56 protein-coding genes (1 of these 56 running past the window's edge) are annotated in these 57,671 nt (G+C 50.6%); 31 read left to right on the top strand and 25 right to left on the bottom strand.

Going from position 1 to position 57,671, the window contains the following annotated elements; genetic code table 11:
- The 5 genes from PN498_RS08270 to PN498_RS08250 all read left to right on the top strand — a co-directional run.
- A protein-coding gene (locus tag PN498_RS08270) for a pentapeptide repeat-containing protein (RefSeq protein WP_272062252.1) crosses the window boundary here: on the top strand, window positions 1–222 show its final stretch. 357 nt of this gene lie to the left of the window's left edge; the window shows 222 of its 579 coding nt (coding positions 358–579); its start codon lies off the left edge, out of view; its stop codon occupies window positions 220–222.
- Between the two features lie 95 nt (window positions 223–317).
- The gene (locus PN498_RS08265; RefSeq protein ID WP_272062251.1) at window positions 318–1,484 is read left to right on the top strand and encodes a DNA double-strand break repair nuclease NurA; all 1,167 of its coding nucleotides are present in this window, start codon (window positions 318–320) and stop codon (window positions 1,482–1,484) included.
- A gap of 107 nt (window positions 1,485–1,591) precedes the next feature.
- Entirely contained in the window at window positions 1,592–2,305 is a 714-nt protein-coding gene (locus PN498_RS08260) for a Uma2 family endonuclease (protein WP_272062250.1), read from the top strand.
- Between the two features lie 15 nt (window positions 2,306–2,320).
- A complete protein-coding gene (locus PN498_RS08255) occupies window positions 2,321–2,554 on the top strand; it encodes a DUF433 domain-containing protein (RefSeq protein ID WP_272062249.1) in 234 nt (77 codons plus the stop codon).
- Complete coding sequence (locus PN498_RS08250; RefSeq protein ID WP_272062248.1) at window positions 2,551–2,913, top strand: DUF5615 family PIN-like protein; 363 nt, start codon at window positions 2,551–2,553, stop codon at window positions 2,911–2,913. Before PN498_RS08255 ends, PN498_RS08250 begins: the two co-directional genes overlap by 4 nt.
- Before the next feature lie 163 nt (window positions 2,914–3,076).
- On the opposite strand, the gene PN498_RS08245 is transcribed toward PN498_RS08250, so the two are convergent.
- The gene (locus PN498_RS08245) at window positions 3,077–6,151 is read right to left on the bottom strand and encodes a HEAT repeat domain-containing protein (protein WP_272062247.1); all 3,075 of its coding nucleotides are present in this window, start codon (window positions 6,149–6,151) and stop codon (window positions 3,077–3,079) included.
- A gap of 1,141 nt (window positions 6,152–7,292) precedes the next feature.
- Here PN498_RS08245 and PN498_RS08240 point away from each other — a divergent pair.
- On the top strand, window positions 7,293–9,155 hold the full coding sequence (locus PN498_RS08240; RefSeq protein ID WP_272062246.1) for a vanadium-dependent haloperoxidase: 1,863 nt from the start codon (window positions 7,293–7,295) through the stop codon (window positions 9,153–9,155).
- A gap of 82 nt (window positions 9,156–9,237) precedes the next feature.
- Here the strand turns inward: PN498_RS08240 and PN498_RS08235 are convergent, their stop codons facing one another.
- The 4 genes from PN498_RS08235 to PN498_RS08220 all read right to left on the bottom strand — a co-directional run bounded on the left by PN498_RS08235 (window position 9,238) and on the right by PN498_RS08220 (window position 11,278).
- Window positions 9,238–9,852 carry a hypothetical protein gene (locus PN498_RS08235; protein ID WP_272062245.1) on the bottom strand — a complete coding sequence of 205 codons (615 nt, stop codon included), beginning with the start codon at window positions 9,850–9,852 and terminating at the stop codon, window positions 9,238–9,240.
- A gap of 184 nt (window positions 9,853–10,036) precedes the next feature.
- Window positions 10,037–10,492, bottom strand: a complete 456-nt coding sequence (locus PN498_RS08230; RefSeq protein ID WP_272062244.1) for an EVE domain-containing protein — start codon at window positions 10,490–10,492, stop codon at window positions 10,037–10,039.
- Window positions 10,467–10,958, bottom strand: coding sequence for a tRNA (adenosine(37)-N6)-threonylcarbamoyltransferase complex ATPase subunit type 1 TsaE (tsaE, locus tag PN498_RS08225; RefSeq protein WP_272062243.1), 492 nt, complete (start codon window positions 10,956–10,958; stop codon window positions 10,467–10,469). Before tsaE ends, PN498_RS08230 begins: the two co-directional genes overlap by 26 nt.
- Before the next feature lie 101 nt (window positions 10,959–11,059).
- On the bottom strand, window positions 11,060–11,278 hold the full coding sequence (locus PN498_RS08220) for a hypothetical protein (RefSeq protein WP_272062242.1): 219 nt from the start codon (window positions 11,276–11,278) through the stop codon (window positions 11,060–11,062).
- A gap of 27 nt (window positions 11,279–11,305) precedes the next feature.
- Between PN498_RS08220 and PN498_RS08215 the strand changes: the two genes are divergently transcribed.
- On the top strand, window positions 11,306–11,725 hold the full coding sequence (locus tag PN498_RS08215; protein ID WP_272062241.1) for a peptide chain release factor 1: 420 nt from the start codon (window positions 11,306–11,308) through the stop codon (window positions 11,723–11,725).
- Between the two features lie 46 nt (window positions 11,726–11,771).
- Here PN498_RS08215 and PN498_RS08210 read toward each other — a convergent pair whose 3' ends face one another.
- From PN498_RS08210 to PN498_RS08200, 3 genes are all read right to left on the bottom strand, one after another.
- Window positions 11,772–12,290 (bottom strand): DUF3122 domain-containing protein, encoded by a 519-nt coding sequence (locus PN498_RS08210; protein WP_272062240.1) that lies wholly within the window; start codon window positions 12,288–12,290, stop codon window positions 11,772–11,774.
- Window positions 12,291–12,318: 28 nt separating this feature from the next.
- Complete coding sequence (locus tag PN498_RS08205; RefSeq protein WP_272062239.1) at window positions 12,319–13,767, bottom strand: tetratricopeptide repeat protein; 1,449 nt, start codon at window positions 13,765–13,767, stop codon at window positions 12,319–12,321.
- 342 nt (window positions 13,768–14,109) lie between these two features.
- Entirely contained in the window at window positions 14,110–14,649 is a 540-nt protein-coding gene (locus PN498_RS08200; protein WP_272062238.1) for a DUF4149 domain-containing protein, read from the bottom strand.
- Window positions 14,650–15,133: 484 nt separating this feature from the next.
- Between PN498_RS08200 and PN498_RS08195 the strand changes: the two genes are divergently transcribed.
- Window positions 15,134–15,724: a DUF2808 domain-containing protein gene (locus PN498_RS08195; protein WP_272062237.1), complete on the top strand. Its 591-nt coding sequence runs from the start codon at window positions 15,134–15,136 to the stop codon at window positions 15,722–15,724.
- A 37-nt stretch (window positions 15,725–15,761) separates the two neighbouring features.
- Here the strand turns inward: PN498_RS08195 and PN498_RS28575 are convergent, their stop codons facing one another.
- Window positions 15,762–15,998 (bottom strand): NAD(P)-binding domain-containing protein, encoded by a 237-nt coding sequence (locus tag PN498_RS28575; protein ID WP_442951408.1) that lies wholly within the window; start codon window positions 15,996–15,998, stop codon window positions 15,762–15,764.
- Between the two features lie 90 nt (window positions 15,999–16,088).
- Window positions 16,089–17,492, bottom strand: a complete 1,404-nt coding sequence (locus PN498_RS08190; RefSeq protein WP_272062236.1) for a glycosyltransferase — start codon at window positions 17,490–17,492, stop codon at window positions 16,089–16,091.
- Window positions 17,493–18,015: 523 nt separating this feature from the next.
- On the opposite strand from PN498_RS08190, the gene ebsA reads away from it, so the two are divergent.
- The 5 genes from ebsA (at window position 18,016) to PN498_RS08165 (ending at window position 21,194) form a co-directional block, all read left to right on the top strand.
- Window positions 18,016–18,396: a type IV pilus biogenesis protein EbsA gene (ebsA, locus tag PN498_RS08185; RefSeq protein ID WP_442951407.1), complete on the top strand. Its 381-nt coding sequence runs from the start codon at window positions 18,016–18,018 to the stop codon at window positions 18,394–18,396.
- 88 nt (window positions 18,397–18,484) lie between these two features.
- A complete protein-coding gene (locus PN498_RS08180) occupies window positions 18,485–19,585 on the top strand; it encodes a phosphotransacetylase family protein (RefSeq protein ID WP_272062235.1) in 1,101 nt (366 codons plus the stop codon).
- 54 nt (window positions 19,586–19,639) lie between these two features.
- Window positions 19,640–20,155, top strand: a complete 516-nt coding sequence (locus PN498_RS08175) for a DNA recombination-mediator protein A (protein ID WP_272062234.1) — start codon at window positions 19,640–19,642, stop codon at window positions 20,153–20,155.
- A 19-nt stretch (window positions 20,156–20,174) separates the two neighbouring features.
- The gene (locus PN498_RS08170) at window positions 20,175–20,597 is read left to right on the top strand and encodes an MAPEG family protein (protein WP_272062233.1); all 423 of its coding nucleotides are present in this window, start codon (window positions 20,175–20,177) and stop codon (window positions 20,595–20,597) included.
- Between the two features lie 105 nt (window positions 20,598–20,702).
- The gene (locus PN498_RS08165) at window positions 20,703–21,194 is read left to right on the top strand and encodes a YajQ family cyclic di-GMP-binding protein (RefSeq protein WP_272062232.1); all 492 of its coding nucleotides are present in this window, start codon (window positions 20,703–20,705) and stop codon (window positions 21,192–21,194) included.
- Between the two features lie 91 nt (window positions 21,195–21,285).
- Here the strand turns inward: PN498_RS08165 and purH are convergent, their stop codons facing one another.
- On the bottom strand, window positions 21,286–22,848 hold the full coding sequence (purH, locus tag PN498_RS08160) for a bifunctional phosphoribosylaminoimidazolecarboxamide formyltransferase/IMP cyclohydrolase (RefSeq protein WP_272062231.1): 1,563 nt from the start codon (window positions 22,846–22,848) through the stop codon (window positions 21,286–21,288).
- A gap of 136 nt (window positions 22,849–22,984) precedes the next feature.
- Between purH and PN498_RS08155 the strand changes: the two genes are divergently transcribed.
- Both PN498_RS08155 and PN498_RS08150 read left to right on the top strand, forming a co-directional pair.
- Entirely contained in the window at window positions 22,985–23,623 is a 639-nt protein-coding gene (locus PN498_RS08155; protein ID WP_272062230.1) for an alpha/beta hydrolase, read from the top strand.
- A 196-nt stretch (window positions 23,624–23,819) separates the two neighbouring features.
- Window positions 23,820–26,429 carry a CHAT domain-containing protein gene (locus PN498_RS08150; RefSeq protein WP_272062229.1) on the top strand — a complete coding sequence of 870 codons (2,610 nt, stop codon included), beginning with the start codon at window positions 23,820–23,822 and terminating at the stop codon, window positions 26,427–26,429.
- 98 nt (window positions 26,430–26,527) lie between these two features.
- Here the strand turns inward: PN498_RS08150 and PN498_RS08145 are convergent, their stop codons facing one another.
- The 6 genes from PN498_RS08145 to PN498_RS08120 form a co-directional block, all read right to left on the bottom strand.
- Window positions 26,528–26,647, bottom strand: a complete 120-nt coding sequence (locus PN498_RS08145) for a photosystem II reaction center protein J (protein ID WP_272062228.1) — start codon at window positions 26,645–26,647, stop codon at window positions 26,528–26,530.
- Window positions 26,648–26,738: 91 nt separating this feature from the next.
- Window positions 26,739–26,858 (bottom strand): photosystem II reaction center protein L, encoded by a 120-nt coding sequence (locus PN498_RS08140; RefSeq protein ID WP_272062227.1) that lies wholly within the window; start codon window positions 26,856–26,858, stop codon window positions 26,739–26,741.
- Window positions 26,859–26,868: 10 nt separating this feature from the next.
- On the bottom strand, window positions 26,869–27,000 hold the full coding sequence (psbF, locus tag PN498_RS08135) for a cytochrome b559 subunit beta (protein ID WP_272062226.1): 132 nt from the start codon (window positions 26,998–27,000) through the stop codon (window positions 26,869–26,871).
- Window positions 27,001–27,064: 64 nt separating this feature from the next.
- On the bottom strand, window positions 27,065–27,313 hold the full coding sequence (psbE, locus tag PN498_RS08130) for a cytochrome b559 subunit alpha (RefSeq protein WP_272062225.1): 249 nt from the start codon (window positions 27,311–27,313) through the stop codon (window positions 27,065–27,067).
- Between the two features lie 107 nt (window positions 27,314–27,420).
- Complete coding sequence (locus PN498_RS08125; protein WP_272062224.1) at window positions 27,421–28,428, bottom strand: photosynthesis system II assembly factor Ycf48; 1,008 nt, start codon at window positions 28,426–28,428, stop codon at window positions 27,421–27,423.
- A gap of 67 nt (window positions 28,429–28,495) precedes the next feature.
- A complete protein-coding gene (locus PN498_RS08120; RefSeq protein ID WP_272062260.1) occupies window positions 28,496–28,801 on the bottom strand; it encodes a rubredoxin in 306 nt (101 codons plus the stop codon).
- 487 nt (window positions 28,802–29,288) lie between these two features.
- On the opposite strand from PN498_RS08120, the gene PN498_RS08115 reads away from it, so the two are divergent.
- The 6 genes from PN498_RS08115 to PN498_RS08090 all read left to right on the top strand — a co-directional run bounded on the left by PN498_RS08115 (window position 29,289) and on the right by PN498_RS08090 (window position 36,790).
- Window positions 29,289–29,651, top strand: coding sequence for an NAD(P)H-quinone oxidoreductase subunit 3 (locus tag PN498_RS08115; RefSeq protein ID WP_272062223.1), 363 nt, complete (start codon window positions 29,289–29,291; stop codon window positions 29,649–29,651).
- A gap of 17 nt (window positions 29,652–29,668) precedes the next feature.
- The gene (locus PN498_RS08110) at window positions 29,669–30,382 is read left to right on the top strand and encodes an NADH dehydrogenase subunit K (protein WP_272062259.1); all 714 of its coding nucleotides are present in this window, start codon (window positions 29,669–29,671) and stop codon (window positions 30,380–30,382) included.
- Window positions 30,375–30,917 (top strand): NAD(P)H-quinone oxidoreductase subunit J, encoded by a 543-nt coding sequence (locus PN498_RS08105; RefSeq protein WP_272062222.1) that lies wholly within the window; start codon window positions 30,375–30,377, stop codon window positions 30,915–30,917. The genes PN498_RS08110 and PN498_RS08105 overlap by 8 nt, the downstream gene beginning before the upstream one ends.
- Window positions 30,918–31,148: 231 nt before the next feature.
- The gene (locus PN498_RS08100) at window positions 31,149–33,662 is read left to right on the top strand and encodes a hypothetical protein (protein WP_272062221.1); all 2,514 of its coding nucleotides are present in this window, start codon (window positions 31,149–31,151) and stop codon (window positions 33,660–33,662) included.
- Window positions 33,663–34,064: 402 nt separating this feature from the next.
- Window positions 34,065–35,378, top strand: a complete 1,314-nt coding sequence (locus PN498_RS08095) for an imelysin family protein (RefSeq protein ID WP_272062220.1) — start codon at window positions 34,065–34,067, stop codon at window positions 35,376–35,378.
- Complete coding sequence (locus tag PN498_RS08090; RefSeq protein WP_272062219.1) at window positions 35,375–36,790, top strand: di-heme oxidoreductase family protein; 1,416 nt, start codon at window positions 35,375–35,377, stop codon at window positions 36,788–36,790. Before PN498_RS08095 ends, PN498_RS08090 begins: the two co-directional genes overlap by 4 nt.
- Window positions 36,791–36,915: 125 nt before the next feature.
- On the opposite strand, the gene PN498_RS08085 is transcribed toward PN498_RS08090, so the two are convergent.
- The 5 genes from PN498_RS08085 to PN498_RS08065 form a co-directional block, all read right to left on the bottom strand.
- On the bottom strand, window positions 36,916–37,590 hold the full coding sequence (locus PN498_RS08085; protein WP_272062218.1) for a Fe2+-dependent dioxygenase: 675 nt from the start codon (window positions 37,588–37,590) through the stop codon (window positions 36,916–36,918).
- Window positions 37,591–37,713: 123 nt separating this feature from the next.
- A complete protein-coding gene (locus PN498_RS08080; protein WP_272062217.1) occupies window positions 37,714–39,480 on the bottom strand; it encodes a GMC oxidoreductase in 1,767 nt (588 codons plus the stop codon).
- A 124-nt stretch (window positions 39,481–39,604) separates the two neighbouring features.
- On the bottom strand, window positions 39,605–40,468 hold the full coding sequence (locus PN498_RS08075; protein ID WP_272062216.1) for an NAD(P)-dependent oxidoreductase: 864 nt from the start codon (window positions 40,466–40,468) through the stop codon (window positions 39,605–39,607).
- Between the two features lie 195 nt (window positions 40,469–40,663).
- The gene (locus PN498_RS08070; RefSeq protein ID WP_272062215.1) at window positions 40,664–41,383 is read right to left on the bottom strand and encodes a glutamine amidotransferase-related protein; all 720 of its coding nucleotides are present in this window, start codon (window positions 41,381–41,383) and stop codon (window positions 40,664–40,666) included.
- 48 nt (window positions 41,384–41,431) lie between these two features.
- Window positions 41,432–42,046 (bottom strand): hypothetical protein, encoded by a 615-nt coding sequence (locus tag PN498_RS08065; protein WP_272062214.1) that lies wholly within the window; start codon window positions 42,044–42,046, stop codon window positions 41,432–41,434.
- Window positions 42,047–42,215: 169 nt separating this feature from the next.
- Between PN498_RS08065 and PN498_RS08060 the strand changes: the two genes are divergently transcribed.
- The 5 genes from PN498_RS08060 (at window position 42,216) to truB (ending at window position 47,904) form a co-directional block, all read left to right on the top strand.
- Entirely contained in the window at window positions 42,216–43,169 is a 954-nt protein-coding gene (locus PN498_RS08060) for a hypothetical protein (protein ID WP_272062213.1), read from the top strand.
- Between the two features lie 504 nt (window positions 43,170–43,673).
- Window positions 43,674–44,537 (top strand): ferredoxin:protochlorophyllide reductase (ATP-dependent) iron-sulfur ATP-binding protein, encoded by an 864-nt coding sequence (bchL, locus tag PN498_RS08055; RefSeq protein WP_272062212.1) that lies wholly within the window; start codon window positions 43,674–43,676, stop codon window positions 44,535–44,537.
- 204 nt (window positions 44,538–44,741) lie between these two features.
- On the top strand, window positions 44,742–45,095 hold the full coding sequence (locus PN498_RS08050; RefSeq protein WP_272062211.1) for a DUF5331 domain-containing protein: 354 nt from the start codon (window positions 44,742–44,744) through the stop codon (window positions 45,093–45,095).
- A gap of 108 nt (window positions 45,096–45,203) precedes the next feature.
- Entirely contained in the window at window positions 45,204–46,616 is a 1,413-nt protein-coding gene (locus PN498_RS08045) for a ferredoxin:protochlorophyllide reductase (ATP-dependent) subunit N (RefSeq protein ID WP_272062210.1), read from the top strand.
- Between the two features lie 382 nt (window positions 46,617–46,998).
- A complete protein-coding gene (gene truB / locus PN498_RS08040) occupies window positions 46,999–47,904 on the top strand; it encodes a tRNA pseudouridine(55) synthase TruB (RefSeq protein ID WP_272062258.1) in 906 nt (301 codons plus the stop codon).
- A gap of 13 nt (window positions 47,905–47,917) precedes the next feature.
- On the opposite strand, the gene murJ is transcribed toward truB, so the two are convergent.
- Both murJ and PN498_RS08030 read right to left on the bottom strand, forming a co-directional pair.
- Complete coding sequence (gene murJ / locus PN498_RS08035) at window positions 47,918–49,534, bottom strand: murein biosynthesis integral membrane protein MurJ (protein ID WP_272062209.1); 1,617 nt, start codon at window positions 49,532–49,534, stop codon at window positions 47,918–47,920.
- Window positions 49,535–49,668: 134 nt separating this feature from the next.
- Window positions 49,669–51,384 carry an alpha/beta hydrolase gene (locus PN498_RS08030; protein ID WP_272062208.1) on the bottom strand — a complete coding sequence of 572 codons (1,716 nt, stop codon included), beginning with the start codon at window positions 51,382–51,384 and terminating at the stop codon, window positions 49,669–49,671.
- A gap of 190 nt (window positions 51,385–51,574) precedes the next feature.
- On the opposite strand from PN498_RS08030, the gene PN498_RS08025 reads away from it, so the two are divergent.
- On the top strand, window positions 51,575–51,964 hold the full coding sequence (locus PN498_RS08025; protein ID WP_272062207.1) for a RidA family protein: 390 nt from the start codon (window positions 51,575–51,577) through the stop codon (window positions 51,962–51,964).
- 239 nt (window positions 51,965–52,203) lie between these two features.
- Here the strand turns inward: PN498_RS08025 and PN498_RS08020 are convergent, their stop codons facing one another.
- On the bottom strand, window positions 52,204–53,367 hold the full coding sequence (locus PN498_RS08020) for a GuaB3 family IMP dehydrogenase-related protein (protein WP_272062206.1): 1,164 nt from the start codon (window positions 53,365–53,367) through the stop codon (window positions 52,204–52,206).
- Between the two features lie 301 nt (window positions 53,368–53,668).
- Here PN498_RS08020 and PN498_RS08015 point away from each other — a divergent pair, with 301 nt between their 5' ends.
- The 4 genes from PN498_RS08015 (at window position 53,669) to PN498_RS08000 (ending at window position 57,550) form a co-directional block, all read left to right on the top strand.
- Window positions 53,669–54,385 carry a potassium channel family protein gene (locus tag PN498_RS08015; RefSeq protein ID WP_272062205.1) on the top strand — a complete coding sequence of 239 codons (717 nt, stop codon included), beginning with the start codon at window positions 53,669–53,671 and terminating at the stop codon, window positions 54,383–54,385.
- 2 nt (window positions 54,386–54,387) lie between these two features.
- On the top strand, window positions 54,388–55,548 hold the full coding sequence (locus PN498_RS08010; RefSeq protein WP_272062204.1) for an anhydro-N-acetylmuramic acid kinase: 1,161 nt from the start codon (window positions 54,388–54,390) through the stop codon (window positions 55,546–55,548).
- A gap of 218 nt (window positions 55,549–55,766) precedes the next feature.
- Complete coding sequence (locus tag PN498_RS08005) at window positions 55,767–56,210, top strand: hypothetical protein (protein WP_272062203.1); 444 nt, start codon at window positions 55,767–55,769, stop codon at window positions 56,208–56,210.
- 338 nt (window positions 56,211–56,548) lie between these two features.
- On the top strand, window positions 56,549–57,550 hold the full coding sequence (locus PN498_RS08000; RefSeq protein WP_272062202.1) for a serine/threonine protein kinase: 1,002 nt from the start codon (window positions 56,549–56,551) through the stop codon (window positions 57,548–57,550).
- The last annotated feature ends 121 nt before the right edge of the window (window positions 57,551–57,671 follow it).

The following is a 57,671-nucleotide window of genomic DNA, read 5'->3' as shown; positions in this document are numbered from 1 at the left end:
GTTTATCAAGCCGACTTCACAGGCGCCACACTGTACGGCACGCTGTTTGGCGAAGCCTACATAGAAGGCTCTATCTTCAACAATGCGCTGTTAGTCGCTGCTGATATGAGCCGCATCATTTCCGTTGGCAACGATTTTTCAGGGGCCATTCTGTGTGGAGCCGACATGGTTTACGGCGACTATCGTTACGGATGCTTGGGGGACGAAGAGTCAGCAAACTGAGCCAAAGTCTACAGAAAACGAGAAAGCATCTGCCCCTCTCACTTTTAAAGAAATCGAGTACAATACATTCGTTCTAAACGACAAAACGTGGGTTTATGCCAGTCAGTCCCGCTCAGATCCGTGCTGTGCTTGATGAAAAGCGTAAGGATCTCACTCGATTTGATCGGTCTCTCAATAGCGATCTGAAGCACTATCGCGACGCTTGGCGGACGCTAACGGAACAGTGCTCTAGTCACGTTGCTGAACAACTTTCGGGTAGGCGGGTGGGGTCTCATCCATTGGAGACCTTCGATGCGATCAAAAAAGGCGTTATTCCCAATGCCCATTGCTGGGAAAACCGAGAGGAAAGTCTGGCTTGGGTCCGCTCTCTGCTATCGGGCATCACAACGTTTGCGGTGGATGGCTCGCAGATATTTCCGAGCAAGGACATTTCAGTTCCGATCGCCCTAGTCCAAATTGGCTGGTTTGAAAATCCCCACACGGCTGATGGGCAATATCGCAAAGATATTGAGTTAGACATCCTCACCCCCAGAGACTTGCAAGTGAAGCAGCAGGGCGAACCCGTTGATCGCCAGGTCAATATTCGTCGCTTTGAGATGGAAGTGAGTCGGCTCGTCCGCTACATGGAATCTTGCCAACAGCCGGAGCGATCGCTCGTGCTATTTGACGGCTCCCTCGTGGTGACCTTCGCCGATGCCTTTGATCCTGACAGTCAAAAAGCCTATGTGCGAGCTATGGTTAGCTTGTTGCAAGCGAGTCAGGCGTACCAAGTGCCGCTCGTCGGGTACATTGATACGTCTTACGCCCGCGACCTCACCACGCTGCTCCAGCATTACCAGCCCCAGCTCAATCCGGTTGAAACCATCCACGATGCTCAACTGCTCAATCCCTTGATGAAATGGGGCGATCGCACGCCACTGCTGAGATGCGATCGCGAAGGCATCCTAGACCAATATGGTGACCAAAAAGATCAAATCGTCTTCAGCTATTTGCAAACGACCCGTAATCGTCCACCCGCTCGTCTAGAAATGCCCCATTGGTTGTGGGAAGCGGGTCTCGCTGAATCAGTGCTCGATTGGGTTAAGGCCGAAGTCGTTGTCGGCGGTGGGTATCCCTACGCGATTGAAACGGCTGACCAGACCGCCGTTCTGCAAGCCCCGGATCGCCAGCTGTTCTACCGCATTCTGCAAGACTGGGCTGATCGAGAGTCTCTGAACGTTCAATTTTCCCGCAAACTCGTCAGCAAGTTGCGACGACGCTGACCAGTACTCTGACAATCCAGTTTTAGCCCTACCGTCAGTCGCAGGGTGGCCTGTTTTTCCCAGCGGTAGACTGGAACTGTCTTAGTTTGTCGCTCTTCAGTACCCGTATGGTCAGTGTCGTTCCGTTGGTGCCCCAGCCTGTTCCTCAACCCATTGGCGAAAGGCGATTATTCTTTCACTCCCTCGACTGGCAGCGCTACCAAACGCTGCGAGAAACATTGAGCCGCGATCGCGGCGCTTCCCCTTTAGACAATCGCAACATTCGTTTCACCTACCTGCAAGGGAAGTTAGAAGTTACTATCCCGCTAGAAATCCACGAGTTCTCGGCTCGATTAATCGAGAAGTTCATTTGGATACTGGTGGTGGAATATGGCCTGAAGGTCAAAACGATGGGATCGACGACGTTGGACAGAGAGTCGTTGGGACGATCGGCTGAGCCTGACAATGCCTACTACATCCAAAATCAACCCTTGGTGGCGGGTCGAGATGTGGATTTGGATCAAGACCCGCCGCCTGACTTAGTCGTCGAGGTGGATATTACCCATACGGACATCGACAAGCTAGACCTCTACGCCGCCATGAACATTCCAGAATTTTGGCGATACAACGGCGAAGTTTGGCGCATTTATACGCTGCGCGATCGCGCGTATCAAGAAGTTGAGGCTAGTCCAACATTTCCACAGGTGCCCAAGCTGAAGCTCTATGAATTTTTGGCAACGGCTCGGCAAGATGAGGTGGAGGCAGAGTTAGCTTTACGGCAGTGGGTGAGAGAGTTATCAATAAAGACTGACAAGCAAACGTCCAATAAATCCCATGATTGATATCAAGGTGAAGCTTTGTTGAAATTTGAGCGCGTTACATTTGAGCCGCACGTTATGTCAGGACAGGCTTGTATTCGGGGAATGCGAGTGCCTGTCTCCTTAGTGCTAAATTTAGTTGCTAATGGCAAGACGATCGCCGAAATCATCGAAGATTATCCCTATTTAGAAGCTGAGGATGTTCGACAGGCACTCCATTATGCAGCTTGGCTAGCCTCTGAGCGCATTTACACGACAGCAAAAGCTGTATGAAGTTTTTGGCAGATATGGGCATTTCTCCACGGACGGTGGAGTGGCTACGCCAGCAAGGATATGACGCCGTACATTTATTGGATGAAGGGTTACAGCGTCTACCCGATGGAGAGATCTTGCAGAAAGCCAAAGCCGAAGGCCGTATTGTACTAACCATCGATCTAGACTTTGGCTATTTATTAGCCATTAGCGGAGCAGTTTTGCCGAGTGTAGTGTTATTCCGACTAGGCAATGCCAGTCGTGAGGTTGTTGAAGCGCGTCTAGCAAATGTTCTGTCTCAGTGTGAAGAGGACTTATGCTCTGGAGCCATTATTTCTGTAAGCGATGAGATGTTTAGGGTTAGGAATTTGCCACTGTGAGACCGTCATTATTTTGAATGATGACGTGAGGATACCGATAGCCCGGAGTCGAGCCAGCTGGATCGTCTAGATCTACATGGCATAGTAGTGGCCATCTAGTCATCCCCAAAGGGAATTTTTTCAAGCGCATTGCGAACAACGTTGGCATCTCTAGCAGGCACAACTAGCCCTCCCCCAGAAGCTTAACAAGTTGCTTCGCTGCCCTTTTCTTGAACACCTCATCACTATCATTCAGAGCACGGTCTTGCAGCAGTTCTAAGGTTTTGGGATGGTCAGGATATTGCTGTATCAAAACTTCTAAAACCGTTTGGCGAGGATTTTCTTGCCAGTCATATTCCCGTTCAAAGGGATCATTGAAAGCAAGATCGCACCAAAATTCAAACAGATTTGGATCATCTTTCCAGCCTCTGGCCAACTCCTGCACGGCGGCTTGGCGCACCGCCCAGTTCTCGTCTTGTTGAGCGCGGGCTTTGAGCCACGGCAAGGTCTCGGCGTCCTCTTTCCAGCCTCTCGCCAACTCCTGCACGGCGGCACGGCGCACCGCACTGCTCTCGTCTTCTTGAGCGCAGGCTTTGAGAATCGGCAAGGTCCCGGCGTCCTCTTTCCAGCCTCTCGCCAACTCCTGCACGGCGGCACGGCGCACATCCCAGTTCTCGTCTTCTTGAGCGCGGGCTTTGAGCCACGGCAAGGTCTCGGCGTCCTCTTTCCAGCCTCTCGCCAACTCCTGCACGGCGGCACGGCGCACCGCACCGTTCTCGTTTTCTTGAGCGCGGGCTTTGAGCCACACAGGAGTGCTCTTAAGGGTAGCCCAGTTTTGTGCGATCGCGGCAACAACCGATTCTGGGACGTACGAAGCTGCATGAACGGTTATCCAGTTTTTGAGTAGGGGGAGGAGATCTATCTGCTCCCGCCAAGTGCTCACGATAACGCTAACGACTGCCTCCGAAGCGCTTTTATCCAGATAGTGGGGATACTGATCTTCAATTTCAGTTTTCAGCCTCTGAAAAAGGTGATCAGCTTCGCCAGCTAGTTCTCGACGATTACGAACCTCTGAGAGGCAATTGGCCGCTAGCAATAAATTGCTCAGACCCTCTCGTTTGAGATAGTCATTTTCAGCAAAGTTCGATTTGTTGATTTTTAGGTCCAGTAAAAATGCGATGAGGCTGCCAACGAATTTAGACTCAATCATTCCAGCAACGAGTCGTAGGACTTCTTGCCAGCTTTCCTCCTGCCAGTGCCTCCCAAAGGTTTGGTCTCGCAGTTGCTCAAACGTAATGGTTTGGGTTTCTTTAAACTCCCAAACAAAAGCCCAAGCCGCAAAGAATTCCAAAAATGTCCGATGTACAAAGCCATAGTTATCGGCTCCGAGGTAACACAGAATAAAGTTGCGCTCCCGCAGTTGCTGAATCATCCGTCGCGCGACATCGCGCGGTTGAGCAATATCGATGGACTTTAAATACTCCGACAAAATGGCTTCCAGATCTTGAGCGCTGATGATGTTTCCGGCTAGCCCTGCTTCTCCAGACTGCATGTGAAACGCCACTTTGCGGAGCATGGCTTGCTTATCTCGATAGTCAATCGTCACCGGATCCAGCTTCTGCTCGATGAGATTCCGCTCCACATCCCACTGGTGCAGCAGCACCCGCGATGCCTGGTTGTACAACTCAGGTCGGTCTCTGGGCAGCTCTTGGTTGCGGTTCAAAATCGCCATCATGGTCAGCAAAAGTGGATTCCCCGCCAGTTCCCGAATGGCCTTGGAATCGCGAATCGCCTTGTGTAGACGCTCTCGCTTGCGGATTTTGTCTGTCCCTTCTAGAAACGTCTGGTCGTGCCAGCGCTCGATAAACTCGGCAATCTGATCGTCTGCCAGGTCTTGCAGCATGTAGTGCTGAAACCCCGCATCCCGCAGAGTTTGTGCTTTATATCCCAGCCAGCGCGACGTGACCACTGTCTGCACGGCAGGATAATTGTTAGTAAAGCGATGAATGTCCGTCACCACCACTTCTCGCAGGTTGGGGTCGAACACCTCATCAATGCCGTCGAAGAGGGCCACGGCATCCCCATTGGTCAACACCTCATAAAGCCGCTGCTGGTTTAGCCGACAGGCAATATCTCCCTGGTGCAGATAGTCCACAATGCTGCTGCACTTCTGGTCATTGCGATCGCGGGCATATTTCCGCAGCTCAATCAGTAGGGGCAGCGGGCGCTGGGCCAGCTCTTTCAAGTCGTGGAGCGGCTGCTCCGCCCACTGCAAGGCAATGTATTGCAATAGCGTTGATTTCCCCGATCCGGGATCTCCCAGCACTACAGCGTAGTCTGCGATCGGACGACTCCGCTGCCCCCCACCCTCAACTCGCCCAACTGCCTCTAATATGTTTTGAATGGGCTGCTCTACATAGGTCTGGCGGTATTCCTCGATCTGTGAAGCTTCCAGTGCTTCCGCATCCAATTCCCCTCGTTGCTGTAGCTCTTTTAGCTTTTCCTTGGGAATCTCATACACCTTCGGGTTGAATTCCTGACACGTCCGCACATCTTGGGGAATGAACATGCGCCACAGCTTCAAGTCGTTGTATGCATAGCCCGTGGTGTCTAGCGACTCCAGCTTGAGGTTGCCGTACTGCTCCCGTACAGTTTCCTGATACTTCCGCAAATCAAAATCTGGCGGAATTCCCACCAATTCCTCGACGCCCTGACGTATGGCTTCCTGATTGTGCAGCTTCAACACGTTCCGCAGTTCGTCTGAACTCCGCAGAATGCCTTGTACCGCCCGGACATACTGCTTGCCAATCTGCTGCCAGTCAAAGTCTTCCGGCAAAGATTGCAGATTCTGATCCCCCCATCGTTGTGCCAACACCTCTGCATCAATACTGCGACAGTCCAGCTCAAACGCTCGTCCCAGGGTCGCCTTCACGGCTCGATCGGCCATAAACTGGCGCAGCGGTATTTCATAAAAGTCGCGAATCTCAGCCCCTATGCAGCCCTGAAATTCCAGCTCTTCTTCCACCAGTTCTACAAACGCCTTCACTGCTTGCCCCAAGGCTTTTTGCATCGGCGCTTGACTCGCCAATCCCACAACATCCGCCACACAGCCCTTGAAGAAATCCTTTGCGTAGTCTTCCAAACTGCCTTGCAGCAGCGGCAACAGCACATCTTTGGCGATATATTTGCCTGTTTCCTTTAGCCCGATCGCAGCAAGAATGTCGAAAACCATTGTCCAGACGCTGAGCACGATTGCCACAACTATATCCCTGGCAAAGCAGAAGTTGCCGCAGAAACCCACAACTGCAACATACCGCCAACGAGAACCTCAGCCTTCTAGCTCACAGCATCCATTCTCAAGCACGAGGATTGATCTCGCTCTTGTCTTTTTGCCTCGCCGCCGAGCCTCAAAGGAAGGCCCACGATGTTTCAGGACTCATCGTCTCATCATTGAGCAAGGTCGAATTGAATTCCAGAAGCGATCGCCCCTTCATGTCTCACGTGTGGGACCAGCTTATCCAGCAGGGTTGACATCGCCCACGCCGAGCAATTGTCTATCGAACACACGTTAACTTCACTCGAACACTCCTCAAAAGATAAGTAACCTTTAAGCGTTCCTCTACAACATATAAGTTTTCGCTCAAAACACTCGTTGGGTCCTTTGCGCCACTCGTTGGTTTCTCTACGCCACTCGTTGATTTCTCTACGCCACTTGTTGGGTCCTTTGCGCCACTCGTTGGGTCCTCTGCACCCCTTGTCGATCTCTCTAGAACGCAGAAGTATTCCTTCGTGTCACTCGTTGGGTTCTCTGCCCCTCCCGGGCATAGAGCGTCGGCGGATTCTCCGCTATGCCCTTGGAAAGGTCGGGTCCGTTCTCTGTCACGAGAGAAATTGAGGCCCGAGCTCCTTCGTTAACGGTCCAAAGGAAGCTCAAGAGAACAGTGAAAGTTGTAGCAACTTTTTATGGTCGCTTCAGCCTCCAGCAGAAAGGTTTACTTCACACCATGTTTTTTCTGCCTTCACACCGAATCAGTCCTGCCAAAATTGCAGGTTATCTGATGCACAAATCCTATTGAGTCAAAAACTTCAACTAAAACCGAGCTAAATTCTTCCGGATAAAATCTTCTCGGCGTGTAAAAGGGAGGCTCTAAAAAATAGCAGTACTCCTTTGAGAAAAGACTAAAGACTACTTCACTATTTTAATTTTAGGGAGTCTCTAGATAGGCTGAGATCCTATTCTATCAATCAATTTCAGACATTCAAGTAGACAATTGGCTTTCAGAGACGACCAGTATCCAAAGTATTTCTTTGAGAAAAATCTGGAATTCAAATTTTCGATTTGTTGAATTTATCGTGGGTGCAAACACAAAATTTTTCTGATACGTAGAGGAAATGCCCCAATGGAATCACGTCGTAATCAAGCCCTTAACGTTCGCATCGAGGCTGCAAAATTTGCCACTGGTCGAGAACACCCCATCCATAAGGCTAACGGAGAAGAGCTTCAGTATCGCTTTGCAAAACCTGGTGCTGGGGCCAGTGCTGAAGACAGTCTCCGTGGTGGCAAACCGTCCTACATTACTAACTACACCAAGGGTCTGCCCCACAGAGAAGATGACGGACTGATTGCCGATCCTAATGATTTCCAACAGTTTGTCCGAGGCATTGATTCGGGAGATACGCGCGACTTTCGGGACACGCCCCTGGGTCCTCTGCAACGGGATGCGTCGGGTCAAGTCATTGCTCGGGGAGCCCAGTACAACCAGCCCATCACCTGGCAGTCGGGATTTACCAATTCTGATGCGGTCAAAAATGCGAAAGGTGGATCTGTCGATGTGCGGGCCTGGGAAAGTCAGGGAGCGGGCAACACCTTCGACCTCCAGGGTCCCGATGCTCAGGCCGTTACCATGCCTCCGGCACCCGTCGCCGACAGCGACGAACTGATTGCTGAGATGGCCGAGGTCTATGAAATGGCGCTGCTCAGGGATGTGCCATTTGCCAAGTTCGCCTACGATGGCGACGTCAATGCCGCGATCGCCCGGCTTAATCATCTGGCTTGGTTTAACGGTAGCCCAATGCCAGGGCTGTCCCCAGAGGCCCAAGCTCGCCGTCGCGGTGAAGTCACCCAGCAGAACGCCTTTCGGGGCACCACATTTGGCGACAACGTCGGTCCCTATCTCTCGCAGTTTCTCTGCGCGGGTACACCAGAGCTAGGTAGCGAAGCGCAGACTGAGGACAGCGCCCGAGCTGGACTCGTGCAATATGGTGCCCTCGTTTTTCAGAGCAAAGTGCGGGTCGCGACGCCCTATCGCGACTATATGACGACTTGGGAATCGTGGCTGGACGTCCAAAACGGCGCTGACCTCCGAGGCACCGAAACCTATGAGGGTGACTGTCCCGACACTCGCTATCGGTTCATTGCCACACCCCGTGACCTAGCCACCTACGTGCATTACGATGCGCTGTACGAAGCCTACCTCAACGCTTGTTTGGCAATGCTGGCCCTTAAGGTTCCCTTTGATCCGGGTGTTCCCTTCCAGGGTGCAGACATTCTTGATCGCCAGCAGGGCTTTGCGCATTTTGGTGGCCCCCACATTCTGTCCTTGGTGACGGAAGTAGCGACCCGAGCGCTCAAGGCGGTTCGATTCCAGAAGTTTAACGTCCATCGGCGGCTGCGGCCTGAAGCTATTGGCGGTCGTCTACACCGGATGAAGAACACTTCCGGCAATCCTAGTTTCCAGCCCTTCGAAGCGATGTGCGATCGCCTCTCCGAAACGGGCCTATTAGAAGCGGTTCGCGCTCACAATGCTCGCCAGAACAGCATTCAAGACGGACGCGATGAGGACCAAGAAACCCTTACTAGCTATCTGCTGCCGATGGCGTTCCCAGAAGGATCGCCGATGCACCCGGCCTATGGCGCGGGTCATGCAACGGTGGCGGGCGCTTGCGTCACCATCCTGAAAGCCTTCTTCGACCATCGCTATGTCCTGCCGCGTCCCTACGTCTGTCCCGCACCCTCGGGTCAATCTCTAGAGGTGGCGAACTGCGTGCCTGACTTGACGGTAGAAGGTGAACTCAACAAGCTCGCGTCCAATATTTCTATCGGACGCAATTGGGCCGGGGTGCACTATTTCACCGACTACTCCGAATCGGTTCGCATGGGTGAAGCGATCGCAATTGGCATTCTAGAGGAGCAAAAGCTGACCTACGGCGAAAACTTCTCCATGTCCGTGCCGCTTTTTGATGGTCAAACCGTCCGGATTTAACGTCTGGACTGTGTTTCAGGTCGTATAGCCTCTCTCCTGGTCAGCCGAGCAACCCCTGCTCGGCTGTTTCTTTTCCCACCCACTACCAACTCAGGAAAAAGCGATGAAACCCACCCCATTTCCATAAATAAGCACGTCCGGCTTCCGTCCCAAAGTTCCAGTTGGCCTCGAAATCCAAGCGATCGCGAAAGATACCGTAGGCTAGCTCTGGCTCTTCAATAGACTCCAGGCGGTATTTTTCATATCGAGAATTCTGGCCAATATCCATCTCTCGCGCCCATTCAACATCCTCCTCAACTCGGTAAGCCAAGATAGGGGCTTTGTCGGCGGGTCGATTATAGATAAGCAATTCACCGTCACGGTAGTCCATGCGATCGCTGGCACTTTCTCCGGTAATCACACCGTCATAGGCCACGCCATAAAAAGGGCCGTCGTCAAAACCTCGTTCCGCAAACTTAAACAGGGAGACGGCAGGCAGGAGTGCTACTAAAGCCACCAGGCAGCCCAAGAGGTATCCCATAGAGTGTTTTGGCACCCAGCGCCAGCGTTGAAGCAAAATGATGGCTCCAAACCCAAGCAGGACAACTGTGAACGGTAGAACTGGATGAATCAAGGCAAATGGGAGGGCGATCGCTACCCCAATTACAGCAGTTAAGATGCCAAGTCCTACTGTCTTGCGTCGCGTAGTTGCCACCATTAATGTCTACCCCAACCCTAAAGTTAGAGATCTTTCTACCACGTTCATGGCGATTGAAGTGGTTACCTTAGGGTAGAAATTTAACCCCAAGGTGATTGATGGCTAAAGTCAACTGGCTTGTGCATCCAAAGCACCCAGATGCCTAGCGCATCGCTAAGTAACTTGCCGATTGTCCTAGCCTGTACTACGGCTGTCCCATCTCCAGAAGCTTAACTGCAACGGCATCATCAACGGGCATTACCGAGAGGCGATTCCCTCGCTTCACAACAAGGAGTTCTTCGGGGCCGAAAGTGGCCTTAAGCGTCTCTAACGTAATTTGCTCTTTGAACGTTTCGACGTAGCCCACTTTGACAGTGCGCCAACGAGGATCATCCGGCTTCGATTTTGGGTCGTAGTACTGGCTTGCTTGATCGAATTGCGTCGGATCAACAATATCAGCCTCAATGATTTTCATCAGACCTACAATGCCGGGTGGCTTGGTGTTCGAATGATAGAAAAAGGCTAGATCACCCACTGCCATATCGCGAAGGAAATTACGAGCCTGATAATTGCGCACGCCGTCCCAGATTTCCTCTGGGGTCTGCTCTAAATCGGCAATGCTATAGACATCCGGTTCAGACTTCATGAGCCAATATCGCATCAGGCGTTAATTCCTCTAACAAACGTGTTTGGGCAGAATTTCCGGGAATCAGCACCCCTTTTCGGCCCTCAGGATGCTGATACGTCAGTCTCACTTCAAGGGATGCCGGAGGGAGATAGCGTAGTCGCTCGGCCCATTCAATCGCCACAATGCCCGGAGGGTATTCTATCCCCTCCCAGTAGCTTTCCAAAAACAGGCGATCCGTATCTGCACTCTCCAACCGATAGAGATCAACGTGGTAAAGCGGCAGGCGATCGCCCACGTACTCGTTGATCAGCGTAAAGGTCGGACTATCAATTTCTTCCGCAATCCCCAACCCTTCACCGAGTCCCTTGGTCAAAGTCGTTTTGCCACTGCCTAAGTCGCCCTTCAAAAGCAGCACTGTGCCTGCTGCAAGGTGCTGCCCTAGCCAGCGTCCTAGAGCAAATGTCGCGCGATCGTTTGGCAAAGTTAGCGTTTTTGACACGGTTAGTTCTCTAGTCCTGCCCCGACAACACTGTCTTGTTAGTAACCTGCTCACGTCTAGGATAGAGAGTGAGTTGACTCGATAAATTTCAGCAAGATCCACTAGGTTTTTCGAGGTGACAACCTTAGTGCGGTTATCAAAGCTACTGTGCCGCCAATGGTGCCCCAAACTAACCACAGACCTAGATCAGCACCCCGACGATGGGCTATTTGAGCCGCCAGCAGACCGATCAGGCAATGCAGCAACATCATGACTGTAACGGATAGCGGCAATCCAATTGCGGCTAATTCTGGAGAAGGGGTGAGATAGGATGACTCCATAGATTTTTAAATAACTCCTGGCGTCCTATGAGAAATCCCTTTTGGCGGCTTAAAACGCTGCCTTGGAGCCCTCTAATCCAGAATGCAGCACTGACAGTGGTATTGGCGACCGTTTTAGACCTCATTTTGATATTTACGCTGACGCTGCTGCTCAACATTTGGCCGCAGGGAAGCCTGCTCCTGTTGCAAGGCGGCACGGTACAAATCCTGCTGGCCTTTTTAGCGGCAGGCGGCGTTGGTGCATTAGCTGTCATTTTGATGGAGCGGGTCTTTCGCAATGTTTTGCTAGATGCGACCACGCTGTGGGCACTCATCGGCTGTTTGACGGTGGTCCTGTTTTTGAAAAGTCTTTTGCCTATCCCTGCGCTGCTTGTCGGACTCAGCTATATCCAGTTTGTGGGGCTCATTTTCGGTCTCTTCTCTCAAGGTCGTGGATACTGGCGATAAGATGGCCCGAAACATTGCTGTCCCAAAAATCTCCTGAGTTGGCCCCCTACTCTTTGGCCGTCTTCACCTGCAACCACTCCTTCACGATGAAGGGGGCGATCGCCCATTCCACTACCTCATCCCCTGCTAAAGACAACTGCATTTCCAGTGGTAATGGATTGCGAACGTCTTCGAGCAATGGCTGGAGATTGTACTGTCCTGCGTTAACGGGTAAAGTCCGTGTTTGAGGATCAATGCTCCACGGGAGTTGCCAATGCTGCCCAGTCGGTGCAGTCACCCAAATAGGCTGCTGCGGATTCACTTCCACCGTTCCTGGAAAACCCACCAGCCGCATGTAGATGCCCTGAAGCGCGGTTCCTTGGGTCCGCTTAAACGCGATCGCCTGCCAAGCGCGATCGTTGTAATCCCGTAGACTCTGGCGCGATCGTACGGTAACTTGTCCCGGACGTTCTCGATAGGTGTGCAGGCTCGCATGAGCGGGTAGGGGAAACGAGATAACACATAGACCGACAAGGACGGCCAGTACAATCGTCCGTAGAAGTCCGGTTGAACGAATGACGCTCATTCTCTAAACCACAATTGTCAAATCACATTTACCTTAGATAAATTAGCGTCTCCCGATACTTGTCGGGTTGTCCGGTTTCTAGGTAGCGCTCAGCGGCAGCCTGAAAATCTGACCGAGCTCCAATGGAATCACCAAGACGGGTCCGCATAACGCCACGTTCGTACAACACGTCTGGATCAACGTCTTCCTCTTCCAGCGAGATGACCAGAGAATAGTCGTCAAGCGCCCGTTGAATATCACCAATGCTGGCATAGACCTCAGCCCGGGCAGCGTAAGCTTCGGCATAGTCGGGGCTGAGCAAAATAGCCTGATTGTAATCCGCTAGGGCCGCAGCGGTATTGTTGTCGGCGAGGTGAGCATCCCCTCTCAGCTTGTAAACAATTGGGCTGTCAGGAGTCAGCTCAAGAGCACGACTATAGTCATCAACTGCGTCACCCTCGCGGCCACGCATCATCTGTACCTCAGCTCGCCCCCGATAAGCTTCGACTAAGTTAGGGTCTAGAGCCAGAGCACGATCAAAGTCGTTGAGGGCTGCTGAGCTATTGCCCTGTCTTGCCAAAAGCAAGCCACGATTGAGGTAAGCTCGGGTGAAATCAGGCAGCAGCGTGATGGCATCATCTAAGTCATCGATCGCTCGACCTAAGCGATTCTGAGCCGCAAAAATGAAACTGCGATTGTAGTAGGCGTAAGGCAGATCATCATTGATTTCCAAAGCTTGGCTGAGGTCAGCTTCAGCCTCCATGAATCGCCCTTCTTTATAGTAGGCAGCACCTCGACCAATGTAAGCAATAACGTTGCTGTCTTCTCGACCCAGCACGAAGCTGAAGTCCGAGATGGCAGCGGAGTAGTCCCCTTCCTGGTCATAGGCAAACCCACGAAGCAGATAGGCGGGGGTTTGGTCAGGGTCTTGGTTAATCGCTGCGGTAAAGTCGCTGACGGCCTTCAAGCTATTGCCGTCTTGCAGCGCCACTAGGCCCTGATACAGGTGAGCATCTCCGAGGGTGGGATCTAAGGCTAAAGCGAGTTGAGCATCACTGAGAGCTTGTTGAGCATTCCCTAAAGCGTAGTGAATCTCTGCTCGCAACAAATAAGCGCGACCGAGCTGAGGATTGAGCTCAATGGCCTGGTTGAAATCGGCAATAGCATCATCCAACTCTTCTAGCTCTTTGTAAGACGCTCCACGATACAGATAGGCATCTGCATAGTCGGGCCTGAGACGGATTGCCTCACTAAAGGCAACGATCGCCTCAGAGTATTCCCCTGCTTCAAAGAGAACAACTCCATTGTTGTAGTACTCCACCGGAGACGGAAGATCTTCTGCTGGGGGGGCCGATTCTTCGGTCGTTGGAGATGGCGTTTCTTCAGTCGTTTCCATCTCTTCGGTAGATTCCGTCTCCTGGGTCAGTCCATAGGTTGGGTATGCCCCAACAATGGCGCAGGCACCCAGGAGAGCGATCGCATTTCGTAACCCTTTCATTGCTGATTCCTCCATTTAGCTCACCGCAGCAAAGCCAATTGGGCCTAATGATAAGCCAGCTTCTCCGTCATGGCATAGGTCTGAACGCTGAGTTTTAGTTTTTTGGCAATAAAATACACAGCGCAACGTACTACAGCTGAGTATGTTTATTCTCAGAAATCTCCCAAATCCATAAAAAAGCTAGCTCCCAGTTAAAGAGCTAGCTTCAGGTCGTGTTTTATGGTCGAGGCTTGGACAGAATAGCTACCAGTGGAACAGGCCCTGGCTCGCCTAAAACTCTTTCCCCTGAGAGCATGAAGGGAGCATGAAGGGTCTGCCGACAAGTCCTAGCGCTGAGGCTGCTTACAGCGAAACATTTGCAGTGGCAGCAAGACGATCGCGCATATCTATCAAGCACAGCCAAACCAAGCTTGCTAGGCTAGTGACCTTCAACACCTCTAGCAGCCAGTACGCGCTATGGAGCCAGTTCATCGCAGGAGCGATCGCCGTTTGAGATGCAGAGTTCAAGGAAAGCGCCGTTGCACTCATCTCGGGAGTCAGCACATAGGTATCAACTAGGGCCAAGCTAAGCAGGCAAAGGCCAATACCCAACGCCCAACGACAGCGACTGCCACTGTAGGCAACCTCAAATTCTCCAGGGTTCCGACGAAGTGCCAAGACCCCCGTTAGGACAATGGCTGCACACAGCAGTTCAACACGGTTAAAAGACCAAAACAGGGAATACCCAGCAGTGGCAAAGTCAGTCTGAGTAGTCATGCCGGATACATACATGATGGGCATCACGAGAAAATCCAGCACAATATTGCTGCTGAGCCAGAAGCCAGCGATCGCAATAACCCAGGGTATCCAGTTGGTCCGATTAGCGGTTTGTTGAGAGAACATAGGAATAATTCCAGAGAGATAATTGGCGTCAGAGAGACATTGCGGGAACGCCGTCCAAATGCTGAAGAGTTAAAAAGCACTTCAAATCACTTCGAAGAGTTATTTGGTGTGACGCTCATGTCTCTATTCTGTCGATAGATGATTGGATAGCGGAGCATTTCGACAAGAAGCGTTGCTTTTAAGCCACTTTTTCTAAACCTGTTTGAAAAAATGTGACGAAGAAATAAGGCAATCTGGAGGATTTCTTTGGATTCGGAGCGTTCTACTCAAAATGGATTTATTGAAAACGAAGATACCCAAATATGAAGCGACTGGGTTGGCTGCTCTGCTCACTACCCGGAGTGCTCCTCTGGCTTTGATGCCATATTCGTGTTGCGGTTGAGCCAGTATGGGAAATAAGAGTCACGATAACAGCGGCTGTCGATAACAGGGGCTGTCGACGAACTGATTTCAGGCAGTGAGCAAAAAGTGGGAAGATTTAATTATGGATAGCATTTTAGGAGTGGTGCGGCGATCGCGGCTAACCCTGGTCGTTATTAGCGCTCTGGTCGTATCTGCCATGGGTCCACAACTGTCGCATTTGACAGCGGCTCAGTTAGGGGACGGCACGACGGTCTTTACCAGCCCGCCCCGTTTAGTCAGTTTTGTCACGACCGACGATACTGCCAACAAAAAGGATGTGACCTATTACGTCACAGTCAACTTACTTCCTGAGGCTGAAGAATCCCTCGAAACCCTAACTGTAGAGTTAGTGGAAGGACGATTCACTCGCTTGGATTATCACGCTGACAGAATTGAGGTCTTTGAAGGGACAAGACAAACCAGAGAAGATAATTACCCCATCGAATCTGCCAACTACGATGAAGATTCTCAAACGGTCACAGTTCGTTTGTCACAATCGGTCGCTCCTGGACAGGTCATCACATTGGCGCTTAAGCCGGTCCGCAATCCCAGCCGAGAGGGCGTCTACTTGTTCAGAGTGTCAGCCGCTCCAGCGGGAGAAAATCCTGTAGCGCAGCGAGTCGGCACAGGCCGAATTCATATCTATCGAGAATCTATTCTGGATATTTTTTAGCTATCAACCCCTTTAGAGATGGATTCTTCGCCTTTGACTAGTACGTCCCCTTTCGACGTTCTCCAAATCTTGGTTCGGCACGAGGAGCTGTAATAAATCCTGGAGTGACTAGAGCATTGCCAGTTGCGAACATAGTTGTAGGACCTATCTCCTCAGCAACTGCTTGAGATTTTTCAAGATGTCTTGAGCCGAAAGCAACTTGATGTCCGGTTATTGACCAAGCTCCTCCCAATACTCGTGCCATATTGCCGCTTCCCCAAAACCCTATTTGCATACTTCCTCATTTGAATTCTTTGAAGTTGATGTTACGGAGTCCTGCTGAAATGTTGAGCAGCTTGATTGAACCACCAAGCGTACTTTTCTTTTACTGCGAAGAGACCCTAGCCGCGATCGCGGCTGTGTCTTCTAAGTTACCGTGCTGAGTTTTGACCCACTTCAAACGTTTGGGACGGATTGCCATGCGGAATGTGACCGCGCCCACAACAACAAACCAGTGCATCATATAGACCATGCCGCGAATAGTTTGCACAAAGATGGAGAAGGGAGACGCTCTTCGAGTTTGCCAGAGGCCGCTAGCCATGCCGACGGTGGCAAATAGCGCCGCTACGCTAGAAACGGGCATCAGCATCGGCAACCGGTTGCGGGCGATCGCCAGCGCGAAATCAGGAAAGGCCGCCGTAGGCACCCCATACTGAATGAGCCAAAACACAAACAGATCAAACGTTTTGTTCCAGCCCAGTCGTCGTGGGGTCAAGAGTCGCCAATAGTCCAAATACCGCTGATAGCCACCCTCAGCCCAGCGATTTCGCTGATGCCAAAGGGAAATTGCTTGAACTACACCTTCCTCCCAAACAGCAGGTGTCATTACCAGAGGCACATCCCAACCGGTGAGGTGAAGCTTTAGCGTCAGGTCAAGATCATCCGTGATAGTTTCTTCATTCCAGCCACCGCACTGTTCCAGTGCTGCTCGTCGAACGAACTGTCCGTTGCCACGGAGTTCACCGATACCACTGTTGCTAATGCGCTTGAGTTGACAATAGGCGTCAAAGGCCATCTCAGCCACCTGACCACGCGTCCAGAAATTTCGGGTGCCGTTAGCGATCGCCTTACGCAACTGTACGGCTCCTACAGTGTTTTCTTCAAATAGCGGGACGACCTGCCGCAAGCAGTCTGGAGAAACCTGGGCATCGGCATCAAACACCAGCAGGATCGAACCTTGTGTAGTGGGCCAAACCTGATTCAGAGCACCTGATTTGCCACCTGTTGCAGCTTGGTCTCGGTGAATAGCGTTCAGGTTGACATAGCGCCGTGCCAAATCGTCCATCAACTCGCTGGTACCGTCTGTGCTGTTGTCGTCGATGAGCCAAACGTCAAACCGTTTAGATGGATAGTCGATCGCCATTAGAGAAGAGGTCAGCCGCTCAATGACTTCAACCTCATTTTTGGCAGCCACCAAAATAGAGACGTGGGGCCAGCAAGAAAAATCGGTTGCTTCCTTTTCTGACGAGGGTGTGTCACGCCAGCTCGGCAGCAAATCTGGCAAGGGATGGGGGCGAATCAGCAGTACTCGGACTAGATGCGCAGTGGTGATTACAGTGAGGCCATATACGATCCACTGTCCCCAAACCAGCACGTGCAAAAGTACTGTGCAAGACCATACGCAGGCTAGGGCGATCGCGGCTTTCAGCCGTCGCCGCTCATAGCGACTAAATTCATCTACTTCCAGGGGAATCAAGTCGGCAGAATCCATATCCATCCCATTGAACATCTGGCTGCTACCTCACCTCTTATCTCTTTCTATAAAATGCGCTTGGCTTAAACGTTTGGCCGATCAAGCAACGACAATTCTTCATGATGGCTCTTTTAACAAGCTGGGTATCCTCAACTCAGCATGGGCGGACGAGTTTGCACTCCCGAGTCAGTTTTGCAAACCTTATGCTTGTTATTGAGTCAGACAACGGTGTCTGATGCCGTCAAATCCATAATTGCATTGAGGTGCGGCATTAAACTTGTTCACCTCATATCAACCATCCTAGCGGTTTAGGGGAAGAGGAAATTCGAAACTTGGTGTATTCAAACAGAGTTGTTGTGGTATCACTGAGGGCGAACAGCTACCTTCTAAAAGATTTGCAGACGTGTAAGTAGGGAAAAAGGAATTGACGGCCTAGTGTTTGTTGACGTTGACTGTGGCCTAATCTCAGCGACAAACAACCGATACACCAAGCAATACTTGAGTCTGCCTGAAACGCTTATTATCTATCGTCGAGTGAGCCACCGGATTTACACACACTATGTCACTGACCTTTGAAGAGATAAAACCCGTCAGCAAAACCGACATTGGCGTCTACCTGCCTTACTACCAAGGGACAAAACGCAATGCACTACCTTACGCGATTGGGCTCTACAAACGAGGAAATCTAGAGGGTGAACGAGCGATCGAAGAGGGTGAAAGCATTCCATTTATCGCTACTTGGAATGTTTCGACTCTGCCAGCTGACTTAACTCGCTGTCGTCTTCAGTTTGATGACGACGCGGATTTAAGCTATGAGATAACCATGGCAACATTTGAGTTCGTCGATTTTTTGTTTGATGTCGTGGTTGCCCTTCGCCATAAGCGACCTGCAGATTTTTCTAAATCGTTCTACCGAAAACTTCTGCGTTTGGACGATTAGTTGCATAAGGCTGCGGGTATTCATTAGTGGCTAATGGCAAAATGAGAAGGGCAGTCCAGTATGCCCACCGTAGCAAGGAGTTAAGGGAGTGTCCAAAACAGCCAAACATCTGATCATTGGCTCAACAGAAGCCTGCAGCGGTAAATCCACCCTTTCCGTCGCCATCGGCAGCCAACTCCAGGAGATTGGGTTTCAAGTTGGCTGGGGTAAGCCCCTGGCGTCTGTGGACACCCTTGGACATGGGCTTGAGCGTCTCGACACTGATCTGAGCTTTGTTCCCACAACCCTTTCCCTGGTCCCTGACGAGCAACCCCCAAACTTGCTCTCGTTGGACAGTCGGACTCTCTTAGATCGATTACACCAGGAGTCTGTGCAGACCCTTGATGATGTGCTCAAACATTATTGGGAAAATGCTCAGGGAGATATTTTACTGCTTGAGGGACCTTCAACCCTTGATGAAGGAGCATTGTTTAATCTTTCGCTGCCTGAAATGGCTACGGCATTGGATGCCCAGGTTTTACTGGTGATGCAGTTTGATACTCGCTCAATGGTCGATCAGCTTGTAGCAGCTCGTAAACGATTGGGAGATGCTTTGCTTGGAGTGGTGTTGAACTCCATTAGGGAAGAGGAGGCGGGTTTAGTCTCGGATGAGATTGTGCCCTATCTCGAAAGGCAAGGTCTGCCGGTGTTGGCAACTCTGCCAAAATTGTCGTTTCTGCAAGGAATTCGAGTCTCCGAGCTCGTTCGATATTTGGATGCTGAGGTGCTGTGTGGCGACGATCACCTCGACCTAGTTGTGGAAAGCTTGAAGATTGGTGCCATGAATGTCAATTCGGCACTGCGATTTTTTGGTCAAGGCAGCCATCAGGCCATTGTTACGGGGGGCGATCGCCGCGATTTGCAAATTGCGGCGCTAGAAACCTCAACCCATTGCCTCATCCTTACAGGACAGATTCCGCCCGCTAAGGACGTACTAGCCTTCGCCAAAGATAAGGAAGTTCCAGTCCTATCCGTCGCAACAGACACATTAACAACTGTTGAGCAGGTCGATAGCTTATTTGGCCGTGTTCCTCTGAACAATCCGGACAAGGTCTCACTGATTAAAGAACATCTCAGTCGAGACGTGAATGTAGAACGCTTAATCACGCTGATGGGCTTGGAAATGCCAGCGATCGCCCCCCATGGCTAACTTTTTGCCGCTTGACTGATACAATGGGCGCGTTCGTTCATTCGTGTATCTCCGTTGAGTCAATCAATTGATGCCCCTATAGAATCTTCCAAGGTCGATGTCTTTCTACAAGAGCTAGCAGCCATCAAGCAGTCCAGCTCAAAACGCATCGCTATCTTGGGGTCGCGCCACGTGCCCATTACCCATCAGCAGCTGATTGAACTGATGACCTATGCGCTGGTGATGGGAGGTAATCGCGTACTGACTTCAGGCGCAACGGGGACAAACTCAGCGGCCATTCGAGGCGCACTCAAGGCTGATCCCAACTTGCTGACCGTTATTTTGCCCCAAAGCCTTTCAAGGCAGCCGAGGGAATCTAAGGACCAGCTAGATCAAGTGATGCATCTGGTAGAGAATTCTGCTAATGATTCGCTCTCTTTGGCAGAGGCCAGTGCTATCTGCAACCGAGAGATTATTTCCCGCTGTCAGCAGCTCATTTGTTTTGCTTTTCACGACAGCCACACCTTATTGCGGACCTGCGAAGACGCAGAAGAGCAGCGTAAGATCGTGACATTGTTCTATTTTGACTAAGCGAACTTTTTAGGCGTTTATGGATATTCTGACTCGCTTACCAATGCCTGCAACGCTGCTGTACTGCATTGTCATTGGTGCCGTTTTGATTTACGCGCCCTTTTTTGTAGTTGCGATCGCTCGCCTGCAGGTGGGATACGACATGTCGGCCCCCCGTGAGATGGTCAATAAATTTCCGCCCTATGCTAAGCGGGCTAACTGGGCACACCAAAATTCGTTCGAATCTTTCACGCTGTTTGCGCCTGCGGCACTGATGGCCTACGTCACTGGTCAGGATTCAACTTTGGCCGTTGGGGCAGCGATCGCCTATGTTTTGGCCCGCTCGCTTTACAGCGTTTTTTATATTCTGGATGTTCCTGTACTCCGATCTGCGATGTTTGCCGTGGGCAACGTCGGTATTTTCACGCTATTTATTTTGAGCTGTCGTTCTGCAGTAATGTAGATAAGCTCAGAAGAGACGGTAGTTACTCGCAAGCAATCAGTAGAATTGCCTGTATTTTGAGTTTGCTGCCTTCTTTGAACCCTTGTTGCTAGATGTGTGCAGGTTATGGCCTCTACCTATTCCTTCGACATCGTGAGTGAGTTTGATCGCCAGGAATTAGTGAACGCGATCGATCAGGCTCGACGAGAAATCACCAATCGCTATGATTTGAAAGACAGCAAAACGTCTATTGAGATGGGCGAAAACACCATCACAATTGAGACAGACAGCAACATGACGCTCCAGTCGGTGCAGTCTATTTTGCAAACCAAAGCCGCCAAACGAAACTTGTCCCTGAAAATATTCGATTTTCAGAAAGCAGAATCGGCTAGTGGTGGGCGAGTTCGTCAGGAAGTCCACCTCAAGAAAGGCATTGACAAGGAAATTGCTAAGGACATCACGAAGCTACTGCGCGACAACATCAAGAAAGCGCAGGCTTCCATTCAAGGCGATGCTGTCCGCGTTTCAGCGAAATCAAAGGATGATTTGCAAACGGCGATTCAAGTTGTGAAATCTGAAGACTGGCCTGTCGCTCTCCAGTTCACAAACTATCGATAGGGATCATCGATGTGAGGACGCGATATATCACGCTTTAGCCTCTGGCGATGCGTCAACGTGTCCTCACACGGCCATTTAATTACCCACAAGATCAGTGCAGAAAATGTCGGACTCCCGTCATCGCCATGATGATGCCTAGTTCGTTGGCGGCTTTAATTGAATCTTCGTCGCGCCGACTGCCGCCGGGCTGCACGATCGCGCTAATTCCCGCTGCTGCCGCTGTCCGTACAGAATCATCGAAAGGAAAAAAGCCATCACTGGCCAGAACGGCACCCGGCACCTGATCACCTGCCTGCGCTAGGGCAATCTGAACGGCCCCAACACGATTCATCTGTCCGGCTCCGACACCAATTGTTGTCCGATTTTGAGTGATTAAAATAGCGTTGGATTTCACATGCTTGACTAGTCGCCAAGCAAACAGCAGTTCCTCCAACGTATCTACGTCAGGCTTTTTGTCAGTCACGATCTCCCAGTGAGATGGATCGTCTTCGATGTCGTCAACTTCTTGGACCAGGAAACCCCCCGCGATCGCCTTGGGAGCATAATCCGGTCCGCTGTCCAAATCCTCCAGCAACAACACCCGCAAATTGGTTTTTTGGGCCAAAATTTCTCTGGCCTCCGCTGTACAGGCAGGAGCCACAATGCACTCCAAAAAGGTTTGCGTCAACGCTGTCGCTGTTTCTCCATCAATGGCTCGATTGAGGGCCACAATGCCGCCAAATGCAGACACGGAATCCGCTGCAAACGCTTTTTGATAAGCCTCTACCAATGACTGACCTTGGGCTGCTCCACAGGGGTTTGTATGCTTTAGGACAGCAGCAACCGGAACCTGAGTCGGAAACTCTGCAATGATGCGGCGAGCCGCCTCTAAATCCACGAGGTTGTTGTAGCTCAACGGTTTACCCTGCACCAACTCGGCAGCGGCCCACCCCGATGCCGTGCTTCCCATCTGATACCACGTTGCCGCCTGATGCGGATTTTCACCATAGCGGAGTTGCTGACGCTGAGTTCCAGTCAGTGTCCATCGCGGCGGCAACGTCGTTTCATCATCGGCATCGTTAACGTGCTTAACGTGTGAGAAGTAATGAGCGATCGCCTGATCATAGGTCGCCGTATGCCAAAAAGCTTGTAACGCGCACTCCTGACGAAATTGAGGCGAAACCTCACCGCTGTTCTCGCTCATCTGGTGCAAGTACTCCTCATACTGTCCAGGTTTGCAGAGCACCGTCACAAAAGCGTGATTCTTCGCTGCGGCCCGTAGCAAAGTCGGCCCTCCGATATCGATTTGCTCGATTGCCTCGGGGAGGGAGACGTTTTCCCGAGCGATTGTTTGCTCAAACGGGTACAGGTTGACGACAACCAAATCGAACGCACGAATACCGTTGACCGTCATATCGTCAGCGTCAGCCGATAGAGTAGGCCGACCTAAGATGCCGCCGTGGATTCTGGGATGTAGCGTTTTCACTCGACCGCCCAAAATTTCCGGTGAGCCCGTGTAGTCAGAAACCTTAGTCACCGGTAAACCGGCCTCCGCGATCGCCTTCGCAGTTCCTCCACTGCTGACAATCTCGAAGTTGTGGGTTTCCACCAACGCTCTCGCAAGGTTCACCAGTCCTATTTTGTCCGATACGCTCAGCAACGCCAGCCGCGACATTCTCTATCTCCCGTTCTTTGCACACTTCAATATACCGAATGGGTGGATGAGGAGAGGAGTTTAGGTTGCCGGTCTTCCGTTGGCGGTTCTGGATCGCTTAAGCGTTAAAATCGTGCTCGGTTGTTAGGACAATTCAGTGGTGTTAAAGGCGATCACGAAAGTAGCGGACAATTCAGCGGACAAGCTGTTCATCGGACTCCATGGGTGGGGTGCAAATGCGGCTGATTTGGCGACTCTGGCGGACTACATGCCGCTACCGGGATTCAAAATGGTGTTCCCTGACGCGCCATTTCCGCACCCCTATGCTCCTGGAGGCAAGATGTGGTACGGCTTTCCCGTTGGATATGACTTTCAGACAGCTCCTGACTTTGAACCGCAAGCAGATTTGCAAGAAAGCCGTCAGATGTTGACGCATTGGCTAAAGGCCTTGTTTGCTGAAACAGGGATTCCGCCTGAACGAACCGCGATCGCAGGCTTCTCTCAGGGCGGGGCAATGACAATGGATATTGGCTTGCAGTTTCCCTTAGCGGGAGCACTCGTTCTAAGCGGTTATCTCCACAGTCGTCCCACTCCCCACGCTGCGCTAGGACCGGTTCTGATGGTCCACGGTCGCCAAGATCCGGTCGTTCCTATCCAGCAAGCTCATATATCGCGAAATGCTCTTCAGGAATTAGCCATTGACCTAACTTACCGAGAATACGATATGGGCCACGAAATCTCGCCGCTGGTGCTGCGGGACGTTATGACCTTCTGCCAAAACTTGCCTTTCGAGTAAATCGCTTCGGCAAGGCACTCCTGACAAGAATGGTACAGCAACCCATGCTCAAACCTCGTATCTCAGCGCTCTTCCCATTTTCTCCCTCCCCTGAACCTGAAACCTGTGGACTACCCTTGAAGAAGATACTCATGAGTCGCCTTGACTCAAACTTTGTAGGCAAGGTCTTAGCCCATACCATTATCTCTCCCTAACCGTGACCCAAGAATTCCATCTATCCATTACGTCCCTAGGCAGCGATCGCTACCTCATTCGGACAGAAGATGCAGCCGCTGGTGTTCCTGTTGCTGAGGCACAGGTCGACTGGCCCGTTGAGGAATGGTTGAAACTATCTCAGCCAGCCATGAACGATCCGCTATCAGGTTTGCTGCAGGGAAACGTCGATTTGAGTGATAGTGGCTTAGGACTACACAAACTAGGGAGCAAGCTTCATACCGCTCTTTTTCAGGATGACTCCATTCGCGAGAGCTGGCTGCGCGCTCAAGGTATTGCACTCAATCGCCAAGAAATTTTACGCTTTCGGCTGGGGCTGAAGGAAAGCCGGTTGCAGCGACTGCCATGGGAGGTATTGCAGCAAGGGGGGCAGCCGATGACGACTCGTCCTGATATGACCTTCGTGCGATATGCTGCTAATTTGCTCGTTGGACAAACGCAGGCTCAGCAACTCCCTGATGCAGGCTCGTCTATTCAAGTGCTCTTGGTTGTTGCCAGTCCTCGTGATCAGGACCACCTAAAGCTGGTCCAAGAGGTGAGGCATATTCAAGAACTGTTCGCTGTCGAACAAGACAAGTCGCTATCGATTCAGATTGATGTTTTAGAGCAGCCCGATCGCAGCCAGCTAGCCCAGAAACTGGAGCAAGGCAATTATCAGGTTCTACATTATGCAGGCCATAGCGACTTTGGCAAAAATGGCGGCGATCTATCTTTAGTCAATCGTCAAACTGGGTTGACGGAACGGCTATCAGGAGATGATTTAGCTGGACTGCTGGTCAACAACCATGTTGTGCTGACAGTGTTCAACTCTTGTCGCAGCGGACACACGGCTGGAGATGATGCCGAAATGGACTGGCGACAGCAGAACTTGGTTCAGGCGCTGGTCAGTCGGGGCGTGCCTAGCGTGATTGCCATGGCAGAGCGGATTCCCGATGAGGTTGCGATCGCTTTCACCCGCCTCTTCTATCACAATCTACGGGAAGGATTTCCCATTGATGTAAGCTTGAGCCGCACCCGTCAGGGCTTAATTTCGGGCTATGGTTCCGACCAGAATTACTGGGCGCTGCCAATTCTGTATCTACAGCCAGATTTTGACGGCTACCTAACGAAGCGCGATCGCGAAGCTGACGACCAGCTCTCCCCCAACACCATAGAACGTACCCAAAGCTCCCCCCTCGCTGTTCCCGAGCCGCTGTCGGACGATCGCCCTACGGCACTGGCTGCCCCCAAGCAGTCTTCGCTATTACCTCGGGAGGTCTCTGAAGACATTACAGACCCTCTTCTGACGCAATTGGATCAGACTGAGAACTTACAGCAGGAAGAAGACGATGTGCTGGCTGACTACGTTCAGCAGCTCTCAAGCGGTTCATCCACAACCGATGAGCCGATGATGCCGGCAGATCAGCAAGAGATCTTAATTGATGAGGCTGTGCAGCGGTCTGGCATGGATATCTATGATGTGCTGCCAGAAGTCTCTGTGCCCAAAACAGAGACGACGGACAGTGTTGCGGCTCCACTGCCGCTCTATCAAAAACCTGCTGCCGAGTCTGATCTGGATACCTCGGATAGTCCTCCAGAACTGTCTCCGCCCCAGGTTGCAACAACGCCTGAAGCAGCGGCTACATCGACCAAAGCCTCGGACAAGAGGATCATGATGTGGCTGGTGGTGGGAGCCATCGGCGTCATCGGCATGGTCAGTATGGGGGCGCTGGCTATCTACTGGGCTGGAGGACGGACAACCTCTTCACCGGTTGTAACGACCCCTGATGCCTCTGAACAGGAACTAGACTCGGAATCTTTTGATGCGGATACGCTGGTTCGCCAGGGAGAAATTGCGATCGCTCAGGAACGCTATGCCGATGCTCGTGAAAAATTCGATCAGGCTTTGACTCAAGCGTTAATGGGTAACGCCGATGCCTCCATCAGCGATGACATTTGGAATTCAGTTGCTGATGCTACCGATCCAGACCTGCTATACATTCAAGGACGCCTGGCTTGGCAAGAAGCGACAACGTTAGCATCAGACATCCCTGATGTTAACGACCGCTTTGAGCAACGCCAGCAGCAGCAGAATGCCCGTGCAGCGTGGGCACAAACGGACGAGCTTTTCTTGGAGGGACGTATTGCCCGGGGATTCGCAGCCTATGCTGCTGGAGATTGGGACGATGCAATTGACAACTGGGAGGCTGCCATTAGACTGTACGACGAAGAGCGGCAGCGCCAGCCCAATCCAGCTAGCCCAACGCCGCTAGATTCGGTCATCCTACATGCCTATGCGGGCCTAGTTATGGCCTATACAGAATCAGGTAACCTGAATTTAGCAGGCCGAGAAGAAGATCCTGGTCTACGAACAGCCAGTGCTGACGAGGTAGCAATTCTGAATGCTGAATCCGACAATGCCCTCGCGTCTGCAAGAGAATACTTCCTACTATTACAAGAACGAGATGCCCGTGAGCAAATGGTCCCCAGCGAGTTAGTGGAAATGAATGAATCACCTCATACTTGGGATAATTGGCTGTGGACCCAGGACCTGATCGAAGAGTGGCGAGTCGATTATCGACATTGGGATCAGGAAACGAATGAGAATTCCTAAAGCAGTCCAAACGTTTAAAACCGAAGGAGGTATCCACACAAGCAGATACCTCCTTTGAAAAATCGAGTTACGGAAATGGTTTTCCTAGACGAGCTCCGTTAGACAGCGGAGCCAACACCTGCATATGCGCCGTAGAAGAACAGGCCAACCACCACAATAACGCCCGTTCCTGCAACTGTCGCTACAATCCACAGAGGAATACGCCCGTTTTGAAACATACCGATAGCCTCCTACCCAAAATTATCCAACACAACACTTTAATTTGATCTACGCTCTTCGACCTGAAGACCACTTCTTCCTAACTGGTCTCTAGTTAAAGAAGTAGCTAGAAAACAGCAGACCTAAGACAAAGACCAGCAACAATCCCAAATAGAGGGAGGTGCGGTTCAACTCGACCGGCTGCTTGTTCGGATTTTGATTGCGTTCCACAATGGTGCTCCTATCGCTGAATAAACTGCATAGCGGCGATCGCTCCTAGGAAAAAAACACTAGGAACCGCTAAGGTATGAACCGCCAGCCATCGAACTGTAAAAATGGGATAAACCGTAGGTTCATTAGAGGCGTTTGTCATATCGTTCACCACTCAACTAAAGTCAACCAACTAAATTATTCAAAAAACGAAATTCACCAGCGGTCTACTGGTTCAAAAACTCATCGATCTGCTGCTTCGCCTCGTAGCGATCAGAAACGATGGGGAGTTCCATCTGATTGCTTTGGTAGTACTCATTTGGACGAGGAGTACCAAAAGCATCGTAAGCCAGACCTGTGCTTACAAATAACCAGCCAGCAATGAATAGCGCTGGGATAGTGATGCTATGGATTACCCAGTAGCGGACACTAGTAATAATGTCGCCAAAGGGCCGTTCGCCAGTATCACCTGCCATATCAACCTCTCATGTAATGTGTGTTTCAATCCTATTACTTAATGATACGGAACTCATGAATTCACCACAAGTTTGATTGCTGATTCCGCATCTACAGAGCGAAAGATTTATGCTGCTGTGCCCCCTGTATATCTCAACAGATAACCGTTTTGACCCAACACAAAACCTTGCTCAGGTGTGTTAAATACAATTCGATAAAGATTGGAGGGAACATCGCTGACGTCCGCATCTTTATACCAGGTTTCGCCTGAATCAGGGCTAACGTAGAGGGTGCCGCTGCCACCCGATATCCATAACTCTTCGGGCGTGCGATAAGACGCATCTAGAAAACCCCAGCTGCTAGCAAACTCGGGTGTTATCGGATCCTGCCAATCTTCATCCTTCCCAGTAGGAGAAAACTGAATCTGTCCGCCTCGCTCTAGCACCCACAAACCACCACCCTCATCGAATCCAATATTCTGTAGGCGACGAGAGCTTTGACGATTGTAAGGTTGCCACTCTAACTCACCAGGCGTCCAAACCGAATAAAAGTTGCCTCGGGAGGATACTGCTGCATAGCTGCCGCTGTCATCGCGGCTCATGTTGCGAACGACACCGACAGCTCCCAAAACAAGAGCCTTCCAGTTCTTGCCACCGTCTTTAGAGCGGTAAACTGCGCCCACATCGGTTGCTAGCTCTGCCTCTTGAGGTTTCAGGGCCGTAATCAAAAAGGGTTTTCCTGGCAGCTTGTCGCTTAGGGGGACTCGCTCCCAAGTCTCTCCCCCGTCTTTGGTATGAAGTAGGATGCGAGGCTGTCCAGCAACCCAGCCTTCATTGCCAACAAAACTGACTGAGGTAAAGGTGTAGTTTTGGTCGCCTAAGTCTAGCGATCGCGGCTCCCAAGTTTCCCCCCCATCCTTGGTCTCCATCAGCGTATTGCGATTACCAACCAGCCAACCGTGGCTGCTATCGTCTGTAAACGCCACGTCTGAGAAGGTTGCCTCTGTATCCAGATGGACAATCTCCCAAGGGTTATTTTCCAAGCTGGGCAAAAAGGCATTGCTGCAGCTAAAGCACATAGACGCGACCACCGCGATCGCGACCAACTTTCTCAGATGAACCAACAGAGCACGCATTCCAAACGATATCCAAAAGACACAACAACTCAGCTAAATCAAATATCCACAGGGCAACAGCCTGGGATTATCGAAGACCGTAGAGACTCAAAAAGAAGAGGAAGCCAATAGCCAATCCACCAAAGATCAAAATGTTTTTTTGTCCAGGCGTTAGCGTATTAACGCCAAGACCATAATTCAAATTTTCCTTAAAGCCAGACGGCGTTCCTGCTGGACCAATATTGGCGAAACGCTTCTTCTGGGCACCACAAACCGGACATCGCCAATTAAGTGGAATCTCCTCAAAAGGTACTCCGGCAGCAATATTGCTGCGATCGTCTCCCTTCAGAGGCTCATAAGTGTAACCGCACGCCAGGCACTCATGCCGGTCCATTTCCCTTGGCGTCAAGGGTTTGTCTGCTTCTTTGGAAACCAGATCGACGTCCTGCACCTGCTGACCATTAGCCGCATCGACCTCATTCACCTGTGGGCTAGGTTCAGTTGTCATTGCTCGTTTCCCCTCAGTTGATAGGCTCTATCCCATGGCATCCCGCGAACCCGAACACGTCGTTCGACAGGACAAGGCTCTCTGCAAAAATTGAAACAATAAAAATTGAAACAATTGTTACCAATCTATAGAATTATGACATAGAACGCTGGGTCACTCTCATACTTTCCTCGACAATCTACGAGAACCTACTTAGCTCTATTATTAATTATTTTCAATGGCTAAAATTGACAGCTGTCAAAACTGATGAGTCTTATAAAAACTGTGAAAGCCCTTCCTATAGACAGACGGCTGAAGTTCTACGGAATGTAAACTACACTATAGAGGTGCTCTGGACATTTAACAGAGCATATTCGTTGAGCGAGGATAAACGGTGTTTGTATTAAGCGGATACGAGTACCTCCTGGTCTTTCTTCTTCTGTGCGGTTCGGTGCCAATTTTGGCATTGGGGATAGCTTCTTTTCTGAGGCCGAAACGCGAAGGAGCCAGTCGTAGGACAACTTATGAATCCGGTATGGAACCGATTGGTGGAGCTTGGATTCAATTCAATATTCGCTACTACATGTTCGCCCTGGTATTCGTCATTTTTGACGTAGAAACCGTTTTTCTCTATCCCTGGGCAGTGGCCTTTAACCAGCTTGGTATTTTGGCCTTTGTGGAGGCGCTCATCTTTATCGCAATCTTGGTGGTAGGTCTCGTATACGCATGGCGCAAAGGAGCACTGGAATGGTCATGAACCCTAGCAAAGCACCAATGCTGGCTCCTGAAGAGCGGCTAGCAAATCCTGTAGGCGCTCCTACAGTAACTCAGGATTTGTCTGAGAATGTCATTTTGACAACAGTGGATGACCTTTACAACTGGACTCGGTTGTCAAGCTTATTTCCACTGCTGTATGGCACAGCGTGTTGCTTTATTGAATTCGCAGCTCTGATCGGATCTCGATTTGATTTCGATCGCTTCGGTCTTCTGCCGAGGGCTTCTCCCCGCCAAGCAGACCTAATCATCACGGCGGGAACAGTCACCATGAAGATGGCTCCAGCACTCGTCAGACTTTATGAGCAGATGCCCGATCCCAAGTATGTCATTGCGATGGGGGCTTGCACCATCACCGGTGGCATGTTCAGCATGGATTCTCCTACAGCAGTACGGGGTGTCGATAAGCTCATTCCCGTAGACGTCTACATTCCGGGATGTCCTCCTCGTCCAGAGGCTATCTTCGACGCCATTATTAAGTTGCGGAAGAAGATTGCAACGGAGTCTTGGGCAGACAAAGACATTATTGGACAAACTCACCGCTATCACAGCGTCAAGCATGAGATGGATTCGGTTCCCCCTATCCTGACCGGCAAGTATTTACAGACGGGCACTCATCAGGCTCCTCCGAAGGAACTTATGACCTCAATGGGAATGCCTGTTCCTTCTGCACTGGAAGAAGCTCAGAAACAGGAGGAGGAAGCCAATGGCTGAAGATTCAAACGCTCCTGAGGCAGCTTCTCAAGAGGAAACCCAAGACGGTTCTATTGTCGAAGCAGGTGCTGTTTCAACCTGGCTGACTGAAAACGGTTTTGGGCATGAAACGTTGGCTCCCGATCACTTGGGTATTGAAGTTATCCAGGTCGAGCCTCAATTCTTGATTCCCGTTTGTACGGCACTGTATGCCTACGGATTCAATTATTTGCAGTGTCAGGGGGCCTATGATGAAGGTCCTGGCAAGCAATTGGTAAGCTTCTATCACTTAACCAAGCTGGGAGACGACGTTACGGATCCGGAAGAGGTAAGAGTCAAGGTTTTCTTGTCTCGGGAAGATCCCAAGGTTCCATCGGTCTACTGGATTTGGAAGGCCGCAGATTGGCAAGAGCGTGAAAGTTACGACATGTACGGCATCCTCTATGAGGGGCACCCCAATCTGAAGCGCCTGCTGATGCCAGAAGACTGGATTGGCTGGCCTTTGCGGAAAGACTACGTGTCGCCTGATTTTTACGAATTGCAAGACGCTTACTAACCCCTGCAAGCTCTTTCAATAGTTTTCGAATGGAGTACGGATAACCCCGTGCTCCATTTTGCTATGAGTGACGGTTCATTTCCCGCCTTCTTCCCAAACATTGATATAGATAACGGATAGCCAGGATGGCTATCCGTCTTGTCCCAATAGAACTGGCGACGGCTATACTTGGCGCAGAATTAATTCAGCTCATTTAGCTGTAGCAGAACTATTGCTCTAGGTCGTCAATTTATGGAGCGCCGTTCCTTCAAGAAGGTCGATCGCCGACTTTGGCTAAATTATTCCTTTCCTGTGTCAGCCTGTGCGATCGCACTGGGGGGGATTTTATTAGGGAGCGCTGGCATTGCCGTCTCAGGCCATTCAGAGACGTTGAACCATCACGACTGTTCCGACTGCATTGATGCTCATGCGGCAAATCCGTTACGGCTTCCCAAAAAGCAGCTACAGACCTGGATACAGCAAGTGCGGCAGGAGAAAAACTCCTTTTTGACCCAAGTCAGCCGTGGCAGCTTTGTCGCCTTCACAGGTGTCGAACCGCGCGAACCGATCCAGCTATTGGAAGGGGCAACCTATCACATTGCGGCTGACAACAGCATCACGTTCACCTTGTCCAATGGAACAGTCGTACCTCCGCTTTCTCAAGCCGGATACGACAACATTCGAGATACTCTGCCTGCTCATCAAAGGCAAGTACTGGATGACAAGTTGTTCTGGCACCTACAGCGCAACCCAGCGATGCCGCTAATTGCCGCTGGACTTGAGCGCGGAGACTACTCCACGCTGGTGGAGAACCAAGTCTTCGATACTGATGCCTTCTACTTGGGTCCCTTTTGGGGCCATATCTTTTGGGCCGCTCAGAAAGCGGATGTTTCCTTAGAGGCGGTAATTCCCCTAGTCGAAACTCACTTATTAACGCTGGAGTTTCCCTATTTGCGCGAGACCGATTTGCGGCATACATCCGGTCCCCTGCGCTCTTTTTATAAATATGAGCAAGCACTGACCAACCAGCAATATTTGCTGCGATCGCTCATTGCCACCCCAATCGAACCCTGGGCCAGACTTGAAGCAATTCAACGAGTTGAAGCATCCTCTACTAAACAGGACTACACCGACTCCAACTTTGTCAGTACAACTATCGCATTAGGACGACTGCCTCTACCCACACCCACAGCGGCTGAAGATACGCCAGCCGTTCATGCCCTCAACATCGCCCATCTTGCCGATCAGGGCATTGCTCTCTTTCCTCAAGACTTAGAACAGGCTGCCTTAGACTACCAAGATCGTCACAAACGTCAGCTCGCTCAAGAAACCGTTGTCAGACAGCGGCTCAGCGAGTTAGCGATTAACCATGGCGTTCAGATCCTAAACGCGACAGACAATTACTACAGCGAAGCGTTTTGGTTACAGATAGGACTGACCCCTACTCTGAGTCGTCAGTCTGTGAATCAGATGGATACATCGCGTCTGCTAGGAATTTTTGCGACACGGATAGAAGGACTGCGGCGATCGTCCGCTGCCGAAAGTTATCCAGAAGCCAGACAGCACTTCATGAGCTTTTTTCAAAAAAATACGCCAGGTTTGTCGGAAACCGAACTGTTGCTCGTTCTATTGTGCGATCAGGCTTTTAATCCTCGCTTTTGGACAGCTCTGAAGGAACAACAGCCAGAATTACTGTCAGACATCAATCTCATTCAGAGCGAGATCAGACAGCTTGAGAACGATTACAAAGCCGCTGCCATTCAAGAAGCCGCTGTTTTTAGAGTGCTCCAGCAGCATGATCTGGACATCACGACTGAAGCGTTCTCGTTGCTGTCAGTCGCAATGGCTAAGCGGTTGAGTGACTTAGTTGACCAGGAATTTCAACCCGGCGATCGCACTCATCCTGACTACCTCAACTTTGCCCGTGGTCTCTATCCTTTTTTGCGGGATATGCCTGATTTGGGGATGCAGTGGGGCAACGGACAAGACATCAAACGATATGGTCTCGACAATTATGTTGTGCCTGACCTGATGGCCCTCGATTCCGACCATTCCCCAACGCTGTCGGCTATGGGTGATTTGTGGTTCAAGATGGTCTCAAACAATGACCTCAATCGCTGGGATGTCGAGACCTTTATCAAATTTCTCAACACGGGTCATAACTTATCGGCTACTCATCCCCCGACTCAGTTACCGCCAGCACAAGTTGCGATGCTGCCGCTAGTTGAAAAATATCGGCCTGAACTTAAACGGGTCACGGGGGCCGATGGTCGTAATGCGCCAGCTGCTTTGCACGGACTGCTGCGGCAGGATTTTAGAATTGAGACTTGGCCGGGCGATCGCCAACCGGGCCCGTCTCGCCTACAACGCATTGATCCAGTTGCCATTCAGCAGCTATTTCCCGACCTTTCCAAAGACAAAATCGATAAACTCATTTGGCACCTGTCCAAAGGCAGTAGCGAATTTTCGCTGGCGCTACCGCTCGTGCTCCTTAGTGACCCACTATTTGTCCAGCGCGAAGATGGCGCTGTAGATTTGCTCTTTGAGTTTGAAGGACAGCAAAGGGTCTTTCCAGAGATCAGCCGCCATTTTGAATCGGTGTACTCGCCGACCTACATGACTCGTATCGCCTTGCCCAGAGAACCCGATCCAGCTTACGTTGAAGCGTTGAACCAGGTTATCCACAGGACTCACGCTCTATACGGTGGCTACACCGCTAGGGTTACAAGTCTACCTGCACCCTTGCAAACCCTTCAAAGCGAGTAGTGCGGGTCAGTAACCCATAAAGACGATAGGCGCTGTGCAGCTTTCCAAAGGAGCGGCAAAAAGACATCCATCCTCAATTCATAACGTTTCTCATTAGCCTGCTGTTAGTTGCTGCACCTGCTTACTCCCTAGAGACTCCAGGATTTTGATGGGTGATTGAATCGATTGAGCAAAGCGGCTCACCCAACTGCGATCGCCCTATCGTAAGTTTGGCCTAACCGTCTACTTGAGGACCTAAGATTTATCTCAATGCAAAGGTGAAGTTTTGAAATCTAATAAAATTCGATGCCTTAGGAATCAATAGCAACAGTCAAAGTATGATTGACCGTGTTAATGACTAGGGATTCTGCCTGAGTGTCGTAGCTGTCAGTAAAACTGCCTAATGAGAGGAGTCTGGTGGGAATGAATCAAAAGCTTAAATTCTGGACAGGAATTGGGACCTATACGTTGGTCAGCGTTGGAATGCCGTTGGCTTTATCGGAGGCTGGTGTCGCCGAGGAAATGTTAGAAATCTCTAATGAAACGCCAGCTGTCCTTGTCGGTCAAAATAATGCCTGCGTTGCAATTGCTGTTGAAGGCGGTGGCGAAGGTGGTGCAGAAGTTGAAGGTGAAGAAGGTGGCGAAGGCGGTGAAGGCGGCGAAGGCGGCGAAGGCGGCGAAGGCGGTGAAGGTGGTGAAAGCGCAGAGCCGTCTTTCACGACTCGTGTCTTTTTACCCCCCATGCAGCGCTTTCGGGATCCCCAAATCGTTGCTAATTTTGCCGACCAGTTAGTGATTCCTAACTATGAAGTATTGACTGAGGCGTCAGGCGAATTGGAAGCGGACATCGCCGCATTTGTCAGCAATCCCACGACGGCAACGCTAGAAATGGCTCGGGAGACTTGGTTAGAGGCACGGGCGCCCTGGGAGCAAAGCGAGGCTTTTGCGTTCGGACCTGCTGCCTTCTTAGGCTTAGATGCTGAGCTAGACGATTGGCCACTCAACGAGGTAGACGTCATCGCCGTTTTAGAGAGCGGCGATGCGCTCACGCCTGACTATGTAGACGGTTTACAGACCAGTCAGAAAGGATTTCACGCCATTGGTTTCTTGCTGTTTGGCACCGACAACGACAAGATGCTGTCCGATTTTACCGAACGTGAACTGGAATACTTAGCCGCGATCGCTCCTGTCTTTGACCAAACCGCTAATGATTTGCTGTTGAGCTGGACAGAAGGCATTGATGGAAATCCAGCTTTCCGGGACGAGTTTATCAATGCTGGTGAAGGCAGCAATATCTATCCCACATTACAGTCAGCGGGTGAGGAAATTGTTCAAGGCATCATCGGCATCTTAGATGAACTGGGCAACGTCAAAATTGGTGAGGCTGTCGCAGCCCAAAATCCCTTTTTGCTGGAAAGTCGATTCTCACAAAGCTCCTTGCAGGACTTCAGCAACAACCTCCTGAGCGCTCAGAATGCTTACTTGGGTGAGTTTTCAGCGAGTGGGTCAGGGGCAGAAAGTCTCAGCGATTTTGTCGCGGCAATTGATCCGGCACTGGATGCGGAAATTCAAGAGCGAATGCAGGTGGCTTTGACAAACATCGAAGCGATTCCTGGCCCCATCGAGAATACCCTCTGCAATACTGATGCCCAACCGCAAATCTCAGCAGCCCAAGATAGCGTTTTGGAACTCTTCGACATTTTTGAGCAGCGAGTTTTGCCCCTAGTACAGCAATGATGATTAAACCGATCCAATTTAATTTGCAGCGGCAGCAGTGGTTGCATCGCTGGGTATTGGGGGGCATGGCTGCGATCGCGGGCATGGCGCTCTCAATCGGACTCCACCTGCCTGTTCAAGCACAGATTGCACCCCAGGCCGGTGGCGATACAACCCTCAATATTCGCTCTTCGCAAGCCTTTGCCCAGCCCGCTCCTAACCTAGATGAATTTTGGGACGAGCGTCATGCTGCTGGAGATTTGGCTTTCGAAGCTGCCTTCGTGACTGCGCCAGCAAACGTTAATCCGGGTTTGGGGCCTTTGTTTAACAGCAGTTCCTGCGTAGCCTGCCATTTCAACAATGGTCGTGGACTACAAGAGAAAGGTCAGCGTGTCGTTCGAGTCAGTCAGCTTGATCGCGCTGAAAAAACCCCCTTACCGGTTAGGCAGGTCTATGCGGATGAAATCATTGCCCCCTCTGCCAATACTCCGCCCGTTCTTGGGATGGGGACTCAGGTGCAGGAGCAAGGAATCTACGGTTATCCCCCAGAGGCGATCGTGGATGTCACTTGGCAGGAGCAACCCGGCACCTATGGGGATGGCACCTCTTACACACTGCGCTCTCCTCAAACCACGCTGTCGCATTGGGATGGCTCTCCCCTGCCTGAGGGAGTGGTCATTTCCAATCGCATTGCTCCAGGCGTATTTGGTCTAGGGCTTTTGGAAGCCGTACCCGAAGCAACGATTTTGCAAGCGGCTGATCCGGAAGACTTGAATGGCGACGGTATTTCTGGTCGCCCTAATCGAGTGTGGGATGTGGTTCAACAAACCGACGTTTTAGGTCGTTTTGGTTGGAAAGCGAACGCACCTGATTTGCTCCAGCAATCAGCCTCTGCCTATGCCAATGATATGGGAGTCACCAATCCCCTGTTTCCAGCCGTAGACGGTACTGAGGATATCGATATGGATATCTTGGAAGCGGCAACTATCTACGTCCAAACTCTAGCGGTTCCTAGCCGCACGGGACTAAACGATGCCCAAGTTCAGCAAGGAGAACGGCTGTTTGCCGATGCCAATTGCGCGGCTTGCCACCTGAGCACGCTCCGAACGGGAACCCATGACATTCCAGCGCTAACTCACCAAACCTTTCATCCCTATACTGATCTTCTGCTCCATGATATGGGGACTGAATTGGCAGATAACCGCCCTGATTTTCAGGCTTCTGGCGCAGAATGGCGTACACCGCCTCTATGGGGATTGGGGTTAGTCCAAACGGTGCTGCCTTACTCAACCTATCTCCATGACGGACGTGCCCGCACGCTAGAAGAAGCGATTCTTTGGCATGGTGGTGAAGCCGAGGCATCGAAGGAAGCGTTTCGGACAATGGATACGGGCGATCGCGACGCTATAGTTGCTTTCTTAGAGTCTCTCTAATCGTCATTGAGAGTTGTCGTCAGTGCCCTTAGGACAAGGCAGTGAGCCATCTGGCTATCCGCTAAGTACCTGGGCGCTAGTAGACGTACAAGCCTAGATGACTAACTTTTTACTACAAGGACTCATCAACACTCGGCCCATTTTCTGAGCAAATTAGCGTGGGTCTTCGACAGTAAATCAAATTCCTGAGTCTTGCCATACTGTTCGAACAGTGATTGACGGGCCGTGTCGAGATCAAAGAGAATTTCACGCTCCTGGGAATCCCGAATGAGACTCTGTATCCAGCTGATAGCGGCTAATCGCACTCCTGATGTTACCGTCTCGACACGATGCAGCGTTGAAGACGGATAGACAATCATGGCTCCGCTAGGTAGTTTGTAGTCCTGTTCGCCTTGGGCTGTTTCTATCACCAGTTCACCTCCCTCATAGGTATCGGGGGAATTCAGGAAGAGGGTAAACGAGAGGTCCGATCGCATCACCTGGTTTTGACGATTCATCAAAGCATCATCAGTATGAGTCCCGTAGGCCATGCCCATGTCATAACGGCTGATCAGCAGAGGATGAATACGCTTTGGACGGGCTGCCATTTGGAACAATCGATTACGATTAAGGGCGGTGTTGATGAGTGATCGCACCTCTTCTAAAACAGGCGATCCCTTAGGCAGCTGAGTATTGTTTTTAACGAGCCGGGCATGCCATCCTGCGGTCGTTTTGCCATCAATGAACTTGGCCGCATTGAGCTTTTCGGTAATGTGCGCTAGCTCATCTGCGGTCAGAACGTTGCCAATGCACAAAATCATAGACAGCGGGCAAGTACACAACAGTTTCATCAGCATACCGTGTCTTGCCGTAGATAATTTTGCTGGAGAAACAGGGCGATCGCGCTGATTAGCTGATGATGCGATCGCATCAACCCAGCTACTTCATCCTCGTAGATGATCAGCCAACCGCAGTGCTAATGCCACCAGAGTCAGACTCGGATTAGCCGCTGGAGAGGTCGGAAATACCGACAAATCACAGCAGAACAAGTTTTCATACTGATGAAACTTCAAATTGGTGTCAACAACGCCTGCTCCGCCGTTGCCCATACGTAACGTGCCGACTTCATGGGCAACGCCACCCAGTGCAGCCTCGTTGAGATAGTGATTATCACCAGGTAAAACCGTTGCGTTCAGACGCTCTAGAATTTGCTGCTTGTACTGGTCCATCTCGCCAATCAGGCCGTCGGCAGCGTTGCTGGGTTCCATGGTGATGGCGGCATCAACGTAGGAAGGTCCCTCCTGCATCACGGTGTTTTGATTCATCAACGGACTTTCACAGAGAAATACCAGCTCACAGAGCATTGAATCACCGCGAGTTCGCACATGGGTTTCCGCCAGATCCGGATCAATGTAGCGGCCTTGATTGAAATCAGCTCCCAGCTCAACCACAGCAAGGTAGCGATGCTCTGGGCGATCGCTCTCAACCGTTTGCCGCAGCGCCAACTTGGCAGAAGCATTCGTTTGAAATAGCTCGTGAGTATTGGGCAGACCAAAATGGGTAAAGAACACTTGGTGGTCAGTAAACCCATTGCCGATCAAGTTGTTGGGATCATTGAGCTGGCTGAGCTGAGCGATTTTTGCACTTTCGACAGAGCCTGCTGCCAGTACAACCGTGTTTGCGTGGTAGGTGCGGTCCATACGAGAGACCAAATCGTAGGCGACAACACCGGTCACTCGACCATTTTGCGTTACCAACTCTTTGACAGCGTGATTCAAATTGACAGTCAAATCAGTATCCGCCGTCATAACAGCTTCCAATAGTAGCGCTGCTGTATTGAAGACTCCAGCTGATAGGGTTCTCATTTCGCCATTGCCCCGCTGCACGGCCATCGGAGCAGCACTGACATTGAATTCTGGAAATTCTCGATTAAACCAACGCTGAGTGCGTTCTTGATAGCTGCTGGAAAGACGGCTGAGCTTCATTAAGTCCTCAGCCAGTCGATAGTACGTATCTTCTAAGTCATAGCGAACATTAGTAGGCCAGGGTTCCAGTTCCCACCAAGCCATTCTGGGGATCAATCCGCCCCAAAAAATGGACCGCCCACCCAAGTTGAAGCCTGCCGCCCCTTGATAATTATGGCCCTCTGGATTTTGGTAGTTCTTCGTCTGGAAATCAGGCCAGGTTTGCCAGAGATGTTTGTCAAACACACCAATACGCTGTCTACGAGGTAAATTTGCCACATGAGTCGGAAAGATGTAGGAGCCGGCTTCCAGCAGCAAGACTTTTTGCCCCAGGTCGGCCAGTTGCTCAGCCACCACGCCTCCGCCCATGCCGGAGCCGATGACAATCGTGTCGTAGTGCTCCGCCTCATTTAGATTAGGTTGAATAAAATGGCGCTGAACTCGACTGTTCTCAACAATGATTTCATTCTGAGGGGGAAATGCGATAGGACCTTCATTGAACGAGTAAATACCTCCGTCTTCAGGAAAAACCGTTAAGTTGTCAGCACCGAGTTGCCAGTATTCGCGCTCTAAAACAAACTTGAATTGGACACCTGCTGGATAAGGCTGATACGGCAGCTTAAATTCCCAAGCCCCCTGGTTATACAGTCCGGGAATGTCTTCTTGCCAATCGCCAAAGACATTGCCTCTCAGCGTAATTAATAAATCAGGTCGATAGGATTCAGTGACGAAGCGAATGGTATACATTAGGCTCAGCGTGATTGAGGGGTTCCCAAATCACTACATCGCGTTCATCCCGTCTTCGGAACAAAATTTCTTATCAAAGAATTTTGTAACAAGCGTTCCTAATATCTCGATTTTCCAGGCTGCCTTATGCCTCGACATCCACTGCGGCATAGAGGGCTGAATAATCCTGATCGGCATATCCCTGAGCGATCGCCCCTTCAATAATCTCGGCAACGCTATCTGCCAGCGTAGGGGAAAGCCCCGCAGCAATGGCGGCTTGAGAGAAGAGGCGCATGTCTTTGAGCAGATGCTTGGTGGGGAAATTGGGATTGGCAAAGTTGCGATCGCACATACGATTCAGTTTTTTGTCAAAGGTAGGCGCATAGAGAGCACTATTGCGGACAATCTCCATAAAGGTTTCAACGTCAATGTCTTCTCGCTGAACTAACGCCAAACTTAGGGAGAAGGCGGTGGTGAGCGAACCGATGAGTTGATTCATCGCTAACTTGACGGCTGCTCCTGCACCCACCGGTCCAATGTGCAGGATTGGTTCCCCCAAGCATTGCAACACGGGTTGCCAGGTGGTGAACTGCTCTGGCGTACTGCCAACCATGACAATAAGGCTGCCATCTTTGACCTGCGGAATGCTACCCAAAACGGGCGCTTCGATGTAGCTACCGTCCGCATTAGTAACGCTGGTCGCTAATTCACGGCTCTGATCAGGGGAAATGGTTCCCATTTGAATAACTGTGCGGTTCTTCAAGGCAGCCTGACTGTCGGGAGAGGAGAGCAGGGAGGCGATCGCTGCTACATCCGACAGCATCAGCAAGGTGCATTCACACGCACTAATCACCTCAGCTGGAGTAGCAACAGCGTGAATACCTTGGTTGATCAGCGGTTTTAGCTTATCAGCAGAGCGATTGTAGGCCATGACATCGTGACCGCAAGTCTGTAATCTCAGCGCCATTGGCGCACCCATCAGCCCAGTTCCTAAAATTCCAATTCTCACAATTTCCCCAGCTTTATCCTTTTTTCCACATCATATGACCTACTTTTCCACAAGATGGCTGCGGAGTGAGGGGAGAGTGAGGGGGAGAAAGGGAGTTATGGAGTGAGGTTAGTTTTGAGTTTTGAATTTTGAGTTTTAGAAGTGACTTGTGGAGAATCGCTCGGGTGGGTTGCAGCTTTACATCTGAAATTTGGATCAGGCAGGTTGTTGAGTCGTTAAAGCGGTGCTGTTAAGCCAAGCGTCAAGAAAGGTCTCTAGCCAGAGATCGACTTGGTGACCATATTTTTTGTGATTGTGAAAATGACTTTCGCGGGGCTGTGCGCCCGGGAAAGTGAGTTGGTCTCCCCCTCGGGTCGTCCATTCATCAATGAGTTGGGCTGTAATTTCGGGGTGAAACTGAAGGCCAAAAGCCGTTTGTCCGTAGCGAAAGGCTTGGTTTTTGAAAGTATCTCCCTCCGCTAACTGTACGGCTTCTGCGGGCAGAGTGAAACCTTCGTTATGCCAATGGTAGACTGCCATCGATTGGGGGATGTAGGGAAGCCCAGCAGCAGTGGGTCTCAAGTCGAAGTAGCCAATTTCTCTTTGCCCAGTCGGATGAGGCATCACGTTAGCTTGAAGTGCTTTCGCCAGAATTTGAGCACCTAAACAAATGCCGAGATAAGGTTTGCCTGATCGGAGGGCGATCGCTGCCACCCAGTCGATTTCAGTCTGGATGAAGGGTAGAGTGGCACCATCATTGGCACTCATGGGACCACCGAAGATGATTGCGCCAGCATAATCTTTCAATGATGTTGGTAAAGGATCTCCCAACGCGGGACACCGAATATCTAGGTGATAGCCCCGCGATCGCAGCTTCTCCCCCACTAATCCTGGGTTCGACGTGGCTTGGTGGACGACAACTAGAATTGGGCTCATATGGGGCGACAGCAATAGGTTCCAGTCTTTCGCCCACTCTAGCAGGCATTATTCTTCTTCTAAGTTCAATTCAAAAGATTGATGCAGATTAACGATCATGTCCGTCGTGGTGGGTGAATCGTCATTGAAATAGGAAATGAGTCGAGCTGTGTTGCCGTTTTCATAGCCAATAAAAGTAATGACCTGATGGGTGAAATCACCTGGCAAATCGATAATCCAGACCCGGAAAGCTTTGTTTCCACCCACCGAAGCCACACCATAAGAGTCAATCACATATCCCCCTTGGATCAGGGCATCAATTTCGCGGCCTACATAGGTATCAGGCGATTCCGCGACTAGGCTCACCTCAGTTCTAATGTCGTCCTGCTGAGGAGTCTCGCTTTCTGGGCTGTAGCTTGTGATCAGAGCATAATTTTCGGCTTCGTCTCCATCAACGAGCCAGTCTTGGGGAACGGTGATAGAAAACGTGTCGTTTAGAGTGTAGGTTTTGAACGTTTCAGGTTCACCCGCATCGGGCTGAGACTCGGTCTGCTCGGTAGGAGATGTTTGTTCAGCAGGAGGCTCTAGCGTTCTTTCAGGAGGCATTTGGGCGATCGCCCCACTCGCACTCATCGTCAGAACCCCAGATACAGCAGCGCCATGCACCCAACGCGATAAGCTCATCTCTTTTTCTCCTACACGTCGTGATCTTATTGTTCTACCACAGGGAACAACCCGATCCCAGGTCAATGCGCAGGGAAGGATATCTTCGAAAACAACTTTTTCTAATGTAGGGAAGTTATTCTTGAGGCAACTCATACTGCCCTTCGAGATTGCTCTTCGAGGTTTTGTCATGACAACGCTCGATGCCACAACCTTAACTTCTTTAAGAAAGGCCCTATACGCCTACATTCATAATTACGGGGGTGACACGATCGCGGAGGCCAGGGCGATCGCAGGCGCGTTGCTAACGGTCAAAGCAAAGGTAGGCGATTTAGTGATTCACGGGCTAGAAATCGAGACCTGGGTCAACGAGCTAGTTCAAGGCTTTGATCTCACTCAGGTGGCAGAACAGGTTTGGGATGAAGGGGAGCAGGCGATCGCAACTCGAACAAAGCAGTGGCGAGAAACTTTGGAGAACAGGGCCAGAATAACGTTGGATGCCTATATTCAAAAGTTTTCTCCCGATTTAAACACCCTCAAAATTCAGACGATTGTGGCCACCGTATTGCCCATTGTTGAAGACGCTAAAATTGCACGAGACGAAGGTAAGCGTTTAATCGATGTGCTCAGCAACCAGTTTGACTGGCAATCAGCAATGCAACGCACTATCGACCCTAAGTGGACGCTGTTGGCCGAGACCGTCATGCAGTGTATCAACAAGCAGGATGCTGTTACCTCTACGCAGGATGTTGTGGTCGCCTACGTTCATGAGTTCAAGCCCTCTGCCGTTGAAATTGGAGAAGGTTTAGTAGAACGCGCTGTTCAGTCGGTAACCAGGAGCAAAGTCGAGCTCAATCTAGATATCAGTTTGGATCCTGAGACCAAAAAGCTGCTGATTAAGCAGGTTATGTTCAAATTCAACCTACTAGAAGCTTCACCCCCTCCCTCCAAAACGGCGCTGGAAATTGCCCATGAAGTTCACGATGAAGTCCTTCGCTATCGTCAAGAACAAGGACTAGATGGAATTGATTATTCGCCTCTGGTGGAGCGAACAGACGAAACGACCGGCGACTCAGTACTGGGCGGCGAACTTGGCATCGGCATTGAGTTACAGCCAGAAACAGCTTCTGATACGACTCCGTAGCCAAATCGTTTAGGCAAGAGCAGCGCCTCAAAAAATTGACTGTTCTTAATAAAAAAGGGAGTAATCTTGCTGAACCCACCTGAACCGCGCTTCTACAGACTCCGCAGTTCCCCCGATTAGGCTGACAAGAATTGCTAATCCTGATACAGAACTCTGATGGCTTAAGGAAAAAGACAGTTTTTAGTTTTTGTCTTTTGTTCGACAAAACTAAAAACTGTTCATTAAATTTGAATTTAATAGAATTTTGCGGCATGAACAGGCTTTTTAGAAGATTGAGCTGATAATTGAATTCCAGACGTTCCTCTGCTCCGTTTGCATAGCTTGTTTGATCTTCGGCCCCCTTACAATTTGGAAATCCCTTGCCCATAATGCTAATCAAGCCGAAAACCCTCGCTGCTTCATCGCGGCGAGTTTATCTATTTTCAATCGCTGTGGATGGACGCGCTAGGTGGCGATTTTCTTCTGCAGTGATCTTTTGACAAGAACGCTTTGGAGCGATCGCCTGTGAAACTCTCCGTCTACGGTAAAGGTGGTATTGGTAAATCCACCACCAGCTGCAACATCTCCGTTGCCCTTGCTAAGCGAGGCAAAAAGGTGCTTCAGATTGGGTGTGACCCCAAACACGACAGCACCTTCACCCTGACAGGCTTCCTTATCCCAACGATTATCGACACCCTGAAAGATAAAAGCTTTCATTACGAAGACGTTTGGCCCGAAGATGTAATCTACAAGGGCTATGCCGGCGTCGATTGTGTCGAAGCTGGAGGGCCTCCGGCGGGTGCCGGCTGCGGTGGCTATGTCGTCGGTGAGACCGTCAAGCTGTTGAAGGAACTCAATGCCTTTGATGAGTACGATGTCATTCTGTTTGATGTCCTAGGCGATGTAGTGTGTGGTGGATTTGCGGCACCCCTGAACTACTCTGACTATTGCATGATCGTCACTGATAACGGCTTCGATGCGTTATTTGCTGCCAACCGCATTGCTGCATCAGTTCGGGAAAAAGCGCGAACTCATCAGCTCCGTCTCGCGGGTCTCATCGGTAACCGCACCTCTAAACGCGACCTGATTGATAAATATATTGAACAGGTGCCGATGCCCGTTTTAGAGATTCTGCCGTTGATCGAGGACATTCGAATTTCCCGGGTGAAGGGCAAAACCGTTTTTGAGATGGCTGAAACCGATCCTTCACTGAATGCTGTTGCTCAGTACTATCTCAACATTGCTGATCAAATTTTGGCTCAGCCAGAGGGCGTTATTCCCAGCGAGACCAAGGATCGGGAATTGTTTGCCTTACTGTCAGACTTCTATCTCAATCCGCCCGAAAGTGCCCCTCAGGCAGACTCTGAGCTTGATCTGATGATGGTCTAACGCTGATTTGATCGATAAATCTGCTCAAGCGGAGCCCAATGAATCTATCAATAGCTTGGGCAGATCAAGTTAAAAGCCAGCTTAGTAAAGCTAAAAACCCTAATCAGTCTTGGGAAACCGTAACGTTGCCGCGAAATTTCCTCTCTCTTTAGATGTTTTTCATCTATCATGAGGCGTTTGAACGCAACGGATTGAGGCAAAGCGATGGCCTTCTTCGAAAACTTCGTATCGGTTATTCGCCAAAAGTGGTTGGACTATGTGCAATCCAATCGGCAATGGTTGGAACTCCAGATGCGTATGACGTCGGTGAGAACGCCTGATGGCGGTCGTCGTCCGTCGTCCTTACTGATTCTAGGAGTCGTCAATGCTCTAGAGCCAAAGTTAGGCAACCTGATGGTGCCGTTCTATCAGCTCAACTCGGATGAAGACGCCCTAGTTGAGGTCTTGGGACTAAATTTTGACCCCGAGATGGTTTTGGACAAGGGCAATAGGCCAACCACATTAGAGGCAGACAACGAAGGGGCACGCATGCTGCCAGATTCGGCAGATCAGCTCTAGCGAGCTTGCAGGATGATCGCTCCCGTCTGTCTGGTCTGCGATCGCTCTCTCCAGCCTCAACCCTGGGACTGTCGGGATCTTCAAACACTTTAGAGAAGGAGTATACCGATGACCCTAGCCCAACAGCCTCAAACCCAAAATCTAGAATTTGACTGCGATAGTGGCAATTACCATACGTTTTGCCCCATTAGCTGTGTCGCTTGGCTGTACCAAAAAATTGAGGACAGCTTCTTTCTTGTCATTGGTACTAAGACCTGCGGTTATTTTCTGCAAAACGCAATGGGCGTGATGATTTTTGCGGAACCGCGCTATGCCATGGCAGAACTGGAAGAGGCTGATATTTCCGCTCAACTGAGTGACTATGCTGAGCTCAAACGGCTGTGCGAGCAGATCAAGCGCGATCGCAACCCTTCAGTCATTGTTTTCATCGGTACCTGCACTACCGAAATCATCAAAATGGATTTGGAGGGATTAGCGCCCAAGCTGGAGGCTGAAATTGGCATTCCCATCGTTGTCGCTCGGGCCAACGGACTGGATTATGCCTTCACCCAAGGAGAAGACACGGTGCTGGCAGCCATGCTACAGCGCTGCCCCACCAGCGAAGATGTGGCAAGCGAGACCGAAAAAGAGGAACGCGGTGGCATCCAAAAACTGCTCAATTTTGGTCGCAAGAAAGACGACGTGTCTTCTCCGGTTTCGGACTATAAAGAGCATCCCAATCTCGTCATCTTTGGTTCAGTACCTGATCCCATCGTGACTCAGATGACTTTGGAGCTGAAAAAACAGGGCATCAAAGTCAACGGCTGGTTGCCTGCTAAACGATATACCGAATTGCCCGTGTTGGACGAAGGAGATTATGTCGTTGGAATCAATCCATTTCTCTCTCGGACGGCAACTGGATTAATGCGACGTCGCAAATGCAAACTCATCGGCGCCCCTTTCCCTATTGGTCCCGATGGCACTCGCGCTTGGATTGAGAAGATCTGTTCTGTCTTTGGCATTGAACCTGAGGGGCTAGAAGAGCGAGAAGCCAAGATTTGGGAATCGCTAGAGGATTATCTGGCGATCGTGCGCGGTAAGTCGGTGTACTTCATGGGCGACAATTTGCTGGAAATTTCTTTAGCTCGCTTCTTGGTTCGCTGCGGCATGACTGTTCCTGAAATCGGCATTCCTTACATGGACAAGCGCTACCAGGCCGCTGAGTTGGCCCTGCTCGAAAAAACATGCCGTGACATGGGCACTCCACTTCCCAAAATCACCGAAAAGCCTGATAACTACAACCAACTCCAACGCATTCAGGAATTGAAGCCTGATTTGGTGATTACTGGCATGGCCCATGCCAATCCTTTGGAAGCCCGAGGCATCAATACCAAGTGGTCCGTTGAATTCACATTTGCTCAAATTCACGGCTTTGCCAATGCTCGCGATATTTTAGAGTTAGTGACCCGGCCTCTGCGACGTAACAGCAGTCTGCACGACCTGGGCTGGGACAAACTGGTCAAAGAAGAAGTCTCTGTCTAGGTCAATGCAGGCAACAACCTCTGCACGATCGCAATGAGATAAGACTTATGCAAAGGGTCGCCGTCGTCAGTTCCGTTAGAACAAGACGGCGACCCTCTGGCTATGGGTTCGTGCACCCGGATGCGGGTCTAGATGACTAAAGCTATCAATCCGACTTTGGCTCATTAATCCCCAAGTGTGAGGAAGCTGGATTCAATGTTCTTTAGGATTAGGGTATGCAAAAGGGGCATGTGTAAGTCCTATGAGACAGAGAGCGATTGGGACCACCAATGGGTAAACTCGTCTCAAGTTATCTTTTACTCATGGACTCCATTGGAGACCTTTTTAGTCAAGAGGTGTCTCTTGTGTCTACTTGCTCGATGTTCAGTTGCTATTGCCTGTGATAGCTGGATTTCTTAACCTACATAAGCCAATCGGATGGACGTCCCATGATTGTGTTGCGAAAATTCGGCGGCTACTGACGCTCAAAAAAGTCGGGCACGGTGGCACCCTAGATCCAGCCGCCTGTGGGGTGTTACCGATCGCCCTAGGACGGGCAACTCGTCTGCTTCAGTTTCTACCCGACGATAAAGCCTATCGCGCCGTCATTCGGTTTGGTCTAACCACGGCGACCGACGATTTGGAAGGTGAGGTATTGACTTCTCAGCCTGCCCTCGATCTAGCGGAAGCCAGGGCGATCGCAGCCCTCTCAACCTTTATTGGCACGCTTGAACAGATACCGCCACGCTACAGTGCTGTTCAGGTCAAGGGGAAACGCTTGTATGACCTAGCTCGTCAGGGGAAGGACGTAGAAGTCCCCAAACGAACCGTCACAATACACCACATTGCTCCTGTGGCTTGGCAACCTGGAGAGTTTCCTGAGCTGACGGTGGATATTGCTTGTGGTGCAGGCACCTATATTCGCTCCATTGCTCGGGATTTAGGCGCTGTTTTGGGTGTTGGAGCAACCCTATCCGCGTTGACGAGGACCAAAAGTAGTGGCTTGACCTTGGATAGTAGCCTTTCTTTAGAGCAGCTAGAGTCTCAAGTCGAAGCTGGAACATACATCCCGATCGCCCCAGAAATTCTGCTGCAACATCTGCCTCGCATTATTTTGTCTGAAGACCCGGCAAAACGTTGGCAGCAAGGCCAAAAGATTCCGTTTCGTTTTCGAGATGCCGACTTAAACTGTCCGCACTATCAGGTTTTTGATGCAACCTATCGCTTTTTAGGCATTACTGCATGGGCCTTCATTCCTGATACAGACGAAACGCGCCTATTGCCTAAAGTCGTCTTTACGCCTCCGTAAAATTGCTAACGCTCTAGCGCCGCATGAAACGTCCTTTGATGCGGTTGACGAGAAGGGTTGCCTCTGGGATGCGAAGCACAAGGGTACCCAGACTGAAAACAGCGAGACCGATGACACCTGCGATCGCTAACTGCACCAGCCGATTAATAAATCCTTCCATCCCTAGAACCTGCTCTAGGCCAAATCGTGTGCCCCAGGTTGCTAACCCTGCCAGGCCACTGAGTGCCGTCAATACGACAATAGAGCGCCCCCACCGCAGCCAGGGGATGCCGTTTAGCTTGCGGTCTAACAAAATGACCATCGCCAAGGTAGAAACAATGTTGACACCCACTGTAGCTAGTACCAAACCCGGCGCGCCAAACCAGCGAATGAAAAAGTAATCCAAGACTGCATTCAAGCCAATATTCACTAAGCTGATGCGAAAAGGGGTTTGGGCATCGCCGAGAGCATAATAGACTCGCACCAAGACGTCCCGCGCCAGGTACACAAACATCCCTAGACCATAAGCAACCAGTACCGCCGTGACAATTTCTGCAGCATCCAGATCAAAGGCACCTCGTTCGTAAACCACCTGCACGATGGGCAACGCCAGCGTCATAATGAACGCTCCCAACGGCAGCATGGTCAAAGCCGTCATCATTAGGCTTTGGCGAATGCGGTCTTTTAGCTCAGGCCAGTTCTCAGGAGCGGCAAGACGAGCAAAAATGGGCAAAAAGGGAACCAGAATAACATTCGAGATGATGCCCAATGGAGTCTGTACCAACAAATTGGCATAGCCCAAGGCGGCAGCGGTTGCCGGAATGTAAGACGCAAAAAACAGATCGGTAAAGACATTGATCTGCATCATGCCGGAGGAAATGGTCGCGGGAACCAAGATTCTGAAGACATCGCGAACGCCAGGGTCTTGCCAATTGAATCGCAGCCGCAGTCGTCCTAGGCCCGATCGCCACAGTGCTGGAAGCTGCACTAGCCACTGCATCACTGCACCCAATAGGGTAGTTCCAGCCAAGACGGCTCCACCCACCATGAAATAGGTCGGTCGGGATATCTCACTGCCAATCGCCGCATACAGTAATCCCAAACCGATAATGACCGCAATGCTAGAAAACATGGGACTGACAGAGGGCAGCCAGTATTGGTCATCGGCGTTGAGAGTACCAAAACCAATGCCGATGAGTCCTGCGAAGATCGCCATTGGAGCCATAATCTGAAGCTGGCGAATGGCGATCGCTCGTGTTGCAATAGCTGTGGGATTGCCAGTATCCAAACCCTGAGCGACCAAATCGATGATCGGCCCTGCAAACACAACCATTCCCACGGCAACGCCTAATAAAACGAAGGTCACCAAGGTACTGATGGATTCGATCAGAGGGCCAATATCTTCCCGCTTACGTTTGGCAACAACACTGACGATAGCGCTGTGAAATGGACCGTTGATGCCCCCTAATAGGACCAGCAGAAAGCCCGGAATGACATAGGCAAAGTTGTAGGCGTCTGCCACAGGCCCTACCGCAAATGCAGCCGCGATCGCCTGCTGACGCACTAGCCCAAATACTTTGCTGATGAGCGTGGCAGCGGCAACGATACTGGCAATGTTGGCAAGCGAACGCTTTGATTTGGTCTCAGACACGAGTGCTACAAGAAATATCAGCAATCCTCACAGGCAACAGCAATGAGAAAACTGCTGACAGTCTCAGCTGTGTTGCGACTGCGGAGGCTACCGTATCTTACTGGCTTCTGTCTGCACTATGACCCAAAAGAGCGTTAATCAATCTCTGGCACAGGCAAGGAAGGGGGATAAATTGGAATGGGCGGATTGCCTCCGAAGGCTGAGACAAGCTGCTCTGGAGTCAGTTTTTGAACAATTTGAACGTCTACCGCTGGCTCACTCAAAAATTCGGCGTAGGCTGCGCCTAAAAACCGTCGATAGCCCGGACGATCTCTAACATAAGTTTCCATAAACCCGACATTAAGAGCATGGGCATAGTCACTCGTCACGTTAGGATAGGGACCGGTTAAGAGGGTGGATACTTGCGGTGCAACATCCACTTGAGCCGCAAAGTCAATCTCTCCATTAATCGCAATGTGGCTAGCAGGTTGAAACGTTGTTAAATATTTTTCTGTCGTTCCCAACCAAAAGAACGGATGAATCTGCTCTGGAATAGCTGGAGCAACAAAATCTGTAGCACTCGCAATGATCATCACCGGAGTTTTGACTTCCGAGAGGCTTTCGGGACCTAATAGGACGCTGGTGACTGGGCTGTAAGCCATAACTGCGCCAATGCGATCGTCCGCTAGGTCATAGGTTTCATCAGGTAGCAATGTGGCTCGACACTGGAGCAGCGTTGATAGGTTGAGCACATACTGCACAGGGTCACAGTCCGCCTCAACCCGTTTCCGATTGAGGGGTGCCCCTGCCAGCGCTAGGGCTGTATAGCCCCCGAAAGAATGGCCAATAATGCCGACGTCTTCTAAATTGAATCGTTGAGCATAAGTTGGGTCAGCAGCTAGGCTGTTGAGAATCGTTTTGATGTCCCAAGGCCGATAGACAAATTCCAGCGGATTCAGTCCTTCATAGGATAGATTTGCTAGGAATTCCAGCTGATAGCTGGTATTGCTGCCCGGATGATCTGGAACGGCAACAGCAAATCCATAGGAGGCAAGATGCTCAGCCATGGCTGCAAAATCAGTTCGACTGGCACCCAGACCATGGGAAATTACCACGAGAGAAAGTCTTGCACTAGGGGCTGTTTGAGGCACATAGAGGTCAACTTCAAATGCCCGGGGTGCTGCGCCTATCGCATCAGACAGCTGATTTTGCAGGACTAAGGTTGTTTTTGTGAAGTTGAACTGTCCCCCGATACGGAGATCAGGAATGGTCGCTTCGTTGACTGATTCAGCCATATCTGCAATTTCAAGGGCGGATTGCTCCTTAATTGCGGCTAGGGTCGCATCTCGATAGCTGAAATAGGACGTCACCTCTCGTTCCAAATCCAGTAATCGGGCAACGTCAATGTGGATACCTTGTGTTGGAAATTCTTTCAGGATTCCCAGAATAGACATGCCCTCAGGATCTGATGCCGACAGAATTAGGGCAGCTCGCGTTGACAGCCAGCCGTTCTGCCCCGACGGAGTTTTGACGACTTCACCCAAACGAGTCAGAAAGTCGACGCCAATGGAGGAGTATCCCATCTGAGCGATCGCCACTCGATCAACCTGAAACTGACGATTCAGCGTCTGCCTAAACTGTTCTCGGGCATTGGGTGTCAGGTAGTTGACGTAGGTATCCAGTTCATCGGGTGCAACGCCAGTTTCGGCATAGGTTTCCAGGGCTTCTACCGGAACCGATAGGCTAAATAGACCGAACTGGACCTGAATGTACTCAGCGCCTACAGCTGGTCTGGGTCGCCCGACATCATGAGCGACCACCCCCGCAGCGATCGCGGTCATCATTATTCCTCGGACAAACCACCTCTTCATACCCCTCCTGGGAAAACCGTTCAACAGCATCTCAAAGTCTGCTGATATCCGCTGCTAGCTTAATACCGAATACAAATTGCCCGACGACTTATGAAAAATTGTGAAATATTCCAGAGTTGCTTTGAAGAGACAACAGCAGATATGGTCCTCATAGCGCGCTTGATGCATCTGGAGTTAACAGGAACCTACCTTGCTAGAACATATCACCCTACCCAACAATGTCTTGCCTCCCGTGGCTCCGTACTCCCATGCGGTTCGGGCCGGGGATTTCTTGTTTGTAACCGGACAACTTGCTGAAGAACCTAATTCGGGCGACATTCAAAAAGGGGCGATCGCGGCTCAAACCACTCAGGTGATGGAGAACTTAAAACGTGTACTGACGCATGTAGGCACCAGTTTTGAGAAGGTGGTGATGGCCCGTATCTTTGTCACTGATTTCCGCTATTACGAAACGGTCAATCAGATCTATGCCAGCTATTTTAATGCTGAACGTTATCCCGGCAGAACGACCGTTGGTGTAACGGCTCTAGCAGGTTTTGGAGATGTTGAAATCGACCTGATAGTCTATTGCGGCGATTGAATCTGTTTATAAAAGAGGAACCGCCCAGAATAGAATCTGGGCGGAGTGTGGTGTGAGGAGTGAACGGAAACTTTCGTCTCCGATACCCCTATTGTAGTTGTGACAGTTGCAATTGCGCCACTACAGTGCTTGTCAAAATTAATGTTTCTCTAACCCACTACTGGTTTCTTGATACGGCACCGTTTGTCCAGATGAGAGGAGTGATACGTTATGTAACAAGGAACAACAACCCGAAAACTTTACTTGCCCATCCCTAGCTGTTGTGCCTTTTGATAGACTTTGCCTTCGGTTAACAGTGATGGAGCTACAACAACTTCCACCTGCTGCATTTCTTTGAGATTTTTGGCCCCCAGCGTTCCCATACTGGTTTGCAGTGCTCCTAGCAGATTGTGAGTGCCATCATCTAGCTGGGCGGGTCCCTTGAGAATTTGCTCTAGTGTGCCTGTGCTGCCTACTCGAATGCGAGTACCGCGAGGTAAAACAGGACTCGGCGTTGCCATGCCCCAGTGATAGCCTCGACCCGGAGCCTCTTTAGCCCGAGCAATGGGAGATCCAATCATGACAGCATCGGCGCCAACCGCAATGCATTTACAGATATCGCCTCCCGTCACAATGCCGCCGTCTGCAACAACCGGTACGTATCGACCTGTTTCTTGCTGATAGTCATCTCGGGCGGCGGCGCAGTCTGCCACGGCGGTAGCTTGCGGAACTCCGACGCCAAGGACGCCACGGGAGGTACAGGCAGCCCCCGGGCCAATACCCACGAGGACGGCAGCCGCCCCTGCCTTCATCAAATTAAGGGCTACATCGTAAGTGACACAGTTGCCTAATACAACGGGTACGGACATATCGCTGCAAAATTGAGCGATATCTAGCGGTTGAACGGATTCTGGTGAGAGGTGTGCTGTCGAGACAACGGTGGCTTGAATGAAGATGAGGTCAGCGCCAGCCGCCGCAATCTCCTGACCAAATTTTGCAGCGCCTGCTGGAGTACAGCTGACAGCAGCAATGCCGCCCTGAGACTTGATGGCTTGGATGCGATCGCGAATCAGTTCAGGTCGAATGGGTTCTGCATAGAGCTTCTGCATCAGAGTGACAAAGTCTTCTTTGCCAACTGCGGCTATTTGATCAAGGATTGGGTTGGGATCGTCATAACGAGTCTGAATGCCTTCCAAATTCAGAACACCTAAGGCACCAAATTGCGATAGTTTAATAGCAATATCAACGTCTACAACTCCGTCCATAGCACTAGCGATAATGGGAATACTCCGCTCGATACCGCCAATTTGCCATTGAGTGTCTGCAAGCTGTGGGTCTAGCGTTCGGTTACCCGGAACCAGTGCGATTTCATCAAAACCGTATGCTCTACGGACAGTTTTTCCCCGACCCAGTTCAATATTCACGGCTCTCTCTTTCACCCAAAAACCATTCAGCTAGGCTAACATTTTGCTGCGCTGTTATGGTTAACGTCATCGTTCTTGGGCCAGGGTTAAGGTGTCGCATATCTAACTGCTGCAACGTTGATATTGCTAAACCTTCTTAAAGGAGCAATAAGAGACGTTTTTAGTTCTTTTCTTCTTTAGAGCATTTTTAGCCTTTAATCTGATAGCGGTGGTTAATTCTCCAACCACTGATCTGCCCAGTAACAGGAAGTCGCCTAAGTTCGACCGCTCATTTAGTCATCTCTGGTAAGGAGCACCCTCGGTGAATTTGTCTTCTTTGGGATTTTTCCGCAGCATACGCACCAAAAATCGTCAGTTTGCAGTGATTGGTTTAGGGCGATTTGGTCGGGCGGTGTGTCTTACTCTCAACAATTTGGGTCATGAAGTGTTAGGCATTGACAAAGACGAGCAGCGGGTTAATCAGGCCTTGAAGGACGAGATTGCAGCCCACGCAGTGCAGCTTGATTCGACTCAGCGACTTGCTCTAGAAGAGGCCGGCATCCCTGATTTCGACACCGTAATCGTTGCGATTGGGAACTACGTTGAAGAAAGTGTCATTACCACCCTGAATGTCAAGGAGTTAGGGACCAACCACGTGGTGTCTAAGGCTTCTAGTGAAATTCATGGCAAGCTGCTGCATCGAGTAGGGGCAGATCAGGTCATTTTTCCAGAACATGAAATGGGCTGTAACTTGGCTCGGGCGCTGACTCGACCCGGCATTTTGGATCGCTTTGAGCTTGATCCCGACAACAGCATCGTTGAACTACTGGTGCCATCGGAATTCGATCAGAGAACGATTGCTGAGTTAGACCTGCGGAATAAATACGGAGTAACTTTACTGGCCCTATCCCAACCAGGGGGAGAGGAAAAGTTTGAAGTCAATCCCAGCCCCGTTACGGTACTGCGGAAGGGCTCGGTGATGGTGGTTATTGGTAACAATCGCGGTTTAGAACGATTACCAATTGAAGAGGAGATGTAAGCTTGCGCGTTATTGGCTTAATTAGTGGAACATCAGCAGATGGGATCGATAGTGCGATCGCCTCGATCCAGGGAGAAGGATATGACCTAGAGGTCAGCGTGATCGACGGGCAAACCGTGCCTTACCCGACTGACGTTCGTGAGCAAATCCTGAGGGTTTGTGCAGGTGAACCCATTTCAATGGCAGCTTTGGCAGAGCTAGATGACGACATTGCTCGTCTCTTTGCTCAAGCGGCACAAGCTCTGATAGAGCGTCATGGGCGTGTGGACCTGATTGCTTCGCATGGTCAAACGGTCTTTCATCGTCCGCCGCGATCGCCCCGCTCACCCAACTTTCCCCTCGGCTATAGCCTGCAATTAGGGAGAGGCGAACTCATTGCCGCACTAACTCAATGCCTTACAGTCAGCGACTTTCGTCAGGCCGACATTGCAGCAGGTGGTGAGGGTGCACCGTTGGTTCCACCAGTCGATTTGGCGTTACTGAGTCATCCTCAACACGCCCGATGCATACAGAACATTGGCGGCATTGGTAATGTGGCCTTGCTGCCGCCTTGGGATCCCAGCGTCCACCCTCAGCCTCCCAAGGTTCTGGGTTGGGATACTGGCCCCGGTAACAGTCTGCTGGATTTGGCTGTGGAAACGTTTTCAGAAGGACGGCAGACCTACGATCACAATGGCACCTGGGCTGCTCAAGGGGTTCCCTGTCAAGATTTGGTGGAAAAATGGCTTCAGCATCCCTATTTTCAGCAGTTACCCCCCAAATCGACAGGACGAGAACTGTTTGGCCAAGACTTTTGGAATGATTGTCTGAGGGAGGCCACCCCTCTAAATCTGTTACCGGCTGATATCTTGGCAACGCTGACGGAATTTACAGCGCTATCCATTGCTCAAAGCTATCGAACATTTCTTCCCGCACTTCCTTCAGAGATGTTGGTGTGCGGTGGCGGTAGTCGCAATGCCTATCTAATAAATCGTCTACAAGTGCATCTGCCTGAGATGACGGTCCAAACGACGTCGGATGCTGGCGTTCCAGCTGATTTAAAGGAGGCACTAGCATTTGCTGTACTAGGGTACTGGCACTGTCAACGTTTTCCTGGCAACTTACCTAGTGTGACAGGGGCAAGCCAAGCGGTCCCTCTGGGAAAACTACATAAACCAATTTAGCTACTATTAAGGTCTAAACAGACTGCCGACATGTGTTGTAATGGTATCGGCAGACTTGCAGGATGCTTCCATTGCTTTCAAAGTGCACCAGCTTAAGGGTGCTGTTTGCCCTCACTAGCTTCTAACGGGTATATGCAGTTAGTCTACGGAATCGCCGATATAGCCACACAAACCACATCTGCCAACGCCAGATCAAGCGAAGTATCAGGGAAGTGGGTGTGAGTCACACATTTTTGATAGAGCCTGGTCGCTGGATACTCCAGGGAAATTGGTTGGAGCGAGACAGACCGCCATTATCAGTTCGAGGGGGAATCTTGATTGCCTGGAACCGAGATAACTGGTTCACGATGGTCATGAAGCTGACCTTTCCAAATAATGACCACGATGAAATTGCTCTGCAATACAAAGGTCGCCTCGCTGTTGGAGAGCGGCAATACACCTTTGTTCTTCAGCATAGTGAACTAGGGCGAGTTGAAGGTGAGGGGTGGGTCGCCCCTGAGTCGGTAGTGCAGAGATATTGGTGTTTGGGCGATCGCCAGCGCCGAACGGGTTTTGAAACCCTTTATCAACTGGACGAAAGTCGCTATCTCCTATCAAGCGGTATTATGGCTGGGCACTATTTGACCACAGCAATTGAAGCAACATTAGATAAACAACGGTAGGTAGGAGCATCTGCCAACTGGGTATCTTGATAACCTACAAGCCTCTAAAAAAGCGACTGCTTACCTTCTGCGGGTACATTGGAGAGCATCTGTTTAGAATAATTGGATAAGATGCGCGAATTCCTGTACGGTGCGATTACCTAATTCTCACTGACAGGTATACGATTTGTAGCACCGTTACGAGAAAATCCAATCTGTTTGGTTACTCTTGCTCTTTATGGGTGTCGCTGCCAAGTGCTGAGATCTACCGGGCATTAGCATCCTGACTAAAAGCATCCTCTTTGTAAAAGAAGGATGTGGGTATTGCTTAGCCTTCTGCTAGCTTATGTTTGATCTTCATGTCGGACTCTAATCTTGGGCGAAAAATTGCGAATCGCTACGAGCTGAAAGAACTCATTGGCCAAGGGGCGATGGGCAAAGTCTATCGTGCTGAGGATACCCTGTTGGGCGGCGTCGTTGTTGCGGTTAAGTTTCTGTCACAAACGCTGCTGACGGCAAAAATGCGCGATCGCTTTGTGCAAGAGGCTACAACCTGCGCTCAGCTTGGCCAAAAGAGCAACCACGTCGTTAGAGTGACGGATTATGGTGTTCGCAAAGATGACGATGTTCCTTTCTACGTCATGGAATATCTTCAAGGCGACAGTTTGAGTGCCCTAATTGGACAAAAAGCCCTTCCTGTTTCCCGTTTTTTGCGTCTTATTCGTCAGATTTGCCAAGGATTGAAGTCAGCCCACGAGGGCATCCGTATTCGAGGATATGACCAGCCCATTCCAATCATTCACCGTGATATTAAACCCAGCAATATTCTTATTACCCAAGATGCGACCTTTGGTGAACTGGCTAAGATATTAGACTTTGGCATCGCCAAATTGATGCAAGAGGATAGCGAACAGACCAGTTCTTTCATGGGAACACTGGCTTATGCCTCTCCGGAGCAGATGGAGGGAAAAGAGCTGGACAACCGTTCTGACATCTACAGTTTGGGTATTGTAATGTACCAGATGCTTTCAGGACGGTTACCCTTAAGAGCTGCAAGTCACACCTTTGGTGGATGGTACAAAGTTCACCACACTCAAAAGCCACTCCCCTTAGCGGATAGTGACCCTTACTTGAATGTGCCAGACATTCTAGAAAAACTGGTTATGCGCTGCTTGGAGAAGCAGCCTGGCGATCGCCCACAAAGCATTGTTGGAATCCTGCAAGAGCTTGACCGATTAGAGCAAATCTACGGTCCTGGATTTAACTTGGGTCAGCGGATTGGAAAAACCCTTGAAGAAGTTCCGCTGCGTAAGAAACCCAGTAAAAAAACAGACCCTATTATCTTGATTTTGGACAAATAGAGTTGTGCCTGCGCTGCAACCACAGGCTGTGAGTGCCCCAAACCAGACAACTAAGCCGATTGTTGAGTGTCCTTGCAAGGACAAAGCTTTTGCGATGGATGAAACTTGACCAGCGGACAGG

Source organism: Oscillatoria sp. CS-180, assembly GCF_028330965.1.
In the GTDB taxonomy this organism is placed as follows: Bacteria; Cyanobacteriota; Cyanobacteriia; order Phormidesmidales; family Phormidesmidaceae; genus Halomicronema.
The sequence above is the reverse complement of the archived record's forward strand: the minus strand, read 5'-3'. Positions and strand labels throughout refer to the sequence as shown.

Coding starts and splice junctions, on each gene's coding strand:
- PN498_RS08120 (WP_272062260.1), bottom strand. CDS start 28,801: ATGGACCGGCATGAGTGCCTGGCGTGCGGTTACACTTATGAGCCTCTG.
- PN498_RS08170 (WP_272062233.1), top strand. CDS start 20,175: ATGGATATTCTGACTCGCTTACCAATGCCTGCAACGCTGCTGTACTGC.
- PN498_RS08235 (WP_272062245.1), bottom strand. CDS start 9,852: ATGGTGGCAACTACGCGACGCAAGACAGTAGGACTTGGCATCTTAACT.
- PN498_RS08165 (WP_272062232.1), top strand. CDS start 20,703: ATGGCCTCTACCTATTCCTTCGACATCGTGAGTGAGTTTGATCGCCAG.
- PN498_RS28575 (WP_442951408.1), bottom strand. CDS start 15,998: ATGCAAATAGGGTTTTGGGGAAGCGGCAATATGGCACGAGTATTGGGA.
- PN498_RS08060 (WP_272062213.1), top strand. CDS start 42,216: ATGACAACGCTCGATGCCACAACCTTAACTTCTTTAAGAAAGGCCCTA.
- PN498_RS08250 (WP_272062248.1), top strand. CDS start 2,551: ATGAAGTTTTTGGCAGATATGGGCATTTCTCCACGGACGGTGGAGTGG.
- PN498_RS08000 (WP_272062202.1), top strand. CDS start 56,549: ATGTCGGACTCTAATCTTGGGCGAAAAATTGCGAATCGCTACGAGCTG.
- PN498_RS08210 (WP_272062240.1), bottom strand. CDS start 12,290: ATGAGCGTCATTCGTTCAACCGGACTTCTACGGACGATTGTACTGGCC.
- PN498_RS08090 (WP_272062219.1), top strand. CDS start 35,375: ATGATGATTAAACCGATCCAATTTAATTTGCAGCGGCAGCAGTGGTTG.
- PN498_RS08200 (WP_272062238.1), bottom strand. CDS start 14,649: ATGTTCTCTCAACAAACCGCTAATCGGACCAACTGGATACCCTGGGTT.
- PN498_RS08085 (WP_272062218.1), bottom strand. CDS start 37,590: ATGATTTTGTGCATTGGCAACGTTCTGACCGCAGATGAGCTAGCGCAC.
- PN498_RS08065 (WP_272062214.1), bottom strand. CDS start 42,046: ATGAGCTTATCGCGTTGGGTGCATGGCGCTGCTGTATCTGGGGTTCTG.
- psbF (WP_272062226.1), bottom strand. CDS start 27,000: ATGACAAACGCCTCTAATGAACCTACGGTTTATCCCATTTTTACAGTT.
- PN498_RS08230 (WP_272062244.1), bottom strand. CDS start 10,492: ATGCGATATTGGCTCATGAAGTCTGAACCGGATGTCTATAGCATTGCC.
- PN498_RS08110 (WP_272062259.1), top strand. CDS start 29,669: ATGCTGGCTCCTGAAGAGCGGCTAGCAAATCCTGTAGGCGCTCCTACA.
- PN498_RS08095 (WP_272062220.1), top strand. CDS start 34,065: ATGAATCAAAAGCTTAAATTCTGGACAGGAATTGGGACCTATACGTTG.
- PN498_RS08100 (WP_272062221.1), top strand. CDS start 31,149: ATGGAGCGCCGTTCCTTCAAGAAGGTCGATCGCCGACTTTGGCTAAAT.
- PN498_RS08260 (WP_272062250.1), top strand. CDS start 1,592: ATGGTCAGTGTCGTTCCGTTGGTGCCCCAGCCTGTTCCTCAACCCATT.
- PN498_RS08265 (WP_272062251.1), top strand. CDS start 318: ATGCCAGTCAGTCCCGCTCAGATCCGTGCTGTGCTTGATGAAAAGCGT.
- PN498_RS08050 (WP_272062211.1), top strand. CDS start 44,742: ATGGCCTTCTTCGAAAACTTCGTATCGGTTATTCGCCAAAAGTGGTTG.
- ebsA (WP_442951407.1), top strand. CDS start 18,016: ATGTCACTGACCTTTGAAGAGATAAAACCCGTCAGCAAAACCGACATT.
- PN498_RS08030 (WP_272062208.1), bottom strand. CDS start 51,384: ATGAAGAGGTGGTTTGTCCGAGGAATAATGATGACCGCGATCGCTGCG.
- purH (WP_272062231.1), bottom strand. CDS start 22,848: ATGTCGCGGCTGGCGTTGCTGAGCGTATCGGACAAAATAGGACTGGTG.
- PN498_RS08080 (WP_272062217.1), bottom strand. CDS start 39,480: ATGTATACCATTCGCTTCGTCACTGAATCCTATCGACCTGATTTATTA.
- psbE (WP_272062225.1), bottom strand. CDS start 27,313: ATGGCAGGTGATACTGGCGAACGGCCCTTTGGCGACATTATTACTAGT.
- PN498_RS08145 (WP_272062228.1), bottom strand. CDS start 26,647: ATGTTTCAAAACGGGCGTATTCCTCTGTGGATTGTAGCGACAGTTGCA.
- PN498_RS08215 (WP_272062241.1), top strand. CDS start 11,306: ATGAGAAATCCCTTTTGGCGGCTTAAAACGCTGCCTTGGAGCCCTCTA.
- PN498_RS08190 (WP_272062236.1), bottom strand. CDS start 17,492: ATGTTCAATGGGATGGATATGGATTCTGCCGACTTGATTCCCCTGGAA.
- PN498_RS08220 (WP_272062242.1), bottom strand. CDS start 11,278: ATGGAGTCATCCTATCTCACCCCTTCTCCAGAATTAGCCGCAATTGGA.
- PN498_RS08105 (WP_272062222.1), top strand. CDS start 30,375: ATGGCTGAAGATTCAAACGCTCCTGAGGCAGCTTCTCAAGAGGAAACC.
- PN498_RS08045 (WP_272062210.1), top strand. CDS start 45,204: ATGACCCTAGCCCAACAGCCTCAAACCCAAAATCTAGAATTTGACTGC.
- PN498_RS08240 (WP_272062246.1), top strand. CDS start 7,293: ATGGAATCACGTCGTAATCAAGCCCTTAACGTTCGCATCGAGGCTGCA.
- PN498_RS08195 (WP_272062237.1), top strand. CDS start 15,134: ATGGATAGCATTTTAGGAGTGGTGCGGCGATCGCGGCTAACCCTGGTC.
- PN498_RS08125 (WP_272062224.1), bottom strand. CDS start 28,428: ATGCGTGCTCTGTTGGTTCATCTGAGAAAGTTGGTCGCGATCGCGGTG.
- PN498_RS08205 (WP_272062239.1), bottom strand. CDS start 13,767: ATGAAAGGGTTACGAAATGCGATCGCTCTCCTGGGTGCCTGCGCCATT.
- PN498_RS08070 (WP_272062215.1), bottom strand. CDS start 41,383: ATGAGCCCAATTCTAGTTGTCGTCCACCAAGCCACGTCGAACCCAGGA.